This is a genomic window from Yinghuangia aomiensis (genome assembly GCF_039542225.1).
Lineage (GTDB): Bacteria > Actinomycetota > Actinomycetes > Streptomycetales > Streptomycetaceae > Yinghuangia > Yinghuangia aomiensis.
The window spans coordinates 55006-96220 of record NZ_BAABHS010000031.1 but is presented as its reverse complement, the minus strand read 5'-3'; the positions used below and the strand labels follow the sequence as shown (position 1 = coordinate 96220).

At 71.8% G+C, this 41215-nt stretch carries 40 protein-coding genes; 24 read left to right on the top strand and 16 right to left on the bottom strand.

The features are described from left to right. Positions 1–49: 49 nt before the first annotated feature. The 3 genes from ABEA93_RS32570 to ABEA93_RS32560 are packed head-to-tail and all read right to left on the bottom strand — an operon-like array spanning position 50 to position 3464. On the bottom strand, positions 50–802 hold the full coding sequence (locus ABEA93_RS32570) for a succinate dehydrogenase/fumarate reductase iron-sulfur subunit (protein ID WP_345679483.1): 753 nt from the start codon (positions 800–802) through the stop codon (positions 50–52). Continuing rightward, positions 799–2754, bottom strand: coding sequence for a fumarate reductase/succinate dehydrogenase flavoprotein subunit (locus tag ABEA93_RS32565; protein ID WP_345679482.1), 1956 nt, complete (start codon positions 2752–2754; stop codon positions 799–801). The genes ABEA93_RS32570 and ABEA93_RS32565 overlap by 4 nt, the downstream gene beginning before the upstream one ends. Before the next feature lie 5 nt (positions 2755–2759). Continuing rightward, positions 2760–3464 (bottom strand): succinate dehydrogenase cytochrome b subunit, encoded by a 705-nt coding sequence (locus ABEA93_RS32560; RefSeq protein ID WP_345679481.1) that lies wholly within the window; start codon positions 3462–3464, stop codon positions 2760–2762. A gap of 97 nt (positions 3465–3561) precedes the next feature. Between ABEA93_RS32560 and ABEA93_RS32555 the strand changes: the two genes are divergently transcribed. Next, a complete protein-coding gene (locus tag ABEA93_RS32555; RefSeq protein ID WP_345679480.1) occupies positions 3562–4461 on the top strand; it encodes a LysR family transcriptional regulator in 900 nt (299 codons plus the stop codon). A gap of 6 nt (positions 4462–4467) precedes the next feature. On the opposite strand, the gene ABEA93_RS32550 is transcribed toward ABEA93_RS32555, so the two are convergent. The 3 genes from ABEA93_RS32550 to ABEA93_RS32540 form a co-directional block, all read right to left on the bottom strand. Beyond that, positions 4468–5553 carry a DUF5954 family protein gene (locus ABEA93_RS32550; protein ID WP_345679479.1) on the bottom strand — a complete coding sequence of 362 codons (1086 nt, stop codon included), beginning with the start codon at positions 5551–5553 and terminating at the stop codon, positions 4468–4470. 280 nt (positions 5554–5833) lie between these two features. Beyond that, a complete protein-coding gene (locus tag ABEA93_RS32545; RefSeq protein ID WP_345679478.1) occupies positions 5834–6247 on the bottom strand; it encodes a hypothetical protein in 414 nt (137 codons plus the stop codon). A 112-nt stretch (positions 6248–6359) separates the two neighbouring features. Continuing rightward, positions 6360–7010 (bottom strand): TetR-type transcription factor C-terminal domain-containing protein, encoded by a 651-nt coding sequence (locus ABEA93_RS32540; RefSeq protein ID WP_345679477.1) that lies wholly within the window; start codon positions 7008–7010, stop codon positions 6360–6362. Positions 7011–7099: 89 nt separating this feature from the next. Here ABEA93_RS32540 and ABEA93_RS32535 point away from each other — a divergent pair, with 89 nt between their 5' ends. The 3 genes from ABEA93_RS32535 (at position 7100) to ABEA93_RS32525 (ending at position 11507) form a co-directional block, all read left to right on the top strand. Further along, positions 7100–8635 (top strand): purine-cytosine permease family protein, encoded by a 1536-nt coding sequence (locus tag ABEA93_RS32535; protein WP_345679476.1) that lies wholly within the window; start codon positions 7100–7102, stop codon positions 8633–8635. Between the two features lie 104 nt (positions 8636–8739). After that, positions 8740–10374, top strand: coding sequence for an amidohydrolase (locus ABEA93_RS32530; protein ID WP_345679475.1), 1635 nt, complete (start codon positions 8740–8742; stop codon positions 10372–10374). Then, the gene (locus ABEA93_RS32525; protein ID WP_345679474.1) at positions 10371–11507 is read left to right on the top strand and encodes a C45 family autoproteolytic acyltransferase/hydrolase; all 1137 of its coding nucleotides are present in this window, start codon (positions 10371–10373) and stop codon (positions 11505–11507) included. The genes ABEA93_RS32530 and ABEA93_RS32525 overlap by 4 nt, the downstream gene beginning before the upstream one ends. 611 nt (positions 11508–12118) lie before the next feature. Here ABEA93_RS32525 and ABEA93_RS32520 read toward each other — a convergent pair. Beyond that, positions 12119–13228, bottom strand: a complete 1110-nt coding sequence (locus ABEA93_RS32520) for a CAP domain-containing protein (RefSeq protein ID WP_345679473.1) — start codon at positions 13226–13228, stop codon at positions 12119–12121. Between the two features lie 438 nt (positions 13229–13666). Between ABEA93_RS32520 and ABEA93_RS32515 the strand changes: the two genes are divergently transcribed. The 7 genes from ABEA93_RS32515 to ABEA93_RS32485 all read left to right on the top strand — a co-directional run bounded on the left by ABEA93_RS32515 (position 13667) and on the right by ABEA93_RS32485 (position 20134). Beyond that, positions 13667–13987: a cupin domain-containing protein gene (locus ABEA93_RS32515; protein ID WP_345679472.1), complete on the top strand. Its 321-nt coding sequence runs from the start codon at positions 13667–13669 to the stop codon at positions 13985–13987. Between the two features lie 95 nt (positions 13988–14082). Then, on the top strand, positions 14083–15576 hold the full coding sequence (locus ABEA93_RS32510) for an ATP-binding protein (protein WP_345679471.1): 1494 nt from the start codon (positions 14083–14085) through the stop codon (positions 15574–15576). Between the two features lie 7 nt (positions 15577–15583). Beyond that, entirely contained in the window at positions 15584–16021 is a 438-nt protein-coding gene (locus ABEA93_RS32505; RefSeq protein ID WP_345679470.1) for a roadblock/LC7 domain-containing protein, read from the top strand. Next, entirely contained in the window at positions 16018–16392 is a 375-nt protein-coding gene (locus ABEA93_RS32500) for a DUF742 domain-containing protein (RefSeq protein ID WP_345679469.1), read from the top strand. The genes ABEA93_RS32505 and ABEA93_RS32500 overlap by 4 nt, the downstream gene beginning before the upstream one ends. Further along, a complete protein-coding gene (locus ABEA93_RS32495; RefSeq protein ID WP_345679468.1) occupies positions 16373–16963 on the top strand; it encodes a GTP-binding protein in 591 nt (196 codons plus the stop codon). The genes ABEA93_RS32500 and ABEA93_RS32495 overlap by 20 nt, the downstream gene beginning before the upstream one ends. Then, on the top strand, positions 16960–18150 hold the full coding sequence (locus tag ABEA93_RS32490) for a cytochrome P450 family protein (RefSeq protein WP_345679467.1): 1191 nt from the start codon (positions 16960–16962) through the stop codon (positions 18148–18150). The genes ABEA93_RS32495 and ABEA93_RS32490 overlap by 4 nt, the downstream gene beginning before the upstream one ends. Positions 18151–18232: 82 nt before the next feature. Next, positions 18233–20134, top strand: coding sequence for a helix-turn-helix domain-containing protein (locus tag ABEA93_RS32485; RefSeq protein ID WP_345679466.1), 1902 nt, complete (start codon positions 18233–18235; stop codon positions 20132–20134). Between the two features lie 83 nt (positions 20135–20217). Here the strand turns inward: ABEA93_RS32485 and ABEA93_RS32480 are convergent, their stop codons facing one another. Continuing rightward, on the bottom strand, positions 20218–20733 hold the full coding sequence (locus tag ABEA93_RS32480; protein ID WP_345679465.1) for an NUDIX domain-containing protein: 516 nt from the start codon (positions 20731–20733) through the stop codon (positions 20218–20220). A 215-nt stretch (positions 20734–20948) separates the two neighbouring features. On the opposite strand from ABEA93_RS32480, the gene ABEA93_RS32475 reads away from it, so the two are divergent. Beyond that, positions 20949–21077: a hypothetical protein gene (locus ABEA93_RS32475; protein ID WP_345679464.1), complete on the top strand. Its 129-nt coding sequence runs from the start codon at positions 20949–20951 to the stop codon at positions 21075–21077. Between the two features lie 215 nt (positions 21078–21292). Here the strand turns inward: ABEA93_RS32475 and ABEA93_RS32470 are convergent, their stop codons facing one another. Both ABEA93_RS32470 and ABEA93_RS32465 read right to left on the bottom strand, forming a co-directional pair. Further along, positions 21293–21721 carry a PaaI family thioesterase gene (locus ABEA93_RS32470; RefSeq protein WP_345679463.1) on the bottom strand — a complete coding sequence of 143 codons (429 nt, stop codon included), beginning with the start codon at positions 21719–21721 and terminating at the stop codon, positions 21293–21295. Positions 21722–21779: 58 nt separating this feature from the next. Beyond that, entirely contained in the window at positions 21780–23081 is a 1302-nt protein-coding gene (locus tag ABEA93_RS32465; protein WP_345679462.1) for an acyl-CoA dehydrogenase family protein, read from the bottom strand. A 111-nt stretch (positions 23082–23192) separates the two neighbouring features. On the opposite strand from ABEA93_RS32465, the gene ABEA93_RS32460 reads away from it, so the two are divergent. From ABEA93_RS32460 to ABEA93_RS32450, 3 genes are all read left to right on the top strand, one after another. After that, positions 23193–24080 (top strand): SDR family NAD(P)-dependent oxidoreductase, encoded by an 888-nt coding sequence (locus tag ABEA93_RS32460; protein WP_345679461.1) that lies wholly within the window; start codon positions 23193–23195, stop codon positions 24078–24080. Positions 24081–24193: 113 nt separating this feature from the next. Continuing rightward, positions 24194–25180 (top strand): NADPH:quinone oxidoreductase family protein, encoded by a 987-nt coding sequence (locus tag ABEA93_RS32455; RefSeq protein WP_345679460.1) that lies wholly within the window; start codon positions 24194–24196, stop codon positions 25178–25180. After that, positions 25177–25773 (top strand): TetR family transcriptional regulator, encoded by a 597-nt coding sequence (locus ABEA93_RS32450; protein WP_345679459.1) that lies wholly within the window; start codon positions 25177–25179, stop codon positions 25771–25773. Before ABEA93_RS32455 ends, ABEA93_RS32450 begins: the two co-directional genes overlap by 4 nt. Before the next feature lie 3 nt (positions 25774–25776). On the opposite strand, the gene ABEA93_RS32445 is transcribed toward ABEA93_RS32450, so the two are convergent. Continuing rightward, positions 25777–27873, bottom strand: a complete 2097-nt coding sequence (locus tag ABEA93_RS32445) for a hypothetical protein (RefSeq protein ID WP_345679458.1) — start codon at positions 27871–27873, stop codon at positions 25777–25779. A gap of 271 nt (positions 27874–28144) precedes the next feature. Here ABEA93_RS32445 and ABEA93_RS32440 point away from each other — a divergent pair, with 271 nt between their 5' ends. After that, entirely contained in the window at positions 28145–28591 is a 447-nt protein-coding gene (locus ABEA93_RS32440) for a hypothetical protein (protein ID WP_345679457.1), read from the top strand. A gap of 203 nt (positions 28592–28794) precedes the next feature. Continuing rightward, the gene (locus ABEA93_RS32435) at positions 28795–30264 is read left to right on the top strand and encodes a glycosyltransferase family 39 protein (protein WP_345679456.1); all 1470 of its coding nucleotides are present in this window, start codon (positions 28795–28797) and stop codon (positions 30262–30264) included. Positions 30265–30323: 59 nt separating this feature from the next. Here the strand turns inward: ABEA93_RS32435 and ABEA93_RS32430 are convergent, their stop codons facing one another. Next, the gene (locus ABEA93_RS32430; RefSeq protein WP_345679455.1) at positions 30324–30557 is read right to left on the bottom strand and encodes a hypothetical protein; all 234 of its coding nucleotides are present in this window, start codon (positions 30555–30557) and stop codon (positions 30324–30326) included. Positions 30558–30666: 109 nt separating this feature from the next. Here ABEA93_RS32430 and ABEA93_RS32425 point away from each other — a divergent pair, with 109 nt between their 5' ends. Then, positions 30667–31575 carry a permease-like cell division protein FtsX gene (locus tag ABEA93_RS32425; protein ID WP_345679454.1) on the top strand — a complete coding sequence of 303 codons (909 nt, stop codon included), beginning with the start codon at positions 30667–30669 and terminating at the stop codon, positions 31573–31575. 103 nt (positions 31576–31678) lie between these two features. Here ABEA93_RS32425 and ABEA93_RS32420 read toward each other — a convergent pair whose 3' ends face one another. Beyond that, on the bottom strand, positions 31679–33895 hold the full coding sequence (locus tag ABEA93_RS32420) for an MMPL family transporter (protein ID WP_345679453.1): 2217 nt from the start codon (positions 33893–33895) through the stop codon (positions 31679–31681). Between the two features lie 436 nt (positions 33896–34331). Here ABEA93_RS32420 and ectA point away from each other — a divergent pair, with 436 nt between their 5' ends. The 6 genes from ectA to ABEA93_RS32390 all read left to right on the top strand — a co-directional run bounded on the left by ectA (position 34332) and on the right by ABEA93_RS32390 (position 38651). Next, positions 34332–34847, top strand: a complete 516-nt coding sequence (gene ectA / locus ABEA93_RS32415) for a diaminobutyrate acetyltransferase (protein ID WP_345679452.1) — start codon at positions 34332–34334, stop codon at positions 34845–34847. 58 nt (positions 34848–34905) lie between these two features. After that, positions 34906–36168 carry a diaminobutyrate--2-oxoglutarate transaminase gene (gene ectB, locus ABEA93_RS32410; RefSeq protein ID WP_425585187.1) on the top strand — a complete coding sequence of 421 codons (1263 nt, stop codon included), beginning with the start codon at positions 34906–34908 and terminating at the stop codon, positions 36166–36168. A gap of 25 nt (positions 36169–36193) precedes the next feature. Beyond that, on the top strand, positions 36194–36625 hold the full coding sequence (locus ABEA93_RS32405) for an ectoine synthase (protein WP_345679450.1): 432 nt from the start codon (positions 36194–36196) through the stop codon (positions 36623–36625). After that, complete coding sequence (gene thpD / locus ABEA93_RS32400; RefSeq protein WP_425585186.1) at positions 36622–37524, top strand: ectoine hydroxylase; 903 nt, start codon at positions 36622–36624, stop codon at positions 37522–37524. Before ABEA93_RS32405 ends, thpD begins: the two co-directional genes overlap by 4 nt. A gap of 366 nt (positions 37525–37890) precedes the next feature. Continuing rightward, a complete protein-coding gene (locus ABEA93_RS32395) occupies positions 37891–38250 on the top strand; it encodes an RNHCP domain-containing protein (RefSeq protein WP_345679449.1) in 360 nt (119 codons plus the stop codon). Further along, positions 38247–38651: an RNHCP domain-containing protein gene (locus ABEA93_RS32390; protein WP_345679448.1), complete on the top strand. Its 405-nt coding sequence runs from the start codon at positions 38247–38249 to the stop codon at positions 38649–38651. Before ABEA93_RS32395 ends, ABEA93_RS32390 begins: the two co-directional genes overlap by 4 nt. 59 nt (positions 38652–38710) lie before the next feature. Here ABEA93_RS32390 and ABEA93_RS32385 read toward each other — a convergent pair whose 3' ends face one another. The 3 genes from ABEA93_RS32385 to ABEA93_RS32375 all read right to left on the bottom strand — a co-directional run bounded on the left by ABEA93_RS32385 (position 38711) and on the right by ABEA93_RS32375 (position 41060). Then, positions 38711–39478: a polysaccharide deacetylase family protein gene (locus ABEA93_RS32385; RefSeq protein WP_345679447.1), complete on the bottom strand. Its 768-nt coding sequence runs from the start codon at positions 39476–39478 to the stop codon at positions 38711–38713. 80 nt (positions 39479–39558) lie between these two features. Continuing rightward, positions 39559–39720, bottom strand: a complete 162-nt coding sequence (locus tag ABEA93_RS32380; protein WP_345679446.1) for a hypothetical protein — start codon at positions 39718–39720, stop codon at positions 39559–39561. After that, positions 39717–41060, bottom strand: a complete 1344-nt coding sequence (locus ABEA93_RS32375; protein ID WP_345679445.1) for a glycosyltransferase family 2 protein — start codon at positions 41058–41060, stop codon at positions 39717–39719. Before ABEA93_RS32375 ends, ABEA93_RS32380 begins: the two co-directional genes overlap by 4 nt. Positions 41061–41215: the final 155 nt, after the last annotated feature.

Below are 41215 nucleotides of genomic sequence, written 5' to 3'. Positions count from 1 at the left end.
GGAGGCGCGCAAGCGCCCCGGCCGCCCGGCCGTTCGTCCACCGGATCCGCTACCGCCGCCGATTCCCCTTCACCGAGGCCCGCAGATACTCCCGGTTCATCGCCGCGATCGCCGTCAGCGGAATCCCCTTGGGGCATGCCGTCGCGCACTCGCCCGTGTTCGTGCAGCCGCCGAAGCCCTGATCATCCATCGCCTCGACCATCCCCAGCACCCGCGACTCACGCTCCGGCGCCCCCTGCGGCAGCACGTTCAGGTGCACGACCTTCGCCGCGGTGAACAGCATCGCCGAACCGTTCGGGCACGCCGCCACACAAGCCCCGCACCCGATGCACGCGGCGTGTTCGAACGCCAGGTCCGCCGCCTCCTTCGGCACCGGCGTCGCGTGCGCCTCGGGCGCGGCACCGGTCGGCACCGACACGTAGCCGCCCGCGCCGATCACCCGGTCGAACGCCGACCGGTCCACGACCAGGTCCCTCACCACCGGGAACGCCGCCGCCCGCCACGGTTCGACGTCGATGGTGTCCCCGTCGGAGAAGTGCCGCATGTGCAGCTGGCAAGCCGTGGTCCGTTCCGGCCCGTGCGCCTGCCCGTTGATGACCATGCCGCACGCGCCGCAGATGCCCTCGCGGCAGTCGTGGTCGAACGCGACCGGGTCGTCGCCCGCGAGGATCAGTTCCTCGTTGAGCTGGTCGAGCATCTCCAGGAACGACATGTCCTCGCTGATGCCGTCGATTTCGTACGTGGCCATGGCACCTGCCGTGTCCGCGTCGTGCTGGCGCCAAATGCGCAGGGTGAGCTTCACGCGTAGCTCCGCTGGGTGGGGTGGACGTACTCGAAGACCAGGTCTTCCTTGTGCAGCACCGGCGGGGTGCCGGTGCCGGTGAACTCCCAGGCCGCCGCGTAGGAGAACGCGTCGTCGCGGCGGGCCGCCTCGCCTTCCGGGGTCTGGCTTTCCTCGCGGAAATGCCCGCCGCACGATTCGGCGCGGTGCAAGGCGTCCAGGCAGATCAGTTCGGCGAGTTCGAGGTAGTCGACGATGCGGTTCGCCTTCTCCAGCGACTGGTTGAGCTCCTCGCCGGTGCCCGGCACCTTGAGGCGGCGCCAGAACTCCTCGCGCAGCTGCGGGATCCGGTCGAGGGCCTTGCGGAGCCCTTCGTCGGTGCGGGCCATGCCGCATTCGTCCCAGAGCAGTTCGCCGAGTTCGCGGTGGAAGGAGTCCGGGGTGCGGTCGCCGTCGACGGCCAGCAGCCGGGACAGCCGCGCGGTGACCTCGGCGACCGCGTCGGCCGCGGCCGGGTGGTCGGCAGGGACGTCGTCGTGCGGGTGCCGGGCGAGGTAGTCGTTGATCGTCGAGGGGAGGACGAAGTAGCCGTCGGCGAGGCCTTGCATGAGGGCGGAGGCGCCGAGCCGGTTCGCGCCGTGGTCGGAGAAGTTCGCCTCGCCGATCGCGAACAGGCCGGGCACGGTGGTCTGCAGGTCGTAGTCGACCCACAGGCCGCCCATCGTGTAGTGGATCGCCGGGTAGATGCGCATGGGCACTTCGTAGGGGTCTTCGGCGGTGATCCGCTCGTACATCTCGAACAGGTTCCCGTACTTGGCTTCCACCGCGTCCCGCCCCATCCGCCGGATCGCATCGGCGAAGTCCAGGTAGACGCCCTGGCCGCCGGGGCCGACGCCGCGGCCCTCGTCGCACACGTTCTTCGCGGCGCGCGACGCGATGTCGCGGGGGACCAGGTTGCCGAACGCCGGGTAGATCCGCTCCAAGTAGTAGTCGCGCTCGTCCTCGGGGATGTCCGCGGGCGGGCGGGTGTCGCCGTGCGCCTTCGGCACCCAGATCCGGCCGTCGTTGCGCAGCGACTCGCTCATCAGGGTGAGCTTCGACTGGTGGTCGCCGGACCGCGGGATGCACGTCGGGTGGATCTGCGTGAAGCACGGGTTCGCGAACAGCGCGCCGCGCCGGTGGGCGCGCCAGACCGCGGTGGCGTTGGAGTTCTTGGCGTTGGTGGACAGGTAGAAGACGTTGCCGTAGCCGCCGCTGGCCAGCACCACCGCGTCGGCGAAGTAGGTGTCGATGCGGCCGGTGACCAGGTCGCGGGCGACGATGCCGCGGGCCCGGCCGTCCACCACGATCAGGTCGAGCATCTCGGTGCGCGGGTGCATCTCCACGGCGCCGGCGTCGATCTGCCGGGACAGCGCCTGGTAGGCGCCGAGCAGCAGTTGCTGGCCGGTCTGGCCGCGGGCGTAGAACGTCCGCGACACCTGCACGCCGCCGAACGAGCGGGTGTCGAGCAGGCCGCCGTACTCGCGGGCGAACGGCACGCCCTGTGCCACGCACTGGTCGATGATCTCGACGGAGATCTGCGCGAGGCGGTGCACGTTCGACTCGCGGGCCCGGAAGTCGCCGCCCTTGACGGTGTCGTAGAACAGCCGGTGCACCGAGTCGCCGTCGTTGCGGTAGTTCTTGGCCGCGTTGATGCCGCCCTGGGCGGCGATCGAGTGCGCCCGGCGCGGGGAGTCCTGGTAGCAGAACTGGACGACGTGGTAGCCCTGTTCGGCAAGCGTGGCGCCCGCGGCGCCGCCCGCGAGCCCGGTGCCGACGACGATCACGGTGTGCTTGCGCCGGTTGGCCGGGTTGACGAGCTTGGCGTCGAAGCGGCGGCGGTCCCAGCGTTCGGCGATCGGACCGTCGGGGGCCTTCGTGTCGGCGATCGGGGTGCCGGTGCGGTAAGCGGTGTAGTCGGATGCGGGGTGCATGCGGATCAACTCACGATTCCGGTCAGGACGCCGATCGGGACGGCGACGAAGCCGAGGGTCAACAGGGCGGCGAGGCCGTTCGCGGTCGCCTTGAGGACGCGGTCGCGGCGGGGCGAGTTGGCGCCGAGGGTCTGCGCGGCGCTCCAGAAGCCGTGCCGGATGTGCAGGCCGAGGGCGAGCATCGCGACGATGTAGAACAGCGCGACGTACCAGCGGTCGAACGACGCGACGATGTTGGCGTACGGGTGCCCGTGCTGCGCGTTCGGGTTCGCGTCGAGCGTCGTCAGGTCGAGCAGGTGCCAGATCAGGAACAGCAGCAGGATCACGCCGCCCCAGCGCATCGTGCGGGTCGCATAGCTGGTGCGGGCCCGGGTGCGCCGGTACTTGTCCGGCCGGGCGGCGAGGTCGCGGCGGCTGAGCTGGTACGCGGCCACGCCGTGCAGCACCACCGCGGCGACCAGCACGACGCGGAGGATCCACAGGAACCACTCGTAGTGCAGCACCGGCTCGCCGATGGTGCGCAGCCAGTGCGCGTAGGAGTCGAACTCGCCCGGGCCGAAGAAGATCTTGAGGTTGCCGATCATGTGCGCGACCAGGTACCCGAGCATGATCAACCCGGTGGCGGCCATGACCGCCTTCTTGCCGACGGTGGAACGCCACAGGAAGCCGATGAGGGACGGGGAACGCGCCGTCCGGGTCGCGAGTGCCATGTCTGGGACGTTAGGCCCGGGACCTTCGATCCGTCCAAGACATGGATCAACTCCTTTCGATAGGGGATTCCTATCGATGCGGGGTAGGGTGGCGGGCGTGCAGATCCAGCAGCTCCGCTATTTCGCGACCGTGGCCGAGCTTCGGCACTTCACCCGCGCCGCCGAGGAGCTCAACGTCGCGCAGCCGTCGCTGTCCCAGCAGATCCGGGCCTTGGAGCACGAACTGGGCGCCGATCTGTTCCACCGGGCGCGCGGCAACATCACGCTGACCGACGCGGGGGAGGCACTGCTTCCGGTGGCCCGCCGGATCCTCGCGGACGCCGAGACCGCGCGCCGGGAGGTCCTGGAAGTGGCGCAGGTGCGGCGCGGCCGGGTGCGGCTCGGCGCGCCGCCGAGCCTGTGCGCGAGCCTGGTGCCGGATGTGCTGCGCGTCTACCACGACCGGTTTCCCGGCATCGAGCTGTTCGTCGACGAAGGCGGCTCGCAGGACCTGGTCCGCACGCTGGCCGCGGGCGGCCTGGACCTGGCGCTGATCATCACCCCGCTGGGTCCGGGCGCGCCCGCCCTGACCACCACCGAGCTGCTGCAGGAAGACCTGGTCGTGGTGTCGTCCCCGGCCGAACCGCCGCCGACGCGCCGCGCGGGCATCCGGGTCGGCGACCTGCGCGGGCTGCCGCTGGTGATGTTCCGCCGCGGCTACGACCTGCGCGAGATGACGATCGCCGCGTGCCGGGCGGCCGGTTTCGAGCCGGCGTTCACCGTGGAGGGCGGCGAGATGGACGCCGTCCTCGGCTTCGTGCACGCGGGCCTCGGCGTCGCCGTGGTCCCGGGCATGGTCGCGGCACGGTCCGGGCTGCGCGTCACCCCGTTCGAGGGCCGGCCGATGCGCCGCGCCATCGCGGTCGCGCACCGCAAGGACGCCCCGCCGCCGCGCGCGGCGCGGGAACTGTGGGGTGTCCTGGTGGAGCACCTGGCCGGCACCGAGGACCTTGGATGACCGGAATCATCCCTCCGGTGTCACTGTCCCCGAGAGGACGTTGCCGTCCTCGTCCATGCGCGGATGGAGCTGCGCCGGGTCCTGGCTGTTGACGTCGGACGGACGCGGGCCTTCGGGCCCGTCGGGGCCCCACCGGACGAGCCGCCGGGTGCGGCACAGCTGGTGGACTCCGCCGGCGAATTCCAGCCGGTTCGCGTGCGGGCCGCCGGCGCGCAAGGCGGCCGCGGCCTCGGCGTACGGGGCGAGTTCGGGGGCGTCGGAGGTCTCGGCGTCGAGCTGCGGGTCGGCGTCGTAGGCGATCAGGCCGTTTTTGCGCGGCCAGAACCAGGTGAGCGCGAAGTGCAGCGACTTGCGGGCGGCGTGCGCGGTGGCGTGCGGGCCGTTCGACGGGGTCCAGCCGCCGGCGTGCTGTTCGACGACGGTGAAGGTCGCGGGCAGCAACAAGACGTCGGGGTGGCTGAACAGCGCCTGCTCGGAATCGGCGCGGACGTGGTCGGGGAACCGGTCGCCGGTGTAGTGCAGATCGCGGAGCGCGAGGCGTTCCAGGGCCTGGCTCGGCGGGACCGCGGCGTACGGGTCCAGGACGAGGCCGTCGTCGATGCGAGGGTCGTTGGTGGCCCGGTCCCAGTCCGGGACGAGCGGCTCCGGGTCGGTGGGGCGGGGGCCTTCGATGCCGTTGCCGTCGGCGACCGCGTACTCCTCGGCACGGATCACCCGGTACCGGGTGCCGCCCACGGTCAGGTCGTCGACCCGCTCGGTCTCCAACCGCGCCACCGCCGACAGCAGCAACTGCCGCATCTCCCGGTCGCAGTCGGTGTCCTTGGCACGGAACCACAGGCGCGAGTTCAGCCCGTCGCGGGCGAGTTGCGGGCAGTCGTCGACGACGGGGCAGATCACCCGCCACGCCGCACCGTCCGCGGGGGACTGCGCGGCGATCCCGAACAGCGGTCCGCGGACCACGAGTTTGTCGTTCCGCAGCGCGGCGTCCGCGGCATCCGCCTCGGCCGCCGCCTCCACCGGTTCCACCGGCACCCGCACCACGACCGGCCGCACCCCACCCGGCACGGCATGCCCGGCATCCCCGTATTCCATGACTCCATCCTGACGCCGATCACCCGGCGTGTGGGGAGCTTTGGCGGATCGTCACGCAATCGGGGCGAGGACCGCGGGGGCGCGAGGGGCGTGCGCAGGGTCGCACGAGAGGGTGCGACGATCCGGCGTACGGGTCGCCGACGCGGTCCCGCGGGAAACCCCGGGACGGCGCGGACGGCGTAGCGGACCGACCCTCGCCGCACCGCCGCCCGAGCTGATCCGTTCCGCGGGAACGAGCCCCGCCCGGCCCGTGCGGACCGCCGCGCCGCCCGGAACAGCCCTACGCGAAGCCGGGGTTGATCACCGGGGTGCGCACGACGACGTTCTCCTGCCGGGTTTCGGCGTGCCGCGTCGTGCCGCGTGCCGCGGAGGTTTCCGCGGGCACGGCCGCTTCGCGGCCGGCGGCTCCGCGCACGGCCGTCTTGATGCCCCCGGCGATGGTGGCCATCCCGGTGGCCGCGTTGTGCAGGATCTTGCGGACGTCCGGCGCGGGACCGGCGTTGCGCAGCCCGCGCTGTTCGGAGTCGCGCACGATCTGGCGCGCGTCGTCCACCGCGAGGTCGCCCGCGACCTGCTTGTCGTCGGCCGTCGTGCGCGCGTTGCTGGCTGCCTGGTCGGCGGCGGTCTGTCGCTGCCCATTGGCTTCGTCCGCCTTGACCCGGTCCGCGCTCTCCTCTTCCGGTGTGCGCCCCATGGACTTGTCTCCTGCCCTCGTCGGCTGGAACTCCTGCGCAGAGGGTAGGACCGCCGGGGCTCGCGCGGCAGGGCCCGGCGCGAACCGGTCGGAGTCCCGCGCTCGGCGGCTGTTACGGCGCCGCGGGCCGCGTGCTCCGGGCGCGGAGGGTGCCCTTCGGCAGGCCGAGGACGCGTTCCGCGGTGGTCAGGGCCATGTCGTCGAGGACCGGGTGGTCGACCTGGCCGTCGTCGTTGGCGTAGGCGCCGAGGCCGTCGACGGTGATGAGGATGTGCAGGGTGGCGCCCGCCGGGTCGTCGGTGGTGAACTCGCCGGCCCGGACGCCCTCGGCGACCAGGTCGGTCAGCACCGCGCGGTTGACCGCTTCCTCGGCGGCGACCGCCGCGCGCAGGTGCTCCTTGAAGCGGCTGAGGTGACGTGCGTTCAGCCACAGCCGGCTCAGGTCGAGGTACTCGCCGTCGGTGAGCCGGGCCAGGTAGCGGGCGAGCCGGTCGGCGGGCGGCAGGGACTCCTCGTCGGCGGGCAGCAGGGCCGCGCGCTCCCGGGCCGCGGCGTCCGCGAAAGCCTCGCTGACCAGCAGGTCCGCGGCCGGGAAGTAGTGCCCGACGAGGCCCGGGCGCACGCCCAGCTCGTCGGCGACGCGCCGCAGCGTGATGCGTTCCAGGCCTTCTTCGAGCCCGATCCGGGCCGCCGTCCGCAGGATCTCCGCGCGGCGTTCCTCGGGGGCTTTGCGGGTTCGGGCCGGCCGGGGTCTTGACGTCATGGAGGTCACCCTATTGGATGTGTGGCCATTAAGCAGTTGGCTATCCGACCAATAGTGGCGGTGCAGCCCGGCGGACCCGAGAGGCCCCGATGACCACAGCAAACTCCGCATCCTCCGCAAGACCGGACGGCACCGCGGGAACCGGCCGGACCACCAGCCCCGTCGGCACCCCGGCACCGGGTTCCACCACGGGCCCCGTCGACCCCATGGCCCCGCACGGCCACACCGACCCCGGCGGACGCGGCGACCGCGCCGGCCAGGTCGAGACCCGCGGCATCGACCAGGTCCCCGACGACGAACGCGGCGGTCGGCCGCGGCAGCTCTTCGCGGTCTGGGCGGCTCCGAACGTCAGCTACCTGAGCTTCGTCGTCGGCGCGACGCTGATCCTCATGGGCCTGACGCTGCCGCAGGCGATCGGCGTGATCCTCACCGGCAACCTGCTGTGGATCTGTACCGGCATCGTCGCCGCCAGTGGCCCGGTCGCCGGGACCAGCGGCTCGGTGATCTCCCGGGCGATGTACGGCGTCCTCGGCAACAAGGTCGTCCTCGTGCTCACCGGCTGGCTGATCGCCGCCGCGTACCTCGCCCTCAACTGGTCGGCCGCGTCCGTCGCCGGGATCGGCCTCGCGGGCCGCTACGGGCTCCCCGACAACTCGGCCGTCGACGCCGCCGTGATCTGCGCCATCGCGGGCGGCACGATCCTCATCGCGATCTACGGCTACGCCACGATCGTGCGGCTCTACACCGCCCTCAGCGTGCTCCTCACGGTCGTGTTCGTCGTGGTGACCGGCTACGTCCTCGACCACACCGACTGGTCCTACACCCCCGCCGAGCAGCTCCACGGCACCGCGCTCCTGGTCGCCCTCGGCACCGGCTTCACGATCATCGCGTCGACGCCGCTGTCCTACAGCAACAGCCCCGACCTGGCCCGCTACCTGCCGCGCGGCAGCAGCCCGTACGCCATCGCCGGCTGGACCGCGTTCGGCGCGTACCTCCCCAGCGTCGTCTTCACCACCGTCGGCGCCCTCGCCGCCACCACGCTCGACATGAGCGACCCCGAGGCCGCGCTGGAGAGCATCCTGCCCGGCTGGTTCATCCCGATCTTCGTCATCGCCGTCGTCCTCAACACGATGACCAACAACGGCATGACCGCCTACAGCGCCAGCCTGTCGATCCAGTCCGTCGGCGTCCGCCTCGCCCGGATCCCCGCCGTGCTCATCATCGGCGTGCTCGGCACCGCCATGACGCTGTACGCGATCCTCGTCTTCGACTTCCTCACCAGCGTCAACACCATGCTGCAGCTCGTCGTCGCGGTCACCGGACCGGCCATGGCCGTCGCCGTCACCGACCTGCTGCTGCGCCGCAACCGCTACCGCGGCACGGACCTCCTCGGGCAGGAACGCGGCGGACCGTTCTGGTACCACCGCGGCGTCCACTGGCCCGGAGTGGCCGCTCTCGTCGTCGGCGGCGTGGTCTCGGCGATGTGGGTCAACACCAGCTTCTGGGTCGGCCCGATCGCCGGCGCCATGGGCGACGTCGACATCGCCATCCCGTCCGGGATGCTCACCGCCGCGGCCGTCTACTGGGCCGGCACCCGCATCCTGCGCACCATCCCACGGACCTGAGCCCGGCGGGCACGGCAGCCTGCCGCGCCCGCCGCTGTCTCCGCGGGCACGCCGCCGACCTGTACCGCGCTGAACCTGTACCGCGCTGAACCGAAGGAACCCCCGTGTACGCCGACGCCATCGTGCTCGCCCACCACGTCGAACACCCCGCGGACACCGTCCCCGGCCCGGCCGCCGACGCCGTCGCGATCGCCGACGGGCGGATCGTCGCCGTCGGCACCCGCGACTCCGTCGCGGCACTGCGCGGCCCGGACACCGCCGTCCACGAATTCCCCGGCGCCACCGTCCTGCCGGGCCTCGTCGACGTGCACGCGCACCCGGTGTGGGGGTCCATCTCGATCGGCAGCGGCGTCGACCTGTCCCGCGCCGCGACCCTCGGCCAGGTCCTCGACCGCTTGGCCGAGGCCGCCGCCGGACTGCCCGACGGGGCCTGGATCACCGGGTACGACCTGGACGTGAACGTCTTCGACGGCGACCCGACGGGCGACGCCTTCGGCGCGCGCTTCCCGGGCCGCCCCATCTCCCTCATGACCCGCGACGCGCACGCCCTCGTCGTCAGCCCCGCCGTCGTCGACCAGCTCGGCCTCACCGGCACCGAAACCTTCACCGACGCGTCGTCGATCGAGGTCGACGCGGACGGCCGGCCCACCGGCTACGTCGTCGAACTCCAGGCCATGGACCTGGTGTTCCCGCACTACCCGGAGATACCCGTGCCGACCGCCGCCGGGTACGTCCGCGACCAGCTCGACATCCTCGCCGACAGCGGCCTCACCGGCCTGCACGCCCTCGACTTCGGCGACCCGTCCGAAGACGTCTACCGGCACCTCGAAGAACTCGGCGACCTGCCGCTGCGGATCCGCTGCTCCCCGCTGGTGCCCGCCGACTCCGGCCCCGACGTATGGCAGGAAGTAGCCGACCTGCAAGGCCGCGGCGGCCGCCGCTGGCACGTCGAAGGCGCCAAGTTCATGCTCGACGGCACCGCCGACAACGGCACCGCCTGGTTCGACCACCCCGACATCCACGGCGAGAACCGCGAACCGCTGTGGCGCGACATCGACGCGTACCGTGCCGCCATGCGGTTCTTCACCGAACGCGGCATCCCGACCGCCACCCACGCCATCGGCGACCAAGCCGTCCGGCACGCGCTCGACGTCATCGCCGGGATCGGCCCCGTCGCCGCCGCCCCGCACCGCATCGAGCACATCGAGTCGATCCCCGACGACCTCCTGCCCCGGTTCGCCGAACTCGACGTCGTCGCCAGTCTCCAGCCCGTGCACGGCACCCGCCACACGCGCGCCGACGGCAGCGACAATTGGTCCCGCCGCATCGGCCCCGAACGCGTCGCGCACGGCTGGCGCACCCGCGACCTCCTCGACCACGGCGCCACCGTCGTCCTCGGCTCCGACTGGCCCATCGGCCCCGGCGACCCCCGCGTCGGCCTCGCCGACTGCCAGCTCCGGCGCCCCGTCGAAGAACCCGACACCCAGCCCGTCCAACCCGGACAAGCCCTCACCGCCCGCGAGGCCTACGCGGGCATGACCGCCGCCGCGGCCCACGCCGCCGGCGCCGCCGACTCCCTCGGCCGCGTCGCCCCCGGCTACCTCGCCGACCTCACCGTGTTCGCCGCCAACCCCCTCGACCTGGCGCCCGACGCGCAGCCCGGCAACGCCGTCCTCGCCACCGTCGTCGGCGGCGAGATCCGGCGGACCGCCCCCTCCCGGAAGGACGCTCGCCCGTGACCACCCTCCCCGACGGTGCCGCCGCGGGTACGGCCGCCGACCACGCCGCCTTCCTCGCCGGCCGGCGCCCCGCCGAACGCACCCACGTCCGCGTCGACGCCGCCGACCCGCACGCTCGCGGCCGCGCCCGCGGCGCCCGGCTCCGCGACGCGATCCCCGCCGCGTTCGCCGTCTACGAACGCTTCTTCACCCTCGGCGGACTCACCCCCGACCGCATCCGCACCGACGCGAACCGCGCCCTCGACGCCGTCGGCGCGTTCCGACCCGCCGCCCGCGCGGAAATCGAAGGCATCGCGGCCGGCGCGGGCCTCGACGTGTGGCAGATCGCCGCGCTCAACGCCCGCACCGAAATCCTCGCGGGCAGCACCACGATCGCCCCCGGCGAATGCACCACCATCGTGCGCACCGGCGGAGACGGGCCCTTCGGCGTCCAGACATGGGACTGGCACGTCGAACTCGCCGCCCACTGGCACACCCTCGAATCGCACGGCGGCCCCCGCAGCTTCGTCGGCCTCACCGAGGACGGCATCCTCGGCAAGATCGGCATCAACGACGCCGGACTCGCCCTCCACTTCAACATCCTCGGCCACGAACGCGACGGCATCGGCGGCATCCCCATGCACGTCCTCGCCGCGATCGTCCTCGCCGAAGCGGGCAGCGTCGCCGAAGCGGTCGACATCGTCCGGACGGCTCCGGTGGCCTCCTCCGGCTCCTTCGCCCTCTTCGACACGACGGACGCCGCCCTGCTCGATCTCAGCCCGGTCGGCGTCTTCCCCGTCCCGGCCGCGGACGGCTACCTGCTGCGCACCAACCACTTCCTCACCCCGGACCCGGCCGCCGGCGAGAAGACCTGGCTCTACCAGCCGGACTCGACCGACCGCCGCGACTTCGTCGCCGCGCGCCTCGCGACGACCGAACCCCCTTCCGCCGCCGCCGACTTGCCGGCCCTCCTGCGCACCGGCCCCGGCGAACCCCCGGTGACCTGCCTCCCGGACCCGACGCAGCCGACAGGCCTGCGCTGGGCCAGCCTGGCCACGGTGACCCTGTCCCCGGCCACCCGCACCGCGGCAATCCTCGACGGGACGCCGGCGGAGGCGGACAGCCGTCCGTGGCGGGTGCTGCGGGCGGGGTGAGTGCGGGCTGAGGGGGCGCGGTAGGAAGGCGACTCGTTGCCTGGGAGACCGGCCGCCGCTCGGCGACGTCGGAACGCCGGAACGCCGAACGGCCGGGCGGTCGGGCGGGTGAGCGCAGCAGCCGCAGCGGAAGCGCACGACGTGCGGGCGCGCGTCAACGGCGACAGGGGACGGCTGCGAACATGAGGGCGGCTGGCGGGACCGCGACCTTGTCCCGCACCGCCGCGGCCTTCGCGGCCGCCTCCTCTCCGCCCCAGGCCGTGTCCGGTGGATCTTCGGATCCCTCACGGCGCCGCGCCCTCGCACCGCATCCGGGCCGGGCGGCTCTCCCACGGCGGCGTTGCAGGCTCTTGCACGTACGGCCGAGTACGAGCTGCGGGCCTGCGCCTTGCGATGTACGGCACCGGACACCGTGAGGGGTCCGAAGATCCACCGGCCGCGACCCGGCCCTGCGTCACGTCGGCTCGCGGGCATCCGCAGTCGTGCGCAGCCGTACGCGGACTTTGGCCGCCGAGCCGCCCTCGTGTCCGTGCGGGCGGCTCGGCGGCGGGGTCCGTCGTCCGCACACCCACCCGGACGACGAACCGCCCGGCCGCGGGCTCCCTTCCGGCTCAGCTTGCCGACCCGAAGTTCTGCGTCCACCACGGCCCGCCGCTGCCCGTGGTGACGCCGACGCCGATCTCGGTGTAGCGGCACTGGAGGATGTTGGCGCGGTGGCCGGGGCTGTCCATCCAGGCGTTGACGACGTCCTCGGGGGTCTGCTGGCCGCGGGCGATGTTCTCGGCCCAGGACATCGCCGCATAGCCCGCCGCGTCGATACGGTCCCCCGGGTCGGAGCCGTCCGGCGCGGTGTGGTCGAAGTAGCCGCGCTTGGCCATGTCGTCCGAGTGGCCTTGCGCGGCGGCGGTGAGCTTCGCGTTGACGGTCAGCGGGGCGCACCCGTTCTTCGAGCGTTCGACGTTGACCAACTCGACGACGCGCCGCGCGAAAGCCGAAGCGGTCGACGTGGTGCCTGGAGACTTCGCCGCGGTGGTTTTCGGGGTGGCGGCGGGCGTGAGCTTGGGAGTCGCAGCCGGCTTCACCGCGGGGGGAGTGGCCGCCGGGGGAGTGGCGGGAGCCGCGGGTGGTTTCTCCGGGACGGAGGGCGCCGCGGCCGGCGGGGTCGCCGTGCCGGCGGGCTGCGTCGACGGCTGCCCGGCCGGCTGCCCCGGGGTTTGCGGACTGCCGGGCGCGGGAGCGGTGTCCGGCTTGGCGGTGCGCCGGGTGTCCGGGGCGTCGGGGGCGTTCGGGGCGTTCGGGGCGTTCGGGCGGGACTGCGGGACGCGGGACCCGCCGCCGACCGGTATCGCCCGGGACTGCGTGTCCGCCGCGTCCGCCCCCGGGAACGGGAGTCCGGCCGCCGCGTTCGCCTGCGCCGTGTCACCCGTGGTCCGCCCGTCCGGACCGCCGACCCCGAGACCCGCGACCAGCCCCAGCCCGGCAACCAGCCCGACACCGACCGCCAGCGGCCCCGCCTTCCCTTGGTACGGCGGCGGTTCCTTGCGGTGCCGGTGAGGCGGGCCGTCGACACCACTCGGGGCGACGCCGATCCGTTGCCCGCGCTCGGCCCGATGCCGCCCGCGCGGGCTGCGCGCCGTGGTGCGGCGGTGGCGACCGGGAGGGGCCGCCTCGTCCGACCGATCGCTGTCGTCCGGCGCGGTCGGCCATCGATACGTGTCCATGCGTCCTTCCGACGGAAACGGCACGTGTCACCTCGCCGCGCCCGCACCTGCGGGCCGGCGAACGTCGGTGACACGGCCCGGCATTCGTCCCGACGCGACCGGGGGACCGGGCCGCGTACGAGCTTGCGTTCCCGACGCTACGGCCCGCCGGGCCCGCCGACCCGCTCCCCAAGGAACCCCTAACCACGCCTTCGGACGCCGTTAAGGCAAGCCCCCACCGTGGTGCACCGTGGCTGTCGCCCGTGAACCGCGTGCTGCACCAGGTGCCCGCGCGGCGCCGCGATGGTGCACGAGTGCCCCTTCGGGTGTCCGGAAATGGTGCACCAGGGCCGTGGTCGCCATCCCGATGCTGCGCATAGCGTTCTGCACGCCCCAGCCGGAACCGCGGTTTCCCGGTTCGGCTCGCCCGGGGCGACAGCGCCGTATCAAAGGATGCCCATGCCGGCTGGATTCACCGTCACCTCGCTCGCCGAGGCGGCCCAGATGCAGGTCAACGACAAGATCACTGCGCGGGTGGTCAAGCAGGAGTCTCCCGAAGATCCCTCCGTGATCATGGAGTTGACGTTCGCGCCGGGTGCCGCGTTCGGAGAGGACGCGCACCGGCTGCCGGAGATCCTGATCGTCACCGACGGCGTGTTCGGCGACGGGACGGCCGAATACGGTGTCGGCAGCGTCATCATCGGGACTCCCGGCTCGGTGCACTTCCCCCAGTCCAAGGACGGCTGCACCGTGCTCGCCTTCCACCCGGTCGGCCTGTAGGCGAACCGGAAATCCTGCCGGAGTCCCGGTGAATCCGCATATCGGGACGTCGGGCAGCCTCGGCACCCGTTCGCGCGGCGATTGGCTGGATCCTCGTGATCGATGACGTACACCTGGTGTTCGGCGCTTCCGGCGCCGGCGTCGCGGCATGCCTGACGTGGGCGTGCCACCTCCCCGGCCGCCGCCGGGCCGACCGGCGGCTCAAGCAGGCCCGCGCCCGGGCCGATCAGGCAGTCGCCCGGGCAGCGGAGCAGGCCGCGCATGCGGGCGACGCGACGCGGGACGAGGCCCGGCTCCGGATCGCGGAAGCCCACGCGGAGGCAGCCGAGAACTGGTCGCAACTCCAGCACGTGATGGCGGAGATGGAGCACCTTGTCGAGGTGCGTCTGCCCGCCGTCCTCCAGGAACTCCAGGGGGTGCGGGTGCCCATCGCGGTGGGCCTGCGGCGTCCCGACCTCCTGGGAGGCTCCGAAGCGGCGGGCTACTTGGAAGCCGCCGAGGACGCGGTCCGCGCCGCGGGTGACGCGGTACGCCGCCGGGTGGAAGATTCCGCCCGCGCCGGCGTACGCGTCGCCGCCGAAGAAATCCAGGCGAGCCTGACCCGGGCGCAGCGCGACATCGACAACGGGTTCGACGACCACGGCGATCCGGGCGGGGGGTTCGGCCACGGCGCCGGGTCCGCGGCGCGGACGCTCGCCCGAGTCGACCACAGTGTCACGCTGGCCACGCACACCGTGCAGCGGCTTCGGATCCTGACCGAGTCGTGGCCGGGTGTCCAGCGCGCCGACTGCACCGTCGCCGAGATCATGGAGAGCGCCCGTGGCCGCATCAGGCAGAGCGACACGGTCGAGTACCCCTATCTCGCGCAGACCGGTGAAGCGGTCGTGGAGGGGCTGGTCGTGGAGCCGGTCATCGTGGCGCTGACCGAACTGCTCGACAACGCCGCCGCCTACTCGGGCGGGGTCGTCACGACGTTCGTCCAGCGGGTGCCGGCCGGCATGCGCATCTCGGTCGAGGACCAGGGCCTCGGCATGACCCCGCGGCAACTCCGGGAAGCGGAGGACGCGTTGGCGTCCGGGACCACGGACGTCACGGGTCTTGCCGAGCCCGGCAAGCTCGGCTTCCTGGTGGTCGGGCGGCTCATGCGCGCGTACGGGCTGCGCGTCGGCCTGGCGCCGTCCGCGGCGGGCGGTGTCCGGGCGGACCTGTTGATCCCCGCGGCGCACCTTGTCGCGGAAGGACCCCGGGAGGCGGCGCCCACCATGGCACATGACGAGGTGCCGCCGCGCCCGCGGATCCCCGTGCCGGCTCCGGTGCCCGCGCCGCCCTCGCAGCCCGAGGCCGCCGCCGGTGCGGCGCCGACGGCCGACGAGGCCGCGTCGGCGCCCGCGGTCGCGGAACCTGGCGACGCGGCGGCGCTCACGGTCCACGGACTGCCCAAGCGGCAGCCCCGCAAGGCCGTTCGGCGTGCTCCGTCGCCCCGGCAGCAGGAAGTGTCCGACCCCGATGCCTTCACCGAGGGATTCGCCCGGCTTCAGGGCGTCCTCGCCGACGGGTACGGGGGAGCAGACCACGTCCACGAAGGGTGACCACGCGATGTCCGAGTACCCGCACTTCACCGCCGATACCGCGGATTTGCGCCCGCAGCTCAACGCACTGCTGGGCGAAGGAGTGGTTTCGGCGGTCCTGTTCTCCTCGGACGGCCTGCTCCTGGCCGCGACCGACGGCTTGGGCCGCGACGAAGCCGAACGGTCCTGCGCCGCGTTCGCGAGCGTCGCGTCGCTCCAGCACACGTTCGCGGAGTGCTGCCGCACCGATCCGGAGAACCTGCTGCTGCGGTACCAGATCATGGACTTCACCCGGCACACCGTGCTGCTGATGTCCGCGAGTCGGAACAGCGGGCTCGGCGTGGCCGTGGAAGGCGACTCCATCAGCCAGAACGTGCAGCTCGCGCTGTCGAAATCGCTGAAACTGATCAAGGCCCTCGGCCCGGTGCTGGCGTCCCGGGACCGCGAGATCCACCCGGGGGCATGAGCGCCGGCGCGGCCGGGGGCGGCCATACGCGCCGCGGCGTCGTCCGCTCCCACACCGTGATCACCGCGCGGGACGATATTCCGGAACGGCCGTACGTCGACATGGCGACGCTCCTCGCGGTCGATCCGCGGGCGCCGACGGCCCGGTTGCGGGTGCAGGAACGGCGGGTGCTCGGGCTGCTGGGGCCCGGGATGCTGTCCGTCGCGGACGTCTCGGCCTTCCTGGGCCTGCCCGGCGGTGTCGTGCGTGCGCTCGTCGCCGACCTGATCGTGTCCGGCCACGTCACCGCCGACAACCCGTTCGTCCCTGCCGCGCAGCCGCTGGAACGCGATCTTCTGGAAAGGGTCTTGGATGGCCTTCAGCGTCTCTGACCACCACTACCTGCCACCCGGCACACGGTCGGTCAAGATCGTGGTCCTCGGGGCCTTCGGGGTGGGTAAGACCACGTATGTGGGGACCGTTTCGGAAATGCGGCCGCTGCGTACCGAGGAACGGCTCACGCGCGCCGGGCAACTCGTCGACGACGTCCGGGCGGACGGCAAATCCACCACCACCGTCGCCATCGACTTCGGCCGCCGTACCTTCGACGGAGGCATCGCCGTCTACCTGTTCGGCGCGCCGGGCCAGCCGCGTTTCGCCGAGATGATCCGCTCGCTCATGCGCGGCGCGCTGGGCGGGCTGGTGCTGGTCGACACCCGCAGCGTCGACCAGTCGTACGAGTCCATCGGCTTGCTGGAGGAAGCCGACCTGCCGTACGTGGTGGCGGTCAACACGTTCCCGGGCGCCCCCGGCTACCCCGAGGACGTGCTGCGCGACGCCCTGTCCCTGCCGGACGACCGTCCGCTGGTCTTCATCGACGCGCGTACCCTCCGGTCCGCCAAACACGCCCTGATCGCCTTGGTCGCCGACATCCTCCACCCTGCCCGGAGCGCCGCACGATGACGTACGCGAGCACGCAGAACACCGGGCTCCCCCGCTTGTTCGGCGAAGACTTCCGCGAGCACCCGGAGGCCGCCTACGCGCAGTTGCGCGCCGCCGGACCGGTCGCCTGGGCGGAAGTTGCGGCGGGTGTCCACGCCCTGGTGGTCACGAGCCATGCGGTCGCGCGCGAACTCCTCGCCGACCCGGACTACACGCGCGACCCCGCCGCGTGGGATGCGCTCGTCCGGGGCACCGTCCCCGCCGACCTCGCCTACATGTACACCGGTGGCCTTCAGCACACCGACGGCGCCGAACACGCAAGGCTGCGCGAGGCCGTCGACGACTGCCTGGACAGCATCGACCTGCACGCGGTCCGGCACACCGTCCGCGGGCTCGCCCGCCACCTGGTCGGAGCCTTCGGCGAGCGGGGGCATGCCGACCTGATGGCCGAGTACGCCGACCCGGTGGCGCTGCGCACCCTGACCGCCCTTCTCGGGTTCCCGCCCCATGCCGCAGACCGGCTAGGCCTGCCCGCCTGGTCTCTCGCGGCCGCCTCGCCGAACGCCGCGGAAGCGTCGGCGGAACTCTTCGAGGCGCTGCGGGAGCTGGTCGCGGCCAAGCGGGCCGCGCCGGGTTCCGACGTGACGTCGTGGCTGCTCGCCCATCCCGCACTGCTCGGCGACGCGGAAGCCGCGCGGCAGCTGGCATCGATCGTGGTGCTCGGTGCGGTGCCGACCGCCGCGTGGATCGGTTCCACCTTGCATATCCTGCTCACCGACCCGGCATATGCGGGCGAACTGGTCGGCGGTGCGGTGACGATCCGGCAGGCGATGAACACGACGCTGTCGCTGCGCTGCCCGGTGGCCAACGCCTCGGTGCACTACGCGCGCGGGCCGAAGATCCTGCACGGTGTCCACGTGCCGGCGGGCACGCCGGTTTTCGTGAGCCACGCGGCGACCGGAACCGACCCGGCCCGGCCGGGTCGGCACGCGCCCCAGGACCGCAGCCACCTGGCCTGGTCGGCGGACACGCACCGGTGCCCGGCGCAGGGCCTGGCCACGACCATCGCGGAGACCGCGATCGAGACCGCGGTGGACGCGCTGTGGGACCTGGCGACCCCCATCACGGCAATCGCCGGCCGACCCGGGCCGTTCCTCCAATGCCCGGCGCACGTCGGTGTCCTGTTCGCGCCGGAAAACCACCGGTAGGCACCCGATACGCGCGATGTGTGGACGGTTTGCGCGACCACGGTGTGTACTCGGCACAAAAGTGACACGGGAGATCCGAGCAATGTTCTCACTGCGCGACTTGAGCGCGATAGCGGAATTCGGCATCGGCGCCGGTGTCGTTGCCGACCGCGAGGTGCACTGTGCCGTGATCCTGTCCGGGAGCCAGTGGATCGGGCCCAGCGTCGAGAACGCGCTGGTGGTGTCCGACCTCCCGAGCCTCGGGATCCCCGACCGGCTGCTGAGTACGCTCGCCGCGGGGCACGCGGCGGGTCTCGTGATCGCCGGAGCCCCGGACGAGGCCGCGCTCGCCGACATCCGCGAAGCCGCCGCCCGGCACCGCTTTCCCCTGCTCACGTCCACCCGTCCGCTGTCCGCGTGGAAGGCCGGGCTGGCGCAGTCCGTGCTCGACTTGAGCGTGGCCCGGACGCGCCGGCACGTCGCCCGCCTCAACGGCCTCCTCAGCCGGCTCCGGCCGTCCCCCGACGCGGTCGACGCCATCAGCGGACTCCTCGCCGACGAATTCGACGCGGAGGTCGTCGTACGCGGCGGCACGGGCATCCTGGCCGCGGTACCGCCCGCCGCGCCGCTGACCCTCGCCTCGGTGATCCAGCGGCCCGACCGCCCGCACCAGACCACCGCGGCCGGGCTGTTCGCGCGAACCGTCCCGATTTCCGCCGACCAGGTGCTGATCGTCGCCACGAAGGAGCCCCAGGGCCGCGCGGAAGCCGACCTCATCACGCACGCCGCCACCGCGCTGTCCTCGGTTCTGGCACCGCGTCCCGGCGCGTCGGACGAGAATATCGCGGCGGCCGTGCGCGGCATCCGGCTGTCGGCCTTCCAACTCCTCATGACCGGCCACGCGCTCCACGCACGGCGGGTCATGGCGGGTCTGGCCCCAGGGCTCCTCGACAGCGAATCCGCCCGTGTCTACATCGTCGACTGCGCCCGCGCGGACCGGGACACGGTCATGGCCGAGGTGGAACGCAGCCTCGACGGACACGCGCTGGCCGTGCGGTGCCCCGCCTACCACGAACACATCATCGTCGTCGCGCCGCAGCATCCCGACAGCGACGCCGAGCAGCACCTCCGAAGGCTGCGCGAAGAGTTCAGCGCGGCGAACGTGGCGATCGGCGGCAGCCTCGTGCACCCGCTGGGCGGCGTCGGGAACGCCTACGGCGAGGCGGCGGACGCCATCGCCCGCGCCTCGCACCACCCCGAGCGGACGGTCATCATCTCCGCCCGCACCCCCACCCTGGTCGACGCGTTCCCCGCCGGGTCGGCGTACGCGTGGGCGAGCACGTTCCTCCAGCCCGTCCTGAGCCTGCCGAGAGAGGGTCGGCAGATCCTCGAAACGACGGCCATGGCCTTGGAATTCCAGACGTCGGCCGCGGCACGCATCATCGGTGTCCACCGCAACACCGTGGCACGCCGGATGGCCCAGGTATGCGCCGCCGTCGGTGTCGACCCCGACCGCACCCTCGACCGGATCACGCTGTCGCTGGCCATTCAGATCGTCACCACCTACCCGCACGACACCACCACGGCAGGGCCTCCCGTCTCCCTGCACGAACTCCTCACCCACGCCCAGGTACGGGCCTGGGCAGAGAAGGCCCTGCGGCCCTTGGCGGACGACCGCCGCAATCTTGTCCACACCCTCCGGGCCTGGGTGCTCGCCGAATTCAACGCCGAAGCCGCGGCGCTGCACCTGGGGGTCGCGACGAAGACCGTGCGCGCACACATCCGGGCGGCCGAATCCCTCCTGGAACGCGACCTCGTCACGAGTCTGCCCCGCGAAGCGGAAGACGCCGGCGAACAGCGCCTCAGCGGCATCCGCCCGCTGACCATCGCCCTCTACGCCACCACGCGCCCGGGATCCGTGTACCAGGTCCGCCTGACCGACCCGACCGCGTATCCGAACCCCGCCGCCGCCCCGGTCCCGGCCGAACTCTCCGGCACGCCTTAAGGCCGGGAAGCCGGGAACGCCACGCCGCGGTGCCGGCGGCAGAGCCCGGTGCCGACGCTTCCGGCGGCCGCCCGGTCGACGATTCAGTCCCGGGCCCCGTGGGCGGACACCCCGTACCCGGTCCTCCCCGCTGTCCGCGCCCGGTAGGCGCGGCACAACCGTGCGTACCCGGCCGGGCCCTGCAGCGTGGCGGCTTCACCGAGGGTCGCCCAACGCCACGACAAGGACTCCGCGTCGAGCCGGATCTGTGTCTCCGCGGGCACGGTTCCCCCGTCGAAGACGAACTGCAGAACGGGCGCGGCCATCGCGCCGTCACCCTCGTGATCGGCCGGCCGCCAGTCGACATCCAGCAACACCCCGACGGACAGCCGCAGCCCGGTCTCCTCGAACAGCTCCCGCGCCGCACACGCGGCCGGATCCTCCCCGTGATCCAGACAGCCGCCCGGCAGCAAGTACCCCTCCCGGTAACTCGCTTCGAGCAGCAGCACCCGCCCCGCGGGATCCGTCACCAACACCGCCGCCCCGACGTAATGCCGGGGCAATGTCGCCAACCAGTCCTCATGGGGGAGAAATCCGTCGGGCTTGCCGGTCGAAGTCATCGAGCCTCCAGCGTCGTGCGAACGTCGGCCGCGGCGGTCAGTCGGGCCACGGGGCGGTGTTCGGGTGGATTCTTCCCCGACACGACCGTAAGGAGCGGCAGCCAACCCAAGGGCCCGGACGCCGGGAACTCCGCCGCCCCGGCATCCGACTACCAGGGGCACGGGCGCGGACGAGCGAGCCGGAGACGACGAGGAGTGCGGATGTTGCGGGACCGGTGCCGGACGCACGCACCCCGGAGATCCTGCGCGAGGTCTTCGGCGTGTGCGCCACGGTCGCCGTGCACGCGGACGGCGTCGCCTACGCCGCCCAGCCGTTGGCGGAACCCGTGCGCGCGGAAGGGTAGTCGGGGGAGAGGGAAGGCGAGGGCGTGATGCCGGGGCCGACGAATGTGTATTCAGGACTCCGATCGCGAGCCACGCGTGAGGCCGCCACCTGCTCCGCGTCTTCCTCCCGCCGGTTCAGCCCCAGGCCTCGGCGCCCAGGCGTCGCCTTCGAGGGTGACGGGGGAGCCTGGCAGACTGAGAGGTCCTGGCCAGGGGGATCGGCGGCCCTCCGCTTTCAGGCCTCCCCCTGCCTCGTCCCCGTGGCCACGATCGTGCCCTGGGCCACCGCGACGAGCTGTTCCGTGCCGTCGCGGACCACGAAGACCGAGCATTGGCACACCGCTTGGCGGCGGGTGGTGGCGACGGCGCGGGCCCGGGCGATCACCGTCTCGCCCACCGCCGGCTTCACATAGTTGATCTTGTACTCGGCGGTCAACGCATCCCCGCCGAGCGCCAAACCGCCCGCGAACGTCAGCGCATTGTCGGCGAGATAGCTCAGCACCCCGCCGTGCACGAAACCGTGCTGCTGGTGCAGTTCGGGGCGATTGGCCACCCGGATCTCGGCGGAGTCCGGGCCCACGGCGGTCAGCTCCGCCTCCAGGAAACGGGTGAACGGCTGGGCGTCGAAGATGCCGTGAGCGAAGGTGGCGAGGTCGGTGGTCATGCCGCTCATCATCGCCGATCACCACCGCCGCCCGACCTGCCGCCGACCCCGCCGCCGCTCAGCCGGCCGCCAACCCCGCCGCCGCCCGCAGCTCCGCCCACTTCGCCTCCGCCGCCGGGCGGCGGCTCGGCACGTGTTCCGTCGGCCACCCCTCGACCGGCGTCTGCCGGGCCAGCAACGTGCGGGCCAGCACCGACTTGTGGAGTTCGTCCGGACCATCGCCGATCGACCCGAAACGCGTCGTGCGGTACCACGACTCGATCGGCAGATCCGCCGAGTAACCCAGTGCCCCGCACACCTGGATCGCCCGGTCGAGAACGGCCAGCACCACCTTCGACACGTGGGCCTTCACCATGCCCAACTCGGCACGCACCTCCCGCGCACCCAGCCGGTCCATCCGCCACGCCGTCTGGAACGTCAGCAGCCGCGCCGCCTGAATGTCCGTGTGGGACACGGCGATGTAGTCCTGCACCATCTGGTGCTGCCCCAGCGTCCGCCCGTGCGACGTCCGCGACACCGCCCGCTCGCACATGATGTCGAGCGCCCGCTGCGCCTGGCCGAGCCAGCGCATCGCGTGGTGGATCCGGCCGCCGCCGAGCCGCTGCTGGGCGAGGACGAAACCGTCACCGGGGCTACCGATCAGGTGATCGGCCGAGACCCGGCAGTCCCGGAACACGATCTCCGCGTGGTTCCCGGGACGGCCGAACGACCGCTCCGGATGCCCCATCGTCGGGATATCCCGCACGATCTCCATACCCGGCGTCCCGGCCGGGACGACGAACACCGACGCATGCCGGTGCGGCCGCCCCTCCGGACTGGTCTCCGCGAAGACCAGCACGAAGTCGGCGACGCTGGCGTTGGTGATGAACCACTTGTGGCCGTTGATCACCCAGTCGTCGCCGTCGCGCACCGCCGTCGTGCCGATCACCGTCGGGTCGGCGCCCGCGTGGAACGGCTCGGTGAGGGCGAACGCGCTGGAGATCTCGCCGCGCAGGTTCGGCCACAACCAGCGCTCCTTCTGCGCCTCGGTCGCGCCGTGGGCCAGCAGCTCCATGTTGCCGCTGTCCGGCGCCTGGACGCCGAAGATCGTCATGGACATCATGCAGCGCCCGATGACCTCGGACATGAGCGCCAGCTTGAGCTGTCCGAAGCCCCGGCCGCCGAGCTTCGGATCGAGGAACGCGCCCCACAGGCCCTGCGCCTTGACCTGGTCCTGGAGGTGCTTCTTGACGGTCTTCCACTCGTCGGACGGGAGTTCGTCGAAGACGGGTTCGAGCGGGATCAGGTGGTCGTCGACGAAGCCGCGCATCCAGGCGAGCTGTGCGGCGAACTCGGGGTCGGTCTCGAAATCCCATGCCATGGACGGGGATTACAGCGTAATCACGATGTGATGTCGAGAGGTTCCGGGCTCGCGGCCGCCTTGATAGAACGGCGCTGCCCGTGGTCCGGTGGCCGGTCGAGGAGGTTCGCGGTGAGCGCAGCAGGGGATCCAGGTCGCATCGCGGGGCAGGCACCCCGTCTGGACGGACGTACCGCGCTGGTGACCGGCGGCGGCACCGGGATCGGCAAGGCGATCGCGTTCGCCTTGGCCGAGGCCGGGGCGGTGGTGACGATCTGCGGGCCGGATGCCGGCGTGCTTGCCGACGCGTGCGCCGAATCGGCCGCCGCGGGCCGGGGCGAACTGCAGGCGGCGACCGCGGACGTGACGGACGAGGCGCAGATCGCCGCGGCCGTCGACGCGGCCTCGCGGGACGGCGCTTTGGACATTGCGGTGGCCAATGCGGGTGTGGCCAGGCCGGGTTCGCTGCTGCACCTGACTGCCGACGACTGGATGGGGCCCATCGGGGTCAACGTGCTGGGGACCGCGCTCACCATCAAGAGCGCGGCGCGGGCGATGCGGGCCAAGGGTGGGTCGATCGTCACGATCTCGTCGATCGCCGCCGTGCGGCCGGTCGCGTTCATGGCGGCTTACTCGGTGTCGAAGGCGGCGCTCGACGAACTGACGCGGTGCGCGGCCGCGGAACTCGGGCCGCTCGGGATCCGGGTCAACGGCGTGCGGCCGGGGTGGATGCGCACCGAGGCGGGTGCCGCGGCCGCGGCCAGTGATGCGAATCAGGCCCTGATCCGGGCGTCGACGCCGCTGGCCGGGTCCGGGGCCGAGGACGATCCGCTCGGCGACCCGGCCTACGTCGCGCGGGCGGTCGTGTATCTGGCATCGGACCAGGCGGCGTGGACCACGGGGCAGTTGCTCGGCGTGTGCGGCGGATCGTCGCTGCCGCCGTCGGCGGGCGACTTCGGGTATGTGGCGCGGATGCTCTATCCGGGGGAGATGGCGCGGGATTTCGCCGGGCCGGAGTAGCGGCGGCGGGCGGTGTCGAACCGGATGGACACCGGGCAGCCGGGCAGCAGGGCGGATGGGCTGTCGCGGCGTTCGTTGTGGTCGTTGTGGTCGTGGTGGGAGGAGAGGGTCGCATGCGTGCGTGGCGGGTGAGTGGGCACGGTGAACCGGGCGACGTGCTGGGCTTGGCCGAGGTCGAGCTGCCGGAGCCCGGGCCCGGGCAGATTCGGATGCGGGTGGCGGCGGCCGGGATCGGGCTGCCGGACGTGCTGATGTGCCGGGGGTCGTACCCGCTGACGCCCGCGGTGCCGTTCACCCCCGGGCAGGAAGCCGTCGGTGTGGTGACGGCGGTGGCGGAGGGCGTGGATATCGCGGTCGGCGCCGAGGTCATGGCCGTGACGGCGTTTCCGACCGGGCACGGGGCGTTTGCGGAGGAGTGTCTGGCGTACGCCGGTTCGACGTTCGCCCGGCCGCCCGGCCTCGACGACGCGGCCGCCGCCGGGTTCTGGATCCCGCATCTCACCGGGTGGCTGGGATTGGTGACCCGCGGGCAGGTCGCACCGGGGGAATGGCTGGTCGTCCTGGGGGCGGCCGGAGGCACGGGAATGGCCGCGGTGCAGCTCGGGCGTGCGCTGGGGGCGCGGGTGATCGCGGTGGCGGGCGGCTCCGAGAGGACGCGGTTCTGCCGGGAGCTGGGCGCGGACGCGGTCATCGACCATCGCGAGGGGCCGTTGGCTCCCGCACTGCGGGAACTCACCGGCGGAAGGGGCGTCGACGCGATCTACGACCCGGTGGGCGGCACCGCAGCCGAGGACGCCGCCGGAGCGTTGGCGCGGGGCGGGCGGTTGCTGGCCGTCGGGTTCGCGAGCGGGGCTTGGGCAGAGGTGCCAACGGCACGGTTGGTGATGGCCAACGCGTCGGTGGTGGGGGTGTATGCGGGGGGCATTCCGCGTCACGAATTGGACTTTCTCCACGAGCGGTTGTGCGCCCTTGTGGCGCAGGGAAAGCTGGGCGGGGCGGTCGGTTCGGTCCGCCGTTTCGAGGAACTTCCCGATGCGCTGGAACAGTTGGGGGGCCGTCGGGTCGTGGGGAAGCATGTGCTTCGGGGGTGTGACGGGTGAGCAGAACCGACGCGTCCGCGTTGGATGCGGAGCGGATCGTCGATGCGGCGATGGCGATCCTGATCGAGGAGGGGCTGGGCGCGGTCAGCATGCGGAGTGTCTCCGCCCGGCTCGGCGTATCGCCGGTGCCGTTGTACAGCAGGGTCGGCAACAAGGAGGCGCTGCTGGAGGCCGTCGCCGACCGGCTGCTGGCGGACGTGTCGCCCGTGTGCGGGGACGAGGAGACCTGGGACGTCTACGCCCGCCGCTGGGCCGAGCAACTGCGGCTGCGCCTGCGGTGCGTGCGGGACAGCCGAATGATCGCGGCCCCGGGTCGCCGCGCGTACGTGGAGGCCTCCCGGCCGCTCATCGCGGCGATGCGGCGCGACGGCTTGGCCGCCGACGAGGCGGTGCGCGCATGCCGGTTGATCACGTGGGCGACGGTCGGGTTCGTGGCGTTGGAGGCGGGTACCGAACCGCCGCCCGCCGGGCGGTACCGAGGGGCAGGCCCGGGAGGCGATGCGGAGGGCGTGACGGCCGCCGATGCGGATGCTTTGTTCGCGTTGCAGGTGCGGTATGTGGTGGACGGGGTCGTGCGGGACCGGACCGTTTGACGGTCAGGCGCGTTCGAGGGCCTTGGTGCGGGTGTGCGCCGGGCTCCGGTTGTCGCGTGCGCCGGTTGGTGTTGCCAGGGTGGGCAACGTCGACGTGCTCGGGTGCGTCGGCGGCGCGAGCGGGGTGGCCATGCCCCGGCCGGCGGTGACGGCGATTGCGGTTGCCAGGTGTCGGGGCGGGAGCGGTCCGGCGAATCCGCCTTGGACGGCTTCCACCTGGGCGAGCTGGGTCGCGAAGGCTTCGGCGCCGTCGTGGGCTCCGGCCCACTGCATGAAGTGGCCGCCGGGGAACTCCATGAGGCGGACGTCCGCGCCGGCCCGGGCCGCGACGCGCGCGTACGGGAAGGTCTGTTCCTGCGGGTACGTACGTGTGTCCTGCATGCCGAAGCTCATCAGCAGGACGGGCCGCCGCGCCCCGGGGTGTCGGACGATCCCATGGTCTCGCATGTGCCCGTAGGCGGAGGCCGCGGACAGTTCGGGACCGAACGAGTTGGCGCCGGCATTGCAGAAGCCGATCCCTCTGGCGAGGCCTTGGGCGTCGAAGCGCAGGAACGCCGAGCGCAGCGCGGCGCCGTGGAACAAGTCGGAACGCAATCGCAGGGCCTCGGCGGCGGGACCTGCCTGGGACGAGCCGCCCATCAGGAACATCCGTCCGGGCTTCGCCGCGCCGCGTTCGGCCAGGGCTTCTCCGGCGCCGATCAGGAGGTGGGGCAGCTCGGCGACGCCGTTGCCGCCCTGGCGCGGGTGGTCGTGGTAGACGACGGCGGTCGCGCCGCCCGCCGCGTGGACGGCGTCGTCCACCATGTGGTGGTTGGGTGCCCGGCCGGTCTGGATGTATCCGTAGAACGGATAGGCGTCGCGCATGACGACGGTGGGTTCCTGGCCGGTGGTGCGGGTCTTCGCGGGCGTGGTCAGGCGCACGACTCCGGTTTGGTGCGGCTTGCTGCCGAAGCGGAACGGGATGTCGCGGGTGACGGTGGGGACCGGCTCGGGGCCGCGGGCGCGCAGGTCTTTGGTCAGGCGCAGCTCGTGGGCGGTGGATGCGGCGTTCGGGTAGGCGGTGAGACGTTGACCTCCGATGTCGTTCCAGGCGATGACGAGCTGCCGCGATTTGGTCTGGCTGTCCGTCAGTTCCGAGGCGGCGGCGATGGAGGCGAACGGGGTGCCGGGCGAGGTGAACTCCCGGATCCGGGTGAGGCGCGGGCCGTGATCGGTTTCGCGGAGGCCGTGCAGGACGAGGGAGTCCCGGCCGTGGCGGGTATTGGTCAGCGAGATGCGGCCGTCGTCGTGGACGGCGAAGGCACGGAGGTGGATGCCACGTGCCTTGTCTCCGGTGGCGAGGGTTTGGCGGCTGCTCGGGTCGCCGAGCTTGTGCAGCGGGGCACGGACGAAGGCGCCGTACGGTTGGCGGCCGTTTTCGGTGGTGAGGAAGTACGCCCAGCCGTTGTGGATTTTGAGGGACTTGGATCCGGCGCTGGTGGTGTCGACGAACGCGACCCGCGTCGGGCGGCGTGGGTCGGTGGTGAGGTCGTAGACCGCGGCGCGGTGCTGCTGCCCGGTGCCGGAGGTCTCCGACACCACCAGCCAGCGGTTCTTGCCGTCCTTCTGCACGGACATTTCCGGGATGAACGTGTCCGAGCCCCAGCGGGGCGGCGCCAGCTCCACCGGGACGTCGCGCGCGGGGGTGTCGGCGAGGGGGTTCTCGCGCAGCATGACCCGGGCAGAAGTGATCACCGGTTCGTCCGCGTGGACGACGTGGTAGAGGCGGCCCGGGCGGTCACCGTCGGGCTTGTCATAGGCGGCATTGCCCGCGCGGCCACGGCCGAAGCGGCCGCCGCCCACCGTTCGGCGGGTTTCCGGATCGACGATGACCCAGGGGCCGAACTCGGTACCGTCGGCTATGCCGGCGAGGACCTTCGAACCGACCATTTTCCACGAGAAGATGTTGCCGTCGCGGACGAAGTCACCCGGGTCCACGACGGTTTCGACGTCGTCGAGGCCCGCTTCGGGGCGGATGCGGACAATCCGGGTCTTCTCCCATTCGGGCAGGCGAAGGCCGAAGTACCACCAGCCGTCGGCGGCGACGGGAGCACCCGTCACGACCGCCGACCTGGCTGCCAGGGCCCGAGTCCACCGCTGGTGGGCTCCGGGGGGTAGCGGGGTGTCGGGCATCGCCGGTTCCTTCGTGCCGCGTGGTGACTGTTGTCGTCGGGTGCAGTGTGGTGGGCGCGGTCGGGCGCTGACGAACCGGAGTGCGGTTGCCGCGAAAGTCCTGCGCAGGGGGGATGGGGACAAGGCGAGGCGGGCCCGGTCGAGAGGAGGAAACGGACCGTGGATTGCCGCGGCCGATAGCCGTGCGAAGCTGTGCGGCATGACGCCTTCCCTGGTCCGCGGACTCGCGCTGCCCGACAGGCTGATGGCCCTCATCGATTCCGGACGTTGGCGGCACCCGGGCGATGTCGTGCTCGCGGAAGTCATCCCGTGGTTCGCGTCCCCGCTCGACTTCCTGTCGACCCCGGAGGCGATGGAGTGGGAATCCGGATCGATGGACGTGCTCGCCGACAACACCTACTTCCGCGAGGCACGTGGAAGCACGGCACCCGTTCCGCTTGAACTGCCGTGGCTCGACGTCGAACAAGCCGTGCTGATCGCCGTCAACCGCATTCCCGGCGACGACGTCGCGCTGGCGCTCGACTACCGCTCCGATCCCGCGGACCCGTGCGTTGTCGGCACGGACTTCTGGACGGATCCGCGCGTGTGCCAATGGCGTTTGGTAGCACCCGCGTTCCCGGCATTCGCGGCGAGCTTGGGCCTGTAGACCCTCGGGTGCTACCGGCGGACACCGTCGTCGCCGTATCCTTCCGCTGCTTGCCGCGTGCAGTGTCCCGCAGGGTGGGGAGAGGGGAACGCTCGGTGGTGCAGGACAGACAGGTCGGGCGGGTTCGGCGGAACAAACCGGCGGACCGGGCCAAGCAAGCCAACGACCCCGACGCGCCCACGTCCCCCGAAGCGTTACCGCCCTTGGCCGTCCTCCCCCTCGCCACCACAACCCTCACCCTCACCGCCCTCCTCACCGCACTCGCCCCCCGCTACGGCTTCCACCGCGACGAGCTGTACTTCCTCGCCGCCGGCCACCACCCCGCCTGGGGCTACGACGACCAGCCGCCCCTCACCCCGCTGCTCGCCCGCTTCTCCACCGCGGTCTTCGGCGAGACGCCCGCCGGGCTGCGCGTCGTCGCCACCCTGGCCGCGGTCGTCATCGTCGTCCTCGCCACCCTGATCGCCCGCGAACTAGGCGCCGGGGGGAAGGCGCAGACCCTCGCCGCCGTCTGCACCGCGTCCTCCGGCCTCGTCCTCGCCGTCGGCCACATGGTCTCGACCGCGACCTTCGACCTGCTGATGTGGCTGCTCGTCACCTGGATCGCGCTGCGGCTCCTCCGCACCCGCGACCCCCGCTGCTGGCCCGCCCTCGGCCTCGCCGTCGGAGTCGCCGGACAGAACAAAGACCTCATCGTCCTCCTCGTCGCCGCGCTGCTCGTCGGCATCCTCACCGTCGGCCCGCGCGACGTCCTCCGCGGATGGCGGCCGTGGCTGGGCGCCTTGATCGCCCTGGCGATCGTGCTGCCCAACGTCGTCTGGCAGGCCCGCCACGGCTGGCCCCAGCTCACCGTCGCCCGCGGCATCAGCGAAGCCGACGGCACGCTCAACCGGACGATGTTCGTCCCCCAGCAGATCCTCTTCCTCTCCCCCCTCCTCGTCCCCGTCTGGGTCCTCGGCTTCCGCCGCCTCCTCCGCGACCCCGCCGTCCGCTGGGCCCGCGCCGTCGCCGTCGCGTATGCGGTCACCTGCGCCGCCATGCTCGCCATCGGCGGCAAGGCCTACTACGCCCTGGCCCTGCTCATCGTCGTCATGGCCGCCGGTTGCGAGCCGCTGCTCGCCTGGATGGGCGGCCACTGGCGCACCCGCCGCGCCCGCCTCGTCCTCACCATCGGCGTGCTCTCGGCCACCGTCAACGCCGTGCTGGCGCTGCCCCTGCTACCGCCACGCCACCTCGGCATCCCCAACGCCGTCGACCAAGAGCAGGGCGAACAAGTCGGCTGGCCCGCGTTGGTCCGCACCGTCGCCGACGGCTGGGCGCAGATCCCCGCCGACCAACGCGCCAACGCCGTCCTCTACGCGGTGAACTACGGCGAAGCCGGCGCCCTCGCCCACTACGGACCCGACTACGGCCTCCCGTACCCCTACTCCGGCCACGTCGCCTTCTACGGATGGGCCCGCCCCCCGGACTCCGCCACCGGCCCGATCCTGCTCGTCGTCAAGGAGTCCAAAGTCGACCGGCAGCGCCCCTACTTCACCGGCTGCCGCCAGGTAGGCCGCGTCGACAACGGCCACGGCGTCGACAACGAGGAACAACACGCCGTCGTCCTCCTGTGCGCGGGCACCGCGGAACCGTGGTCCCAGCTGTGGCCCCACCTGCGCAAGTACTACTGATCTACTACTGATCTCGACCGGTGCCGGACAACGCCCGGGGGCGCAACACGCCCCCGCCCTCACCGCCGCGGCGGCGGCGTCCCCGCCACCAGGTCCACGTACTCCCGCATCCCCGTCACCACGACCTCCACGGGCACGCACCCCTGACCCTCGTCCAGCGCCCCCGCCGCCGCGTTCAGGAGTTTCACGACCGTCCCCTGCAGATGCCCCAACTGCCACGCGACGCCCGGCTGTTCCAGCGTGGGAACCGCCGCGACGGCGGCCGCCAAGCCGCGGATCTCGTTGCCCTGCATCAGCGGATCTCCCTCCGAAGGCGAAGCGGCCGACCACCGCCGCACCGGCCACCCCCGAAAGCTCAACGACCAGGACCCCGCCGGGGATACGGACTCGTAAAGTGAACGCATGCTTGCCAACGGGCCCGTTCGCTCCCGCACCGCCACCGTCGCACTCCTCGCCGGTGCCCTGCTCGCCGCCGCCGGATGCACGGACTCCGGGTCCGGCGGATCCGCCAAGGCTCCGAGCCCGTCGGCAACTTCGCCCGCCCAGGAGGAGGAGCCCGAAGGCTCCGCCGACGACGAGCCCGTCGGTGCCGACTACTGGACAGCCAAAGCCGACGTGGGAATCTTCCTCTGCGGCAAATCCGACGCGAAACAAGACGGCTGCGCCAACGGCGAGGTCACCGGCGCGCAGCGGGACTCCATCGCCGAGGACCTCAAGCGCATGCCCGAGGTCGACCGCGTGTTCTACGAGAACAGCACCGAGGCGTACCGGCACTTCGCCTCCGATCCGAAGAACGCCGCGGCTGCCGCCGTGATGACCGCCGAGCAGTCCCCCGAGGCCTTCCGCGTCAAGCTGAAAGACCCCGCCAAGGAAGACGTCCTGCGCGCCGCGTTCGAAGGCCGTCCCGGCGTGCGGGCCGTCGTGGGACCGCCGAAGGCCACGCCGAAGCCGACGATCGATCCCCGCAGCACCTGGTACGGCAGGATCGACCTGACCCTCTTCCTGTGTACCAAGAGCGACCCCAAGAGCGGCGGCTGTGCCGACGGCGACGTCTCGGCCGCCGAACGCGACGCCATCAAGACGGATCTCCAGCGGAACCCCGCGGTCAAGCAGCTCTCCTACGAGTCGAAGCAGGACGCCTACGCCGACTTCAAACGGACCGCCCCCGACTCACCGGTCGCCGACGTCCTGACCGCGGACCAGTTCTCCGAGGCCTTCCGCATCGACCTCGCCGACCGCAAGGACCTCGACGCCGTCGTCGCGGCGTTCACCGGTCGCGCGGGCGTCCAGGCGGTCGTCCCCAACACGTGATCCCGCAGCCGCCGAGAAGCCCGATCCGAGCACCCGATCCGAGCGCCCGGCCCGAGCAGCCCAAGCCGAGAAGCCCGACCCGAAAACCCCGGCCAGCGCTGCCTCACCCCTTCCTCCCCGCCTCCTCCTTTCCCGCGTCCGCCGCCCACAGCGCGTCCTGCTGTTCCTCCAGCCGCTTCCCCTCGATGTCCGGGTCCGGGACATAGCGGGCGAACCACTGCGGGTGGTACCAGAGCTTGGCCTTCGCCATCGCCATGACCGCGGGCACCAGCGTCAGCCGCACCACGAAGGCGTCGAGGAACACCCCGACCGCGAAGCTGAAGCCGATGGCCTTGATCGTGGGGTCGTCGGTGAACATGAACGCCACGAAGATGAAGAACATGATGAGCGCGGCCGCCGTCACCACGCGGGCGGACTGGGCGGTGCCGCGTTCCACCGCGCCGCGGGCGTCCCCGGTCTTCGTGAAGTCCTCTTTGATCCGGGAGACGACGAAGACCTCGTAGTCGCTCGACAGGCCGAAGATGATCGCCAGCATGATGATCGGCAGGAAGCTGATCGTCTCCGTCGGCGTGATGCCGAAGATGTGCCGGCCCCAGCCCCACTGGAACATCGCCACCTCGGCGCCGAATGCCGCGGCCACCGACAGCAGGAAGCCGAGGATCGACTTGATCGGCACCAGGATCGTCCGGAACGCCAGCGTCAGCAGGACGAACGCCAGCCCGACCACCACCACGAGGAACACCGGCAGGGCGTCGGCGAGCTTCTGCGACACGTCGATGTTGGACGCGGTCGTGCCGCCGACCAGGATCGGCGCGCCGACCGACGCCTCGATCGTCGCCCGGTTGTCGCGGATCTCGTGCACGAGGTCCGCGGTCGCGGTGTCGTTCGGCCCGCTCTGCGGGATCACCCGGACCACGCCGACCTGCCCGTTGTTCGCCAGCGGCGCCGCCACGGCGACGTCGGGCTGCTGCGCGAGCACCCCGGCGAGCTGCACCAGCGACGACTGCTGGACCGTGCCGTCGGCGACCACCAGCAGCGGCCCGTTGTAGCCGGGTCCGAAGTGCTCCGCGGTCAGGTCGTACGCCCGGCGCTGCGTCTTCGACGTCGGCTGCGACGCCCCGCTCGGGAGGCCGAGCTGCATGTCCAGCGCGGGCACCGCAAGAAGAAGGAGGAAAGCGACGCCCGCGATCGTGACGACGATCCGGTTGTGCACGACGAACCGGGCCCACCGGGCCCCGAACGTGCGGGCCGGCTCCAACGCCGAGGTCTTGGCGACGTCCTCGTGGTGGTGAGGGCGCAGCCGCGTGCTGATGAACGAGGTGACCTTGGTGCCGGCGAACCCGAAGAGCGCCGGAATCAGGGTGAGCGCGATGAGCAGCGCGATGGCGACCGCCCCTGCCGCGCACAGTCCCATGACGGTGAGGAAGGGGATGCCGACGACGGACAGCCCGCACAGCGCGATGATCACGGTGAGGGCGGCGAACACGACGGAGCTGCCCGCGGTGCCGGCGGCGAGTGCGGCGGAGTGTTCGACGTCCATGCCGCGCAGCACTTGGTTGCGGTGCCGGAAGAGGATGAAGAGGCCGTAGTCGATGCCGCAGGACAGGCCGAGCATGATCGCGACGGTCGTGGAGGCCGACGCGATGTTGACCACCGAGGCGAGTGCGGTGACGCCCATGAGGGCGATGGCGACGCCGATGATGGCGGTGAGGATCGGCATGCCGGCGGCGACGAGGGCGCCGAGGGCGATCACGAGGATGACGAAGGCGACGCACAGGCCGATGATCTCCGGCACCTCGGAGACCACGATGCGCCAGCCGGGGAAGACGCTGCCGGAGTATTCGACCTGGACGCCCGCGGCCTTGGCCGGTGCGTTGGCGTCTTCGAGGGCGTCGAGGGACGAGTCCTTCACGTCCGCGGGCTGCCCGTTGTACTGCACATAGGCGAGGGCGACGCGCTGGTCGGGGGAGATGCCCTGGTCGGTGAAGGGGTCGGAGACGGAGACGACCTGCGGCACCGTCTTCATCCGCCCGACGGCGGATTCGATGCCGTTGCGGTACGCGGTGTCGCCGACCTTCGCGCCCCCGGGTACCGCGAACACCACCTGCGTCTGCCCGCCCGCGAGTGCGGGGAGCTTCTTCTGGAGCAGATCGGTGGTCTGCTGCGACTCGGTGCCCGGGATGGTGAAGGTGTCGTTGGTCTTCCCGCCGCTCGCAATCGCGGTCACGATGGTGCCGACGGCGATGAGCAGCCAGATGCCGAGCACGAGGCGGCGGCGCCGGAACGCCCAGCGTCCGAGCCGGAAGAGATACGTGGACAAGCGTTCGCCTCCGCGATCGACCGCACGATGTCATAATCTGTCCGGATTATCCGTTTTTGGCGGTGATCTCTCCGGAGGGCGCGCCGTCGGGTGGCGATCCTCACAATTCTGTGACGCGTGGTAGCGCTGGGGTGGGTGTGGGGCGATTTCCGGCCTCCCCGCACTTGCGTTCGAGCGGTTCCGCCATTCGGGGGAAAGCCGAGAATCTCCGCCGCTTCGTCAGTGCTGCGAAAAGATCTGCGGAATCGAGCCGTAGCGAAGAGAGAAAAGCCGGAAAGACGGACGTTCGACACGCTGGTATCCAGTCGTGATGTTTGCCGTCCGGGTGGCTGGGCTACGCGCGGGCGGGGGCACGCGGAACGTAGCCGATCACGGGCCGACACGGAACCCCAGGGCGAATCGGCCCGGACGCGGGTCCTCGGTAAGTTGCCTAGGCATGGCTCAGAACCCCTTTGCCGAAAACCTGGTGCTCGAAGCTCCCGGCATCGACGACGGTGCGGATCTGTGGCGGCTGACGCGCGATGCCGGTTCGCTCGATCTGAACTCGGCGTACCACTACTTGCTGTGGTGCCGGGATTTCGCGGCGACGTCGGTGGTCGCCCGACACGACGGAAGGATTTGCGGATTCGTCACCGGATACGTCCGGCCCGATGTGCCCGACACCCTCATGGTGTGGCAGGTCGCGGTTGCCCCGGACGCCCGCAAGCGCGGCCTCGCGGCCCGCATGATCGACGAACTCCTGGAGCGCCGAGGCCGGTTCGGCCAGAAGTACGTGGAAGCCACGGTCACCCCCGGGAACACCGCCTCGATGGCGCTGTTCCGCGGCTTCGGCCGCGACCGCGGCGCACCCGTGCGCGAGTGCGACCTGTTCGCGGCCGCGCAGTTCCCCGGAGGCGGGCACGAAACCGAAGTCCTGTTCCGCATAGGACCGGTCGACCCGATCGGCGGCTAGCCCTCGGCCGCCGGCACCAAGCCCCCTCACCATCACAACGTCAGGAATGCTTTTGAGCGTGACGGACCTGCCCCCCGTCTTCACGACCCTCGAATCCGAAGTGCGCGGCTACTGCCGCACCTGGCCGACGGTCTTCGACCAGGCCCGCGGATCCCGCGTCTACGACGCGGACGGCCGCAGCTGGGTCGACTTCTTCGCCGGCGCCGGCGCGCTGAACTACGGGCACAACAACCCGCGGATGAAGCGCCCCCTGCTCGCGTACCTGGAACGCGACGGCCTCACCCACGCGCTGGACATGGCCACGCAGGCCAAACAGGCGTTCCTGGAGACGTTCGACGAGGTGGTCCTCAAACCCCGCGCGCTCGACTACAAGGTCCAGTTCCCCGGCCCCACCGGCACGAACGCCGTCGAGGCGGCCCTCAAACTGGCCCGCAAGGTCACCGGACGCGAAGCGGTCGTGGGCTTCACGAACGCGTTCCACGGCATGACCCTCGGCGCGCTCGCCGTCACCGGCAACTCGATGAAGCGCGCCGGCGCGGGCATTCCGCTCGTGCACGCCACGCCGATGCCGTACGACAACTACCTCGGCGGCCGCACCCCCGACTTCCTGTGGTTCGAAAGCCTGCTGGAGGACAGCGGCAGCGGGCTCAACAAGCCGGCCGCGGTCATCGTCGAGACCGTGCAGGGTGAGGGCGGCATCAACGTCGCGCGCGCCGAATGGCTGCGCGGGCTGGCCGAGTTGTGCAAGCGGCACGACATCCTGCTGATCGTCGACGACGTGCAGATGGGCTGCGGCCGCACCGGCCCGTTCTTCAGCTTCGAAGCCGCCGGGATCACCCCCGACATCGTGTGCCTGTCGAAGTCCATCAGCGGCTACGGCCTGCCGATGGCGGTCACCCTGTTCCGCCGCGAGCTGGACGTCTGGTCGCCCGGCGAGCACAACGGCACGTTCCGCGGTTACAACCCGGCCTTCGTCACGGCGACCGCCGCGCTGGACTACTGGCGCGACGACGCTCTGGAGAAGGACGTGTTCGCGTCCGGCGAGCAGATCGGGCGCGTCCTCGGCGACCTCGTCGACGAGTTCGCCGGGCTCGGCGCCGAGCAGCGCGGCGTCGGCCTCGTCCGCGGCCTCACCTTCGAGGACCCGGACACCGCCGACCGCATCAGCGCCGAGGCGTTCCGCCGCGGCCTGCTCGTCGAGACGTCCGGCCCGCGCGGCGAAGTGGTCAAACTGATGCCCCCGTTGACCATCGCCCAGGACGAACTCGACGAAGGCCTCGACCTGTTCACGTCCGCAGTCCGCGCCGCCGCGCGCGGCTGACCCGCCGGACCGGGAAGGAACCCGCATGATCGTTTTGTCCATCGACGACCTGGACGGCACCGACCGGGACGTCAAAGCCGCTACTTGGCGCAGCCGCCGCATGATCCTGGCCCGTGAACGCGTCGGCTTCTCGCTGCACGAGACCGTGATGTACGCGGGCACCGAGACGTCGATGTGGTACGCCAACCACATCGAGGCCGTGTACTGCGTGCAGGGCCACGGCGAGCTGACCGACGAGGAGACGGGGCAGCGCTACCGCATCGGTCCGGGCGACCTGTACGTCCTGAACGGGCACGAGCGCCACACCATGCGCCCGGCCTCCGACATGCGCTTCGTGTGCGTGTTCAACCCGCCGGTGACCGGCCGGGAGGTGCACGACAAGGACGGCGTATACCCGCTCGTCAAGGAGATCGACGAGATCGGGGAAGCCGCCGGAATCGAGGGGGTCGAGGCGTGACCGCATACGTGGAGGAGGCCACGGACATGTACCCCACCCGGGCATCCGCCGGTGTGCACGTCGAACTCCCGCGCCGGGAGCCGGCCGTCTGGGGCGGCGACGTCCCCGGGCCGTGGAGCGACGACGAGCTGGAGGCCTACGAGCAACGCGGCTACGCGACCGTCGAGGGTCTCCTGTCGGCCGCCGAAGTCGCCGCGGACCTCGCCGAGCTGCACCGGCTGCGCAGCGAACCGATGCTGGCCGACGACGAGCGGGCGATCCGGGAACGCGACTCCGACCAGGTCCGCTCGGTCTTCGAGGTGCACCGGATCAGCGACCGGCTGCGCGCGCTGGCGCACGACCCGCGACTGGTCGACCGGGCCCGGCAGATCCTCGGCACGGACGTCTACATCCACCAGAGCCGGGTCAACTACAAGCCGGGCTACGGCGGCAACGGCTTCTACTGGCACTCGGACTTCGAGACGTGGCACAGCGAGGACGGCATGCCGGCCATGCGCGCGCTGAGCGTGTCCATCGCGCTGACCGACAACCACGCCACCAACGGGCCGCTGATGATCATGCCCGGGTCGCACCACGGGTTCGTCCCCTGCCCGGGGCAGACCCCCGACGACCACCACCGCGTGTCGCTGCGCGCCCAGCAGGTCGGCACCCCGGGACCGGCGCTGGTCCGCCGCCTCGCGGACCGGCACGGAATCGACGCGATCACCGGGCCGGCCGGCTCGGCGACGTTCTTCGACTCCAACTGCATGCACGGCTCCGGCGACAACATCACACCGTACGACCGCGCCAACGTGTTCATCGTCTACAACAGCGTCAAGAACACCCTGGTCGACCCGTACGGCGCGCCCAAGCCCCGCCCCGCGCACATCGCGTCGCGGGACTTCACCCCGGTGCCCTGACCCGGCAGCGGTAGCGGCGCCCCGAAACGGGCTCCCGGCGAGCACACGGAGCCGCCCGCCGGGAGCCTTTCGGCGTGCCTGAAGCCGTGCTCGGAGCGTGCTGGGGGCCGTGCCCGGACACCGCCGGGAAATCCGGTGGCCTCCGCACCGGCGCCGTGGTTAGCCTGGCCGCACGCCAGTTGTGACCACGTACCGAGGCCGTCCGCGCGCCCGGTGACCGGGCCGCCGTGCCCACGGAGAGGGTGTCTTGATGTCCCGGCACGCGCCGAGCGCGCTTCGCCGTACCGCCTGACGGTTCGCCATGCCGATGCCGCTCGGCCTGCTCTTGCTGCCCCGAATTCGTTTCCCGGCAAGGAGCACACCCGGGTGTCCACCCCTCATCACCGACCGACCACCCACACGTTCTCGTGCGGGCGCTGCGGCCTGACCGTGTCCGCCGCCGCGCCCGATGGGAACCCTCGCCGCCACTGCCCGTCCTGCCTGCACGCGCGGCACGTCACCGACCCCGCCGAGGGCGGCCGCGGCGACTGCCGCGGACGGATGGCGCCGATCGCCGTCGCCGTGCTGCGCACCGGCGACTGGATGCTCGTCCACCGCTGCGTGCGGTGCGACGAACTCGCCTCGTCCCCGGTGCACGCGGACGACAACCAGCTCGTCCTCATGCGGATCGCGGTCCGGCCGCTGGCAGAGCCCCCGTTCCCGCTCGAAGCGTTCGGAGCGCTGTGAAGCGGCGGGCGGCACGTCGGCCGCAACGCGCCAAGGACGTCCTGCACGGGCAGGGCAGCAGATCCACCGGGGAGTTCCGGTGCGTCGGCTGCCGTCTCGCGGTGCCGCTTCGGGCGCCCGGCACCGGGCACCGCAACCACTGCCCGAACTGCCTGGCCAGCCGGCACGTCGACCGGCGCATACCCGGCGACCGCGCGGCGGCCTGCGGCGGCCGCATGGAGGCCGTCGGCCTGACCGCCCGGGCCGACGGCGAATGGCTGCTCGTCCACCAATGCCGCTCCTGCGGCGCACTCGGCACCAACCGCATCGCGGGCGACGACAACGCCTTGGCGCTCGTCCGCCTCGCGATGCGGCCGTTGGCCGATGCCGCGGTGGCCCGCCGGGTGCTCCTCACCTTGTGAGGCGTCCCCCCCGGCGGGGCGTCGGCGGCGGACCGGGTGACCGGTGCGCCGCCGACGTGTCACCAGTGGGCGGCGGTGGCGTAGAAGGACGTGCCCGGCCACGCCTCCACGGGCGCGGCCGATGGCACGACCTTTCCGGCGCACAATCCGCGGGCGGCGAGGCCGTCGACGATCCGCGGGATGGCGGCGAGCGTGGTGGTGTAGCCCTCGTGCATCAGGATGATGCCGCCGGGCTGGACTTGGAGCGCGTTGTCGACGATGGCGTCGGTGGTGATGCCGTTGTAGTCGAACGAGTCCGCGGTCCACAGCACTTCGGTCATGCCGAGGACGGCGGCATCCTGCCGGATGTCGGCGTTGGTGCGGCCGTAGGGCGGGCGGAACAGTGTCGGGGCGGTGCCGGTCTGCGCGAGCAGGATCTGGTTCGTGCCGAGCAGTTCGTCGAAGGCGGCGGGCTCGCCCTGTTCGTCGAGGAACGGGTGGGAGTAGCTGTGGTTGCCGATCCACTGCCCGTTCTGCGCCAGCAGGTCGACGTTCTGCGGGTAGTCCAGGGCGTGCGCGCCGGTGAGGAAGAAAGTGGCCCGCACCCCGCCGGCGTCCTGCAGCGCACGGACGTAGTCGGGGGTCATCGCCGTGGGGCCGTCGTCGAAGGTGATGGCGACATAGCCGTTGGCGCACTGCGTGGCCGCGTGGGCCGCGGGTGCCTGCGGGCCGACGGCCAGGAGGCAGACGGCGGCGGTGGCGGCGGCCAGGCGGGCGACGCTCCGGCGGGCCCGGCTACGGCGCCGGGAAGCAGGGGCAACAGGGGATGCAGGGGATGCCTCGGGCATCTGGTCCTCCGAGTCGGGGTCCGCGGGCAAGGCACGACAAGCGTCGGCCCCGCGCGGTCCGCGGGGGCCGACGCCGGTCGTCAGCGGGTGCGCGCCGGGAATATCCGCTTCAGCGCCAGTCCGGCGCTGAACAGCGTGAACGCCGCGACGAGCGCCCACATCAGGTTCACCGCGCCGGTGGCCGCGAGGACCCCGCCGGTGCCCGCGGCGGCGGCACCCGTACTTGCGTTGTACAACCTCACCACTTCCTTTCCTTGTTGCGAAGGGCATCCCAGAACGCTTTCGCCTGGGCGGCTTGGAGGAACAGGTCGAAGGCCATCTCCACGACCACGAGACCCCCGAGGAACATCTGCAGGGGGCCGCGGCTGCGGACGGTGACCGCCCGTTCGAGGGCGAAGATCGCGGTGACGATCATCCAGACCGGTTGGACGTTGACGCGCCCGGTGGTCGCGAACGCGAAAACCAGCGACGACAGATAGATGAAGATGACCAAAAGGCCGATCAGGGAAAGAAATTGCCGACCCCAGTAGCCGCGGGTGACGCGGGTCCATCCGTAGTCGGTCAGGTTTTCCAGCGCGCCTCGCTTCCAGCGCAGGCGCTGATTGAACAGATCGCGCCAGGTGAGCATCACTTCGGTTTCCAGCGTGCATTTCGGCGGGCAGATGATGCGCAGTCCCAAATGCAGGATGGCCAACGTGAGTTCGTTGTCCTCGGTGAGCACGCGGGTGTCGTAGACCTGCGGGCTGCCCGGCAACTCCTTGGCGCGGCGGGCCTCGACGACTTCCTGCAGGGCCACGGCGCGGAAGAGCGTCGCGGTGCCGGTGAGGACGAGTGCGCGGCCTTGGAGGCGCTGGACGTCCCGCACGTAGCGGGCGTACTCGTTGCGCTGCAGCATGCCGACGAAGCCGCCGCCCGGCTTGCCGGTGAAGGTCCCGCCGACGCCGGCCCACTGGCCGGTGGCGAGACGTTCGAGGCCGTGGCCGAGGAACTCCGGGCCGAGGGTGGAGTCGGCGTCCATGACGAGGACGGCGTCGAGCGGCCCCAGGTCGGGCAGCAGGCGGTCGAGGACCTGGTTGAGCCCGCCGGCCTTCTTGTGCTGGTTTTCGACCGTTTCGTAGACGTCGACGCCCTTGGCTTGGGCGATCTCGATCGTGCGGTCGCGGCAATTGTCCGCGATGACGATGATGCGTTCCGGCGGCCGCTGCTGGGCCAGCAGCGAGTCGATCGTGTCGCCGATCTGGTCCTCTTCGTTGTGCGCCGGGACCAAGGCGGTGATGCGCATGTCGGCGACGTCGACCTCGGGCAGCGAGCGGCGCCGCCGCCGCTTGGTGCGGAGGCGGAACGGCGCGGCCTTGCGCGGCGCGTGCTTGGCGCGGCGCCCGGCGGCGGCCTGCGGGGCCGACGCGGCGGGCGCGAGGGAAACAGGTTCGGGGAACGCGGGCACCGGCCGGGTCAGCACGGCGGTGGACGTGTCCGCGGAGAGGTGGGTGACGCGTGTCGGCGACGCGGTTCCGGGACGGAACCAGTCGTCGGGAACTGCCGTGTCCGGTATGCCGGGCACGCTCGAGGGCTGTTCGTCCATGTCTCCGCCGCTGCTTGCCGCCTCCCCCTGCGGGCAGGCGTGCCGAATTGCATCAATTCGGAGAGCGGAACGACATCCCCCACCCGGCGTCCCCCCGGACGCCGCGTTCGGCTAACAGCAGCGATGGCACCGCATTCAATGCGCTCCCCAGGCGT

What these genes read in the sequence shown, in the direction of transcription:
- ABEA93_RS32565 (WP_345679482.1), bottom strand. Translation starts at nt 2,754, where the DNA reads ATGCACCCCGCATCCGACTACACCGCTTACCGCACCGGCACCCCGATC.
- ABEA93_RS32560 (WP_345679481.1), bottom strand. Translation starts at nt 3,464, where the DNA reads ATGGCACTCGCGACCCGGACGGCGCGTTCCCCGTCCCTCATCGGCTTC.
- ABEA93_RS32550 (WP_345679479.1), bottom strand. Translation starts at nt 5,553, where the DNA reads ATGGAATACGGGGATGCCGGGCATGCCGTGCCGGGTGGGGTGCGGCCG.
- ABEA93_RS32545 (WP_345679478.1), bottom strand. Translation starts at nt 6,247, where the DNA reads ATGGGGCGCACACCGGAAGAGGAGAGCGCGGACCGGGTCAAGGCGGAC.
- ABEA93_RS32540 (WP_345679477.1), bottom strand. Translation starts at nt 7,010, where the DNA reads ATGACGTCAAGACCCCGGCCGGCCCGAACCCGCAAAGCCCCCGAGGAA.
- ABEA93_RS32535 (WP_345679476.1), top strand. Translation starts at nt 7,100, where the DNA reads ATGACCACAGCAAACTCCGCATCCTCCGCAAGACCGGACGGCACCGCG.
- ABEA93_RS32520 (WP_345679473.1), bottom strand. Translation starts at nt 13,228, where the DNA reads ATGGACACGTATCGATGGCCGACCGCGCCGGACGACAGCGATCGGTCG.
- ABEA93_RS32515 (WP_345679472.1), top strand. Translation starts at nt 13,667, where the DNA reads ATGCCGGCTGGATTCACCGTCACCTCGCTCGCCGAGGCGGCCCAGATG.
- ABEA93_RS32505 (WP_345679470.1), top strand. Translation starts at nt 15,584, where the DNA reads ATGTCCGAGTACCCGCACTTCACCGCCGATACCGCGGATTTGCGCCCG.
- ABEA93_RS32500 (WP_345679469.1), top strand. Translation starts at nt 16,018, where the DNA reads ATGAGCGCCGGCGCGGCCGGGGGCGGCCATACGCGCCGCGGCGTCGTC.
- ABEA93_RS32495 (WP_345679468.1), top strand. Translation starts at nt 16,373, where the DNA reads ATGGCCTTCAGCGTCTCTGACCACCACTACCTGCCACCCGGCACACGG.
- ABEA93_RS32490 (WP_345679467.1), top strand. Translation starts at nt 16,960, where the DNA reads ATGACGTACGCGAGCACGCAGAACACCGGGCTCCCCCGCTTGTTCGGC.
- ABEA93_RS32485 (WP_345679466.1), top strand. Translation starts at nt 18,233, where the DNA reads ATGTTCTCACTGCGCGACTTGAGCGCGATAGCGGAATTCGGCATCGGC.
- ABEA93_RS32480 (WP_345679465.1), bottom strand. Translation starts at nt 20,733, where the DNA reads ATGACTTCGACCGGCAAGCCCGACGGATTTCTCCCCCATGAGGACTGG.
- ABEA93_RS32470 (WP_345679463.1), bottom strand. Translation starts at nt 21,721, where the DNA reads ATGACCACCGACCTCGCCACCTTCGCTCACGGCATCTTCGACGCCCAG.
- ABEA93_RS32465 (WP_345679462.1), bottom strand. Translation starts at nt 23,081, where the DNA reads ATGGCATGGGATTTCGAGACCGACCCCGAGTTCGCCGCACAGCTCGCC.
- ABEA93_RS32455 (WP_345679460.1), top strand. Translation starts at nt 24,194, where the DNA reads ATGCGTGCGTGGCGGGTGAGTGGGCACGGTGAACCGGGCGACGTGCTG.
- ABEA93_RS32440 (WP_345679457.1), top strand. Translation starts at nt 28,145, where the DNA reads ATGACGCCTTCCCTGGTCCGCGGACTCGCGCTGCCCGACAGGCTGATG.
- ABEA93_RS32430 (WP_345679455.1), bottom strand. Translation starts at nt 30,557, where the DNA reads ATGCAGGGCAACGAGATCCGCGGCTTGGCGGCCGCCGTCGCGGCGGTT.
- ABEA93_RS32425 (WP_345679454.1), top strand. Translation starts at nt 30,667, where the DNA reads ATGCTTGCCAACGGGCCCGTTCGCTCCCGCACCGCCACCGTCGCACTC.
- ectA (WP_345679452.1), top strand. Translation starts at nt 34,332, where the DNA reads ATGGCTCAGAACCCCTTTGCCGAAAACCTGGTGCTCGAAGCTCCCGGC.
- ABEA93_RS32405 (WP_345679450.1), top strand. Translation starts at nt 36,194, where the DNA reads ATGATCGTTTTGTCCATCGACGACCTGGACGGCACCGACCGGGACGTC.
- ABEA93_RS32385 (WP_345679447.1), bottom strand. Translation starts at nt 39,478, where the DNA reads ATGCCCGAGGCATCCCCTGCATCCCCTGTTGCCCCTGCTTCCCGGCGC.
- ABEA93_RS32375 (WP_345679445.1), bottom strand. Translation starts at nt 41,060, where the DNA reads ATGGACGAACAGCCCTCGAGCGTGCCCGGCATACCGGACACGGCAGTT.